The organism is Methyloparacoccus murrellii (assembly GCF_054657115.1).
In genome coordinates this window covers 1-56,889 of the sequence record NZ_BAAHXD010000010.1, presented here as the reverse complement: position 1 = coordinate 56,889, position 56,889 = coordinate 1, and the positions used below count along the sequence as shown (strand labels likewise).

Below are 56,889 nucleotides of genomic sequence, written 5' to 3'. Positions count from 1 at the left end.
ACCGCGCACTCGAGCTTGATCTTCGGCAGAAAGTCGACGACGTATTCGGCGCCACGATACAGCTCGGTATGGCCTTTCTGGCGCCCGAACCCCTTGACCTCGGTCACGGTGATACCGGTGATGCCGGCTTCCGACAGCGCCTCGCGAACATCGTCCAGCTTGAATGGCTTGAGTATGGCGGTCACTAACTTCATGGCTGATTTACTCCTGCGTGAGAATGGGGTGGTGAGCTCGTACATACCAGAAGCAGAAGACGTGCCAGCCTGCGGGGGAATCGACGGCAAGGCACGGGAAACCGCCCCCCGCCTGTGCGGCGAAACGCGGATTGCATGAAACCAGAGGGGCGATACCCGGCATCTTGGGCCCGTGACACCGGCCAGCGGCGCCGCCCATGCCCCAGAATGGAGCACGCGCCGCCTGATGGTGAAAGGGCTGAGAGGCTGTCGCCCCGATGCGGAGCGCCCGCCAGCCATGCCCGGATGCGACAGTCCCCTGCTGGCCAGTCGCGGCGCGGCTCACGGGCCGGACTTCAAGAACCCGGAACGAAACCAGGGCCGATCGGCGGGCAGAAAAAAACCACCTGCCTTGCGGCAGGTGGTTCCAAGGGCTCATCGAGCGAAGGAAATTGGGGAGCTAATTTTTTTCCTTCACCTCGACATCCTTGATAGCTTTCTTGATCTCGTCAGCCGCATCGCCGGCGAGGTTGCCCTTGGCATCCTTGCGGGCATGATCCAGTTCCTTGATCGCATCGGTGTCGGCCTTGGCCTTGGCGTCCTCGCCGGTCCACGACTTGTACCCCTGCACGTAGGGTTTCTTCTTGTCCTCCTCGATCAGGGCCTTTTCCGCGGCATTGATCTCCTGGATGGCCTTTTGCTCGTTGCCGGTGCGTGCATCCTGCTCCGCTGCCTTGAGGGTCTTCTCGATGGCCTCGCCACCCGCGGCGCCGACCGGCTTCTTCTCGGCACAACCGCCCAACAGGGTCAGACCCGCCAGCAGGCAAGCCATGACGCCGACAAAATGTTTCGCTTTCATAAATCGTGTTCCTCCGAATGCCTGGGAGTGGTCTTAACTTACGCCGATCAGAACGTGATCACCACATCCGCCGAGAAGGTGAACTGGGTATCGGTCATTTTTTGCGGTGTCGACCCCATGAATGCCTGGTCGTTGGACGACCAGTCGTAACGAACATTGGGACGCAACATGACCCATTTCAGCGGCTTGTAGTTGAGACCCGCGGTCAGGCCGTAATAGTCGGCGCCCGGCGTGTAGCCCCCGTTCGGGACGTAAGCGGCATAGTCGGCACCACAGGCGTAAGTGCTGCCAACCCCTTCCTTGTTCAGGTTGAAGCTGCCGGGGCAACGCTGCGGCCCCAGAACGCGGAAACCGTTGTTGTCACGGAACCACTCCATGCGGATGCCGGCGCCGAGGTTGTCCTCGATGTCGTACATCAGATACTGGTTGATGCCATACCAGGTTGCGTTCTCCAACCCGCCGGACTTGTTGTTGGAGAGACCGTTGCCGGTAATCACATCGTCGGCAAAGCCCATGTCGTTCTGCAGGACATAGTGCAGGGTGTTGTCGAGGAAGTTCGCCTTGCCGACCAGGCTGTACATCGCCCAAGGGCTGCTGGCGGTGGCGGAACGCGCGCCGGCGGTGGAACCCAGGTTGATGGAGTAGGCCTTGTCGTCACTGGTCCAGGTCACACCACCGAGGAAGTTCCAGTTGCTCAGCTGGGTATTGAAGTTGCCATCCCAGCCGCCGGTGGCGCTCCCGGTGACAGCGCCGGCACTGAGGCTCCAGTTGTCATCGAAGGCATAGGAACCGAGCAAGCCGGTATGGGTGAAGGGCTCGCCATACTGCATGGTGTAGGCATGCGTGTAGAAGAAGTTATCCGGCGCCGTGACTACCTCATAGCCCAGAATCGTGTAGAAGTGACCGGCCTTGATGGCGAGACCGTTGCCCACCGGCAGATTCATTTCGAGATAGGCCTGCGGGAACGCCAGCCCATAGAAGCGCTGATCCCAGCTGGTCAGGTGCAGGTCCCAGTTGCCCCGATTGAGCGGCTGTCCCGATCGCGGGTCGAGGGTCGGAACACCATAGGCCTGGGTGAAGATGGCATCGGAACCGTACATGATGTCGAAGCGACCGCCGAAATCCCAGTCGTCGCCATTGACGTTGATGGCCCGCTGGACAAAGCCGTACAGCTGATTCATCTGCAACTCACCGTCACGATCACCGAAGGTGACGGGACCATTGAAGCCATCGGCAGGATTGTTGGCGTTGGCGGTGACGCCGGCCTGGACCCAGCCGCCCCAGGTAATTCCCCAATCCTTCATGAACTGTGGATCGTTGCTGCCCAGGGCGTAATCGAAGAACCCGGTGGTCTCTTCGATATCCTCGGCCCTGGCCGTGACCGCCACCGCGGTCGCCAGCAAGGCGGCACATCCCACTAACCGCGGCGCTACCGGGAGTCGATGTTTACGCATGTCTTTCTCCGAAAATGTGAGGTTCGTCCCGTTCAAAGCACTTGGCGTGCCAGCCAGGGAAAAACCCGATAAAACAGCAACAAGCCTTGGCTTCCTTACAACAGGCCCCGCCGAATCAGTGCAGGCATGCACCAAACCAGGCCACATCGCGGTGACATATCCTACGGCTTGTTACCCGGGTCCTGAATTAGAATGTCGGCCATGATCACGCCGTTGACTGTCCTGCAGACCACCTTTGGCTATCCTGCTTTCCGCGGTCTTCAGGGTCTCATCGTCGAGGAGGTGCTTGCCGGCCGGGATGCCCTGGTGCTCATGCCAACCGGTGGCGGCAAGTCCCTGTGCTACCAGATACCGGCGCTGATCCGGCCCGGTACCGGACTCGTCGTCTCGCCCCTGATCGCCCTGATGCAGGATCAGGTGGAGGCACTGCGCCAACTCGGCATCCAGGCCGCCTTCCTGAATTCCAGTCTCGCACTGGAGGAACAGCGGGATGTCGAGCGCCAGTTCGCGGCCGGCCAGCTGGACCTTCTCTACGTCGCCCCGGAGCGCCTGAACACCGAGCGGTTCCTGTCGCTGCTGACGCGAACGCCGATCAGCCTGTTCGCCATCGACGAAGCCCACTGCGTCTCCCAGTGGGGACACGACTTCCGCGCCGACTATCTGCAACTGTCGCTGCTGCATCAGCGCTTCCCGGAGATCCCCCGCATCGCCCTGACGGCCACTGCGGACGAGCGCACCCGGCAGGAAATCATCGCGCGGCTGGCGCTGGAACAGGCGCGCGTCTTCTGCAGCGGCTTCGACCGGCCGAACATCCGCTACACCATTGCCGCCAAACGCCAGGCACGGGCGCAGCTCCTGCACTTCCTCCGCGCCGAGCACGCGGGCGACGCCGGCATCGTCTACTGCCTGTCGCGAAAAAAGGTCGAAGAAACCGCGGCCTACCTGTCCGACCAGGGCTTCACCGCCCTGCCCTATCATGCCGGGCTCGCAACCGGGACGCGCCAGGAACACCAGCGGCGCTTCCTGATGGAGGACGGCATCATCATCGTCGCCACCATCGCCTTCGGCATGGGGATCGACAAGCCCAATGTGCGCTTCGTCGCGCATCTCGATCTGCCCAAGAGTCCCGAGGCCTATTACCAGGAAACGGGGCGCGCCGGACGCGATGGCGAGCCCGCCGATGCCTGGATGGTGTACGGACTGCAGGATGTCGTCACCCTGCGGCAGATGGTGGAGGCGTCGGATGCCGATGAACGCCACAAGCGCGTGGAACGCGCCAGGCTGGACGCCATGCTGGGGTTATGCGAGGTGACCTCCTGCCGTCGGCAGACCCTGCTGCGCTACTTCGGCGAGGAGCTCCCGGAGCCTTGCGGCAACTGCGACAACTGCCTGTCCCCTCCGGCCACCTGGGACGGCACCGAAGCCGCGCGGATGGCGCTGTCCTGCGCCTATCGGGCCAACCAGCGCTTCGGCGCGCACCACCTGATCGATGTGCTGCTGGGCAGGAACAACGAGCGCATCGAGCGCCTGGGGCACCGCCATCTCAGCACCTATGGCATCGGCAAGCAGCTGGACGAAAAGCAATGGCTGTCCGTGTTCCGCCAGCTCATCACCTTGGGATACCTGAACATCGACCACGAAGCCCATGGCGCTCTCAGGCTGACCGAAGCGGCGCGTCCCATCCTGCGGGGTGAAATCCCCCTGCGGCTGCGGCTTGACGAGGACAAGCGGCTGGCCCGCCGCCAGGCCTCCCAGACCGGCACCCTCCTGGCCGATCCCGACCATCACGCACTCTGGGACGCGCTGAGGGGACTCAGGAAGCGCCTGGCGGAAACGCAAGGCGTGCCCCCCTATGTGATCTTCCAGGATTCGGTGCTGCTGGACATGGTGCAGCAACGGCCCCGCACGCTGGCGGAGATGGGCCGGCTATCGGGCGTCGGTCAGAAAAAGCTGGAGCGGTACGGTCAGGATTTTCTCGCACTGATCCACCGGCACCCCTCCCCGGATCAGCGACGCGAGCTGAGCACCACGGCGGCCGAATCAATACAGCTGTTTCGGCTGGGCATGACCGCGGAGCAGATCGCCACCCGCCGGGCGCTCAAGGCCAGCACGATCCTGGAACACCTGGCCCAGGGCATACAACAGGGACAGGTCGCCATCGGCGACGTCGTCGATCTGAAAGAGGAAGAGCTACAGCAGATCCGGCGGGTATGGGAAGGACTGCCGCAAGAGGAGCAGCGGGGCGTCAGGCCGCTCTTCGAGGCCTTCGAAGGCCGCTACGACTATGGACTCCTGCGCTGCCTGCGGGCCGAGTGGAGCCGCGCCGTCCGGGCAGGCTGAGCTTGCGGCAACTCGGCTAGTTGTAGCGATACAGATAGCCCAACACCTTGGAAACGTAATTGCGGGTCTCGTCGAAGGGCGGGATCTGATAGCCATACTTGACCACATTCTGTTCGCCGGCATTGTAGGCGGCGACCGCCAGCCGCACATCGGAACCGAACATGCCCAGCAAATCCCGGAGATAGCGGGCGCCGCCGAAGACATTCTGCTCCGGATCATAGGGATCGCGAACCCCGTAGCGGGCTGCCGTGCCCGGCATCAGCTGCATGAGTCCGATCGCACCCTTGTTCGACATCGCCGCCGGGTTGTAGGCCGATTCGGCATGAATCACCGCATGCAGCAGCGCCGGATTCAGGCCATGCCGGAAGGCGGCACGCTCGATCAGATCGGCATACTGCATGCGCCGCAGATCGAGGTTGCGAGCCTTGTCGCCCTGAATCTGGAGCTTGGCCGAAACCAGCATGGGCGGTGCCGCAGGCATCGCGGTCTGCACGTCAGGCAACAGCTTGCGCCCGGATCCCAGCGAGATGGTGACCGGCCGGGTATCGCGGGCCGGTGTCTTGATCACCAGCTTGTAGCCCCGGTGCCGGGGCTGGTCCGTGTAGATCACCTGGCCATTGGGCGTCACGAATTTGTAGACATCGGCCAGGACGGGACCGCTTGGCGTCGTGGTGCAGATGGCCAGCAATCCCAGTTCAAGCAAGCGCTTCAGCGTCATCCGTCAGCGAGATCGTGAGGGCAAACAGCCCGCAGTTTACATGGATCGGCGCACTTGGGAAGCGCGCGATGCTCTGGCGCCCGGCAGCGGACAGAACCGGCTGGCGGCCAGCAGGCCACTCGTCAGGCATCCTCCCGGAAGCAGGCATGCACCCGGCTGGCGGCCTCGCGGGCCCGCTCGCGGGCAGTTCCGATGTCCTCCCCGACCGCCAGCGCCACCCCCATCCGCCGACGGACATGGGATGCGGGCTTGCCGAACAGCCGTACCGCCGTGCCCTGGACCATCAGCGCCTGGTCCAGCCCACGGTACGCCACATTCTCGCCATCGACGCCGCCATAGATCACGGCGCTGGCGCCCGGCTGCCGCAAGGCTGTGGATACCGGCAGTCCCAGGATCGCCCGCGCATGCAGCTCGAATTCGCTCTGGGCCTGGGTAATCATGGTCACCATGCCGGTATCGTGCGGGCGCGGACTGACCTCGCTGAACCAGACGCGATCGCCCTGCACGAACAGTTCCACCCCGAACAGCCCCAGCCCCCCCAGGTTGTCGACCACCGCCCGCGCGATGCGCCGGGCTTCGGCCAGGGCGGCGGTGGCCATGGGCTGCGGCTGCCAGCTCTCGACGTAGTCGCCGGCCTCCTGACGATGGCCGATGGGCTCGCAGAATACCGTCTCCACGCCACCCTGCGCCGTCCGGACGCGGACCGTGAGCAGGGTGATCTCGTAATCGAAGGCGACCCTGCCCTCGACGATAACGCGCGTGTTCTGCACCCGACCGGCCGTCTGAGCGTGCCGCCATGCCGACTCGACATGGGCCAGCGAGCGGAGCAGCGACTGTCCCTTGCCCGAGGAGGACATGATGGGCTTGACAAAGCAGGGGAACCCCACCTGCTCGGCGGCTGCGCGCAACCCCGGCAGCGAATCGGCGAACACGTAGGGCGACGTCGGCAACCCCAGCGTTTCCGCCGCCAGACGCCGGATACCCTCGCGATTCATGGTCAGCTGCGCCGCGCGCGCCGTCGGGATGACCGTCGCCAGGCCCTCGGATTCGATCGCCGCCAGGGCATCGGTGGCAATCGCCTCGATTTCCGGGACGATGAGATGCGGCCGCTCCTCCGCCACCAGCCGCCGGAGTACGGCCGGATCGGTCATGTCGACCACATGATGACGATGCGCCACCTGCTGGGCCGGCGCGCCGGCATAGCGATCCACGGCGATAACCTCGACGCCGTAGCGCTGCAGGCTGATCGCCACCTCCTTGCCGAGTTCGCCGCTGCCCAGCAGCATCACGCGGGTCGCGCCGGGCATGAGGGCTGTGCCGATGATCATGATCGGATTCCGAGAGTTGGAAAAGATGGCGTAAAGTGTAGCGGCATTCGCAAACCGGTGTCCGAGCCCCGGATCCGGACACGGCGATCCGCCGCCCCGGGCATGGCGCGCGGGCAGCGAAGCCTGTCGCCCCCGTCAAGTCCGCGCATCGGAAATGCCAGAATAATGTGGCCGGATCAGGGTGGCGCATGCGACCCTCTTCCGCCCACGCAATCGATAGACCGCACACACGGAGCATCATGAGTCTCAAAGCCAGCCTTGTTCGTACCGCCGTCAAATGGACCCCGAAAGCCCTGATGCTCTGGGTGGGAAACCGGGTTCTCACGGGCATTGCCCGGTTGGGCGACATCCAGATCGATCTCGACCACCGCCAGATTTACATGCGAACCACCCTGGTCGGCGAGGCCGAGCCCATCGAAGTCTGGCTGGAGGATTTTGCCGTCGGCCACGATGGACAAACGCATTACGCGATCCTGCGGCAGGCACGCGCCAACAAGCCCTGGCTCACCAACCTGCTTGGGCGCATTACCCACCGGGCCTTCCCGATCCCCGACCTGCCGCAGCTGCGCCCGCATATGGCTCTGGTGACGGAACTGCTCAAGGAGCAGCCCGGCGCTCCGCTCCGCCTTCGATAGCCTGCCGGGACCATGGGAAGACAAGCTCGCCCGCGCAGCCCCCTCGGGTGGCTGGCGGGAGCGCTGACACTGCTTCTGAGCCTGCCCGCGCAGGCCGACGAGGATGAGGGCTATATCAACCTGTGCCTGACTGCCTGGGGCGATCATCCGTTCAAGGGCATCCCGCACTACCAAAAATACTCACCGATCGTCAACATTTTCGGTATCGGCCAGAACACCGACGATCTGGCCGCAACCCGAGAACCGGCGCTGGTGCTGATCGACACCGGTGTCAACCTGATGGGCGGGACCACCATCCGCCTGCTGAACCCGAACGGCTGGTACTGCTTCCGCTCCAACATCAACATCATGGGCAAGGTCACCATCAAGGCCCATTGCAACGCGCACATTGCCTCTGCCAGCGAGGGACTGACCTTCCTCGGCGAGGATCAGCACAACCAGAGCACGACGGTCATGGGCTTGACCCATGTGGAACTCATCGGCTGCGAGGAACCCGGCGCAACCCAGGGCAGGCATGGCGATGAGCAGCCACGCCGCCGCCAGCGGCAAACGCACGGGCGCGCGGCGGAAACCAGCGACGCAGAGTGACCGTACCAGCCTATCCGGCAAGAGCGGCAATTCCTGCCGTCAACGCCCCTGGGCCAAGCCTTCCCCGCCCAGCAATTCCGGCCCCGGCGGCGCCCATTGCAGATTGATGGCATCGTTGCCATGGAGGCGGATCAGCTCCATGACTGACCCGTCCTCCTCCTGGGCATCGTTGATGCCATACATGAAGTCGTAGTAGTCATGGTCCTTGCCCAGCCAGCGAGTCCTGGCCACGACGAAGAACTCGCCATTGCCGACATTGGCAAAGCTGAAATCGCCATCCTCGTCGCAACGCGTGGTGCGGGTGGTCGCATAGAACGGCTCGGCGCCAACGAACTTGATCTCCGGTTCGCGACTATCCATGCGATAGGCGGCATTGATCGTTCCATAACGACCCGTATCGAGCTGATAGAACTGCCTGGCCCACTCCCGCGCATAGGCCGTGGCCGGCACCAGACTGACCACGTTGTTGGCGCAAGTCACCAGCGTGCCGCTGGCCAGGCCAACCATGATGCGGCCGCTGACCTGATTGGTGCCCGGCGCCAGCATGGCGCTCGCCTTGGCTGAATCGAACGGCACATCGATGCGGGCAGGCTGCTGACTGGCGCAGGCCGCGAGTGTCAGTGTCAGCACCACCATCGCGAGGCAGAGAGGCTTGTTCATGGCTGTTCCTTGGCAAGGAGAGGGAAAGACCCTGAATTCTGACAAAACCCGGACAGGAAGGCACCTGCCCTGCGCCGATTGGCACGCCCCGTGCGTATGGTGCCCACCTGCGGAAGGCGGGCGACCGACACCCGGTCCTCGCAGGGGAATCCAGCATGCTGATCATCCCAGCCACGACCGGAACTTTCCCGAAACCCTGCTCTTCCAAGGGCCGTTCGCTCGGTTACCTGGACAGGCAAGAACAAGACAGGAGAGGCAGGGAATCAACCATGAACACCAAAAAGGACCGACTCATCACCCGCGAGCTGCTCGATTGCTATCGCCGTGACATTTATAGCTCCCACCCGGTTTTCTCCGATCGGGCCAAACAGTCACTGAAAGAGTGCATCGAACGCGGCGGTGACTTCGACTGTGAAGCCACCCGCATCAACGCCATCAATCTTTACAGCACACTGGCCGAGCAGTCCTGAAAGCCCGGTTGGAGCCCTGATCCCGCGTGACCCGGCGTCTTCGATCCGGGTCGCCCAACCATTGCGTTTGTCGGGTTTTCGCTAGAATGCCCTCCACGCGACCCCAGGTTTCGCACGGGGTCCAACAATGTGGAGGACACGATGAGTCTGGAGGTTTTGCAAACTTTCGCCATGAGCCGCTGGACGGCGCCCTTCGAGGGCATTCCGCAGGGTGGGCTGGAGGGACAGGTGGAAAGCGGCAGAGTCTTGTATTTCCCATCCCTGAGTTTCGCCCTGGAGAATGGCGAACAGCGCTTTCTGGCAGAGCATTGGGCGGACATCAAGGCCAAGAACATCAGCTACCGCGGTACCGATCAGCCCTTGCGCGGCGCACTCGGAAACGCCAAGGATCTGGCTGAGCTGCGGGCCATGCTGGCGCGGTTCGCCGAGCAGTCCGAATCCCTGGTGCACGGCCTGTTCCCACGCTACCGACCGCACCTGCGACGCGGCTTCACGTCCTACCGAACCGCACAGGTGGAGGCCCGCGTCACCAGCTGGCGAAAGGACGACACCCGGCTGCATATCGATGCCTTCCCCTCCAACCCGACCGGCGGTCTGCGCCTCCTGCGGGTATTCACCAACCTCAATCCGTTCGGCAGACCGCGGGTCTGGCGTGTGGGGGAGCCTTTCGCCGCCCATGCCGCCCGGTTTCTGGCGCAGGCCAGGAAACCCTGCCCACTGTGTGCCTGGGGGCTGGAAAAACTGGGCTTGACCAAGTCGCGCCGCACCGCCTACGACCACTACATGGGACAGTTGCATGACCTGGGCAAGGCCGACCTCGATTACCAGCGCAATTCCCCGCAGACAACCGTCGAGCTGGCCGCCGGCAGCACCTGGGTGGTCTTCTCCGACCAGGTTCTGCACGCCGTCATGGCTGGCCAGTACCTGCTGGAACAGACGTTCTACCTGGACCCCCTGAACCTGGTCGAACCGGCGTCGGGACCTCTCGCCATACTCGAGGGGCTGACCGGCCGCCCACTGCGCACCTAGCGCCAAACCCCTCCTCCTCCCCCTAGCCCGGAAGCCGCATGTTCCAGAAACCCGCCGACACGCAGACACCTATCCTCGAACCCCTGGCCCAGCGCTGGAGTGGCCGCGCCTACGATCCGGCCCGACCGGTCGAACGCAGCCAACTGTTGGCAGTCCTCGAAGCGGCTCGCTGGGCGCCCTCCTGTTTCGGCTACCAGCCGTGGCGGCTGCTGATCTGGAATCGCACCGAGGACGACGGAAGCTGGCAGCAGGCTTTCGCCTGCCTGTCAGAAGGCAATCGCGCCTGGGCCGGGCAGGCGCCGCTACTGCTGCTGGCCTGCGCCGAAACCCAGTTCACCGATGGCCGGCCCAATCGCTGGGCGCAATACGACACGGGTGCGGCGATGATGAGCCTGTCCGTCCAGGCAACCGCCCTGGGCCTCATGGTGCACCAGATGGGAGGATTCGATGCCGGCCGCATCCGCGAGCAATTCGCCATCCCGGATACCTTCGACTGCATCGCCATGTTGACGCTGGGTTATCAGGTCCCGAGGGACCAGATCCCCGCCGAGCTGCAGGAGAGGGAACTGGCCCCGCGCTCGCGCCGGCCACTGGGCGAATCGTTCTTCGAGCGTCGCTGGGGCGCGGCACTGAAAACCTGACCCGGGAGCAAGACCGGTTCGCCGCCATCTCGGATCTGCCATCGGCGCATGGGGGACGTCACTACGGGATCCCTCCATCCCTTGCCCGGCTCGATGAAGCTGATAGCGGTGCCGGCAGGCCCGGCTTTCCGCGGATGCGTCCCGCGGCCTGGCAATGCCTTCCGCGATCCCCCGGTCGCTTGCAGGCTTTTTTCCATCCAACCGCCCGCTCCACGCCCGTTAGCCGAAACACGATGTATTCCGCCCTGTTCAACCGCATTCTGGCCGGTCTTTCCGTTCGCGTCCCCGCAACCGGTTTTGGCCTGTTCCGGGTGGCCTTCGCCCTGGTAGCGCTGCAGGAGATCCTGTTCCTGTTCCATTTCCGGCACCTGATCTTCGACCCTGTGCCTTACCTGGACAGGGCATCGCCGGTGCTGCACGTGCTGCTGCTAGCGTGGATGGCGGTCGCGGCCTGCCTGGTGGTGGGGTATCACACGCGCCGCATGGCGGTCGTCAACTACCTGTTCTGGGTGACCTTCGTCGTCTTCACACCGATGTGGCAGGATTTCGATGGCGGCTTTGACCAGTTGATGACCGGCAGCAGCTTCCTGCTGATCTTCCTGCCCGCCGAACGGGCCTGGTCACTGGACAATCTGCGCTGGGCCTGGCGCTATTCGGTGCCGGGGCACCGCTACACGCCGCCCCGTACGGTCCCGCTTCTGGCCTATGTCCTGCCGCTGGCCGTGACGCTGGGACTGGTGTACTTCGACTCCGGGCTACACAAGCTGGCAGCGGAATTCTGGCGCAACGGCATGGGCGCCTGGCTGCCGCCCACCATGCCCTATTACATGTCACCACTGGACATGAGCTGGCTGCTCAACCGGAAATGGCTGGAAATGGCCATCGGTTACAGCGTGATCGGCTTTCAGCTGATATTCGTGTTCCTGTTCTGGTTCCGGCGCTTCCGCATCCCCCTGCTGCTGATGGGGGCCAGCTTTCACATCGGCATCATCCTGTCGCTGAACGTCTACCCGTTCGGTTTCGCGATGCTGGTGCACTATCTGCTGCTGGTACCGTTTCGCTGGTGGCGCACCCTGGGTCATTGGATACGGACGCCGGCACCGCGCCTGACGGTGTTCTACGATCAGGATTGCCCCCTGTGCAACCGTACCGCGATCTTCGTCGAGCACTTCGACCTGCGCCGCGCCGTGGACTTCCGCGGCCTTCAGAGCCATGCCCACGCCTTTCCCGCACTGGCCGGGATCCCCGAGACAACGCTGCTGAACGACCTCTATGCCCTGGACCGACACGGACGGCTGACCGCCGGTATCGATACCTACCTGCAAATCCTGGGTCAGCTCGGTTATACCGCACCGTTGGCCTGGATCATGCGTCTGCCCGGCATTTACCAACTGGCCCGGGCAAGCTACCGGCGCATCGCCGACCAGCGGGAGCGCCTGCCCTGCGGCGAGCATTGCCCGGCGCCGTCCGCACCTGCGGTGGTCGACGAGCGCCCCTTCGCCGGCTTCTATGCCCGCTACGCCGGCACCGACCGGCAGACGGCGCGGCGCATCACCAAGGCGCTGGTGCTGGTCGGCATGCTGCAACTCAACAGCACGATCCACTACGGCATCCTCTATCGCTGGGCCGGGACACGTCCCGGCGATCCTGCACTGGCCCTGCTGGATCAGGCCAGCGATGCGGTCATCAACCTGTCGCATGCCTTCCTCGGTATCTCGCCGCACGCCCTGTACCTGCACGATCATTTCGACGGCTACAACACCATCGTCGCCCTGACCTACCGCGATGCCTCGGGCCGGGAAACCTGGCTGCCATTCATCAATCAGGAAGGTCGCCTGCTCTCGCCCAACTGGGGTCGCGTGCAGTCGATGTGGGCCAACGTCGCCATCACCTCGCACATGAGCCGCGACCGGCTGGAGAAATTCGCCAGGAAGATCACCGCGTTCTACGGAACGGCGATGGGCATCGACTTCTCGCAAGCGGAGTTCGTCATCAAGGCGAAGCAGATAACGGTCCCGACCAGGTGGGAATACGACCTCCGCCACCGCAACATGGCGGCACCCTGGCGCAATATCGGCACCCTGACCTGGAGCGCCGAAGGCGTCCGGCTCGAGCTCGCCGAACTGCCCGGGGCCGGCAGCCATCGTCAGCGGGACACACGGGCATCCGGCATGCCGTTGCGCTAGGGGTGAAGCTGGTGGCGCAGGGCCTCCAGCGCGCTCTCGCTTTTCTCGATCAGCCGGTGGATGGTTTCCGCCATGGGCACCGGGCTCGGCATCGGGCCGCCCTGGACCACCCGGAAAGCGCCGTCGATACTGCCCGTCGCGCACCGCCAGGGCAGCAGTCCCACGTCAGTGGGCGTGAATTCGATCACCGGCATCTCGCCCGTCATGGCAAAGGTTTCGGCCAGGGCGGGCATGTCGATCCGTCCACCGCAGGCAGGTAGCGCCGCCCCCATCAGCATCCACTGAACGGGCACGCCAACCTTGACCACCGGCTGTTCCGCCAGCGGACCGGGCTGCTCGATGAGGGTATGCACCGCCTGACTGCCTGCCGGCGGGGCGACACCGTGACCGGCATGCAGGTCGGTGCCACTGTCCAGCATCGCGTAACCGCGCTGCAGCATGATGATGCCCAGCATCACGACGATGACGCCGGAGGCCCGAACCAGCCTGGGTGCGAACTGACGGGACAGGGCGCTGGCAAGAAAGCCGAACCCCATCATCAGGGGTAAGGTGCCCAAGCCGAAGACGAACAGCATCTTGGCGCCCTCGACCGGGTTACCTGTACCGGCCGCCATGACATACATGGCCTGCAGCGGGCCGCAGATGATCATGAGACCATTCAGCAGACCGATCACGAAAGGATTGGTATTGCGTCGCAGGGCTGCGCCCACCCAGCGCATGATGAAGCCGGGCGTGCGGATCTGGAATCGGGCCAGCGGGGCAAAGACACGCAGGGTACCCAAACCGAACAGCACCAGAAAAACGCCCGCCGTCAGCCCGGCCACGCCGCGCATGAAGGGGGTGAAGGTCACGATGGCGCCCAGCGCACCGAAAAGTGCGCCGATGACGGTATAGGACAGGGTCTTGCCCACCCCGTAATAGAGGTGCGTCAGATACTTCGCCCGCCCTTCCGCAGCCTGTCTGACCGTGTATCCCACCACCAGGGCACCGCACATGCCGGCACAGTGGAATCCCGTCAGGGTTCCGGCAATGAACAGCAGCGCCAGACTCAGCGGTTGGCCATCCTTGGGGGTCTCGAACTGACTACCGAGGAACTGGCTGAAGTTGAGGATGAAGTAAAGACCGGCAATCAGCAACAGAATGACGAAGAAACGCAAAAGCCGGCCCCAGAGACTCAGCCCCGGGTGATGGGCAGTGTTGGCACTCATTTATCGAATGAGAATGAGGGGAAGATTCGGTGGCTAGAGTGGTGGACCCTGGGCTGCGCCGCAGGGGGTCCTTTGCAATTACAGCAGGATACATGCCTGACCTGGCAAATCGAGCAGGGCTGGCTTTTACGGAGAGATCGGCCAGAAATCAAGGCGCCGCTGCGTGATATGCCACAGCCGACTCCGGCATTTCCCACATGTCCTGGATGGACGCGAACGATGTCTGATGGCGGAGGCCGCGCGGGACGCGGCTTTCACGAACTGGCACGGAGGTTGTTTCAACTTGCGCGGCCAATATGCGCTGTCAAACCCCCAACCCCGGAGAGTTCGCTCATGAGTTCCACCAAGGCCCTGATCGCCGCCCCGACCAGTCCCCAGCCCGGCCCCATGCTGCTGGGCACCGGGCTGGCTTTCGCCTCCCTGATCCTCTTGCCGGCTGTTGCCACCCAGCTGGGTATGGGCGCAGCGCTGACCGGTGCCCTGCGCATCGCGCTCATGCGGGCGTCCAGCCGTGTGATAAGTGGCGCCAACGGTTCCGGCGAAACCGCGCCCGCAGGGTTCAGCTGTCATTAACGTTTTTATGAGAACAAAATCGTTGCCTCGTTTCAAGCCAAGACCGCTCACCACCCCCGGCCTTGGAACCAGACGCCGGGGTGATATAAGCTAGAGATGAGTTCTGCACCGATCCCATGCCCCTTGCTCTGAGACGGAGGATCCCGCGGTGAATACCGAACCTCGCAACTGCGACCTGTGCCAACTTCCGATCGAGGTTCCCGGCTACGAGTTGAAGACCGTTTCCGGCGTCAAGCAATTCTGTTGCGAGGGCTGTCAGGGGATCTGGCAGATGCTGCACGAAGATGAAATCCTCAAGGAGGAGCCCTCCTAGATTTTGCCTTTGATGCCCCCATCCACGCCTCATTTATAATCAGGTAGTGCGCTGACCTGTCTGCCGGCGGCCTTCGACCGGACGAGGATACCGGAAGCATAGGCCCGGCTAGTCACGCGCAGGACCCCTATCACTACCCTGTCAGGAGGGACAATGGCACACGTTCACGGGGCTGCGGCCAAGGCTGCTGCGCATGGCCATGCCGCCATGGGGCATGCTGCGGGCAACATGGGATCCATGATGGCTCCCATGGCGTCCAGCGGTCATGCCATGACAACGATGGGCAGACATGCCGGCGCAGCGGCTGTCGGCATGGCAGCCGCTGCAAATTCACAAGCGAGGAAAGGTTTCATGAGTATCTTGGCAAGACATCCGTTGCTGGTTTTCGGCCTGGGCGTCGCCGCAGGCTTCTATGCGCACAAATATCGCAAGGAAATCATCGAGTCGGCCACCCGCCTCACCGAGAAGGGCAAGGACTTTGCCTTGAACCAGAAGGAAAACCTGGAAGACCTGGTTGCCGAATGCAAGGAGTGCGCGGATGAGGCCGCCTCCGACACCAGTCCAGCCTGACGTTGTCGCTGCCACTGTTCCGGATTGAGTCCGATGTCCATCCTGCGTGAAATCACCCTGCGTTATCGAGCGGAGGGCCATGTGCGCTTCGACCTGCCGAAGAGCCTTTGCGATGCCGCGGTGGCGGCAACCATCGTGAAAGGCCTCGCGGCACGCGAAGGCATCTACCGGGTGGACTTGCAGCCTCGTTCCGGCAAGCTCTCGATCCGCTTCCTGCCGGCGGTCTGCGATATATCTCAGGTGCTGCAACGCCTGCGCGATGTCATCCTGGCGCAGCCAGTCCCCGCGATCCCCAGGGGTGCGTCGCAGGCCATGGTGGCGCGTGCGAGCTCACGGGCGTTGGCGCTCCCGAGCAACGCCGGGAGCGGATTCAGTCACTGGCTGCGCGAAAAGGTCCGGGAACTGCGGGAAACGCTGATCGCCATGCGCATCCTCGCCAGTCGGGCATTCGGCTCGCTCAACAGCACCCTGACGCAGCGACCACGCTGGGTCAAGGAATTCCTGAACGATCTCCTGATGCTATACCTGATCAAGCTGCACTGGCATCACATCCTCACCGAATGGTTGCCCAACCCCTGGAAACATCGCTACGAGTGGGCCGCCACCCTTTATCTGGTGCATCTGTCGGTTCAGGCCCGCATGGTGCAAAACGCTTGATAACCCTTGCCGGCATCGACTTGCAGGAGTGACGCGCATGGCAGCCCCTTCGAACCCTCGTCATTTCCGCATCGAACATCGGCTGCGGCGACGATTGCGCATCGCCGTCCCGGATCTGCGCAAGGATCCGGAGCGGCTCTATGCCCTGGAGATCCTGCTACGCAAGCGCCCGGCGATCCGGGCCGTCCGATCGATTGGGGGGCTGGGCGGGCTGGTGATCGATTACAACCCGACCGGTTTGCCCGAGAGCAACCTCTGCACCCTCCTCGATGCCGTCATCCCCAACCTGGGCAGGGTCCGCCCACCTGCGATAGAGACGCTGGATGCACTCCCCCGCTCCGGCAAGGAGCGGGAAATTCACTTCGCGGTCGAAGGCATCAGTTGCGCCTCCTGCGGCCTGCTGATTGAGCTGATCCTGCGCCGCGACCCACGCGTCCGCCGGGCCACCATCAACCTCGCGTCTGAAACCGGGGTGGTGTTCGGCGACATCCCCCAGGAAGCGGTCTACGAAGCGGTCAACCGGGTGGGTTACAAGGCGCTGCCACTGGATACCGTAGCCCAGCGCAAGGTGCTGATGGAGCGCGAGGAACTGCGCCTGAAGGAGGCCCGGCGACGGGCTGTCATCGCCGCCATCCTGAGCCTTCCGGTCACGGTCATCGCCATGGCAGAATGGCCAGGGCGCTTCTGGCGCTGGACGCAGTTTGTGCTGAGCACACCCATCGTCTTCTGGTCAGGCAAGCCTTTCATCGACAAGGCCGTCAAACTGGCCCGACAGCGCGCGGCCAACATGGACAGCCTGATCGTCCTCGGGGTCGGCGCGGCCTATGTCTACAGCACGGCGGCCCTGTTCTTCCGTCGTCCCTATCTGTATTTCGATGCCGCCTCCGGGATCATCTGCTTCGTGCTGCTGGGCCGTTACCTGGAGGAAAAAGCCAAGGGACGGGCACATGCCGCCATTCGCCGCTTGCTGGATCTACAGCCGCAGACCGCCAACCGGGTCCGGAATGGCCAGGTGGTTCAGGTTCCGGTCGACGACCTGATCATCGACGATCTGATCCTGATTCGTCCGGGCGACAAGATCCCCACCGACGGCGTGGTGACCGAGGGGCTTTCCACGGTCGACGAGGCCATGCTGACCGGAGAAAGCCTGCCGGTTGTCAAAGGCCCGGGCAACGAGGTGGTGGGCGGCTGCATCAACGGCAATGGCGCCCTTTACGTCCGGGTAACAGCGGTCGGCGCCGACACCGTGCTGGCCGGCATCATCCACATGGTCGATCAGGCCCAGTCTTCCAAGCTGCCAATCCAGAAGACCGTCGACCGTATTTCCGCCGTCTTCGTACCCAGTGTCATGCTGATCAGCGGGGTGACGTTCACCGCCTGGCTGCTGGCTGGTGCCGGATTCACCACCGCCTTCGCCACCGGCATCACCGTCCTGCTGATCGCCTGCCCCTGCGCCCTGGGACTAGCGACACCGGCAGCCATCATGGTCGGTACCGGTCAGGCGGCACAGCGGGGCATCTACATCCGCAACGGCGAGAGCCTGGAAACCGCGACCCACGTCGACACCATCATCTTCGATAAGACCGGTACCATCACCGAGGGCAAGCCCTACGTGACGGATTTCATCAATGTCTCGTCTCTCGGCGAGGAGACCGTACTGGGCCTGGTGGCCTCGGCCGAAATGCGTTCCGAGCATTTTCTCGGCAAGGCACTGGTGGAGTACGCCCAATCCCGCCACTGCCAATGGCCGGACGCCGATACCTTCGAGGCCGTCCCCGGTCGTGGCCTGAGGGCACAGGTCGACGGGCACACCCTGATCGTCGGCAACCTGGCCTGGATGCAGGAACTGGCCATGCCGCTGACCCCGTTCGGGGAACGTCAAAACAGCCTGGCGGCCGATGGCAAGACACCTGTTTTCTGCGTGATCGACGACAAACCGGCCGCCCTCTTCGGCATCGCCGACCGCCCGCGGGAGCAAGCCAGCGAGGCCATCCGCCGGCTCCATGTGCTGGGGGTGGAGACCATCATGGTAACGGGCGATATCGAGGCGGCCGCGCGGTACGTGGCCAAGCGAGTCGGCATCGACCGGATCGTGGCGCAGGCCCGCCCCGAGCACAAGCTGGAGATCGTCCGCAGTCTCCAGGCAGACGGCAGACATGTCGGCATGATCGGCGATGGCATCAACGACGCACCGGCCCTCGCGGCGGCCAACGTCGGTTTTGCCATCGGTACCGGCACCGATGTCGCCATCGAAACGGCAGACCTGACCCTGGTCAACGGTGATATCACCAAGGTTGCCGATGCCCTCGAAATCAGCGGCGAGACACTCAGGATCATCAAGCAGAACCTTGCTTGGGCCTTCGGTTACAACACCCTGGCAATTCCCATCGCTGCCTTCGGCAAGCTCAATCCGATGATTGCCTCGCTGGCCATGGCCTTGAGTTCCGTCTCGGTAGTGATCAACTCACTCCGCCTGCAGCGCAAATAATCATGTCCCGGCCGGGTTGCGCCCCCCCAAGCAGCGCAACCCGGCCCGAGGCAAAACGTCAGACCACGCCGTAGATCAACGGCGCCAGCTCAGGGCTCTCCAACCCCTCGATCATCTGGTCCACCAGATGTTCGGCCTGGCGCTTTTCCTCGCGCGAAAGCTCCCGGTAGATGCAGCGATAAATGGCATTGAAAGCCTGTATGTCGTGCTGCGTATAGGGTACTGCCAGGCTACGGTAGAACAGCATCAACTCTTCATAGCCATCGGAATGAAGGGGCCAAACATTGGACTGAACTGACATCGGTTCACCTCATCGAGGGTTCTGGGTTGAAAGACGGCGTATCGCTGAATTTCCAGGAATCAGGCGGTGTCACGAACCACCCGCCCCGTACTCATGCAACGAACAGGCAGATACCATGCCATCCTTGGCCAGCAGGCGGCTAAGCATTTGATAAGGACCATGATGGCAGCTGGAACCGCTTCCGATGACTTCGCCATCGCCAATCCGGGAGCCCGGGAGAGCACCGGAATGCCGTTTTTGGCACACACGATGTGGCATATCCCGCAGCTTGTGAACAAGACCCCGCGCGGCGGGCACCCCTACCCAGCCGCCCCGCTCACGCAAGAATAAAAATCTTATAGAACAGTGACTTGAAACAAAAATGGACGTCAGACGCATGCAGGCCCAGCCAGCCCCCAGATGCGATGGACACGAATCATCCACGATGTTATCCACAGGCACTGCGGGATTGCATCGCCATATCCACTGAATATGCGCTCTCCGCTCCGGGAGCGATAACAGGAAGCCGGCTATTTTCATATGGCGCTGAAATTGCATCATGATTGGAACGCCTCCTTGCAGACATGCGCCGCGGGGCAGACATCACCATCATCGTTCCGAGGAAGCCCATGGAGAAAAAGAAACCCCACAAGATTGCAATCGGTCACCGGTACGGCCATTGGACCATTCTTAGCGAAGCCCAGCGACTGGGTGGCGATACACGCTACCTCTGCCGATGCGTCTGCGGACTGGAAAAGCACGTTTCGGCCATCACCCTCCGCAATGGCTCCTCCACCAGTTGCGGCTGCCGGCGCGAGGAACGCCCCCCGCGCATCGCCGATTTCGAATTGCAGACGACGCCGCCCGAGATTCAGGAAGTCTTCAACCTGATCAGCGCGGGATGCCTGCCACCTGCCGACCAATTCAGCATGACGGACGGAGCCCCTGCCTGGACTCTGGCGACGATGGCGCGCATCCTGGGTATCGATCGCGACAAACTGATCCAACATCTCTCCGATGCGGGACCGCGCTTCCTGGCGGCATCGCGCGGTAACCTGATCGATTCCCACCCTGCCGCGGTCTGATGCGCAGGCATTGCATGCCGCAGCCCCACCATCCCCGGGCGAATCCTTGAGCCAGCGCCATATCCGCCCCTGTGTGCTGGGCTCGCCGGGAACGGTCCCAGCACATCCCGGCGCATTCCTCGAATTTGGCCCACACGTCACCCAAGTCATCACGGAACCGGTGACCCATTCACAGACCATGTGGCAGAAAAATTATCCGGAATCAAAAAACGCCCTTGACAAAGCTCTGCGTATTCCCCAAAATACGCAGCTTCACAGCCGATTGAATTAACGGCAAAACCTCATGCCGAGGTGGTGAAATTGGTAGACACGCATGTTTCAGGTACATGTGAGGCGACTCGTGGAGGTTCAAGTCCTCTCCTCGGCACCAAGCTATGCTCCGATAGCTTCTCGTCAGAAGCATAAAAACCCGCCGTTTTATACGCGGGTTTTTTTATGCCCGATGATCAGCCCACAATCGATTCACAGGTTTGCGCGCCGCCAGGAAAAACCATACCGGGTGGGCGTGAGCCGTGTCCTTCCCTATTGTGCAGGGACGGATACGTCAAGTGTGGAGATGGAGGCGGTGCCCTCCCGGGAAGGCACCGCAGATCCGGACGGTGCGAGCCGTATCGCCTCAGTCGAAGGGATGCCTCAGAACGATGGTTTCGTTACGATCAGGGCCGGTTGAAAGGATGTCGACCTTGACCCCAACCAGCTCCTCGATGCGCTGGATGTAGTTGCGTGCCTCGATCGGCATACGGTTCAGATCGGTGATCCCTGCCGTGGACACGGACCAGCCCGGCAGGCGCTCCAGCACCGGCTCGCATTGGGCATACGCTTCGGCACCAATCGGAACGCTATCGATATGCTCCCCGCGATACCGATAATGTGTACAGATGGCGAGTTCATCGAGACCATCCAGTACATCGAGCTTGGTGAGACAAAGTCCTGACAGGCTGTTAAGACGCGCCGAGCGCCGCATCAGCACCGCATCGAACCAGCCACAGCGCCGCGCCCGCCCAGTGGTGGCACCGAATTCCGCTCCTCTCGAGGAAAGATGCTGGCCCTGCGCGTCGAACAGTTCGGTGGGAAAGGGACCGTTACCTACCCGGGTGGAATAGGCCTTGGTGATGCCCAGCACGTAATCGAACTCCAGCAGTCCCATACCCGTGCCCGAAGCGGCGCCACCGGCGGTCGTATTCGAGGACGTCACATAGGGGTAGGTGCCGTGGTCAATATCGAGCATGGCACCTTGGGCACCTTCATAGAGTACGTTCTCGCCAGCCGCCCGCAAGCCGTGCAAATCGCCGGCGACATCCCCGAGCATGGGCTTGATTTCCTCACCGATACGTTGTAGCTGCGCCAGCGACTCGGCAACGTCCAGCGGTTGCTCACCGAAATAGCGGCTGAGCACGAAGTTATGGAAATCGAGCAGCTCCCTCAGCCGCCCCTCGAGCAATTCCGGATGGAAGAGATCACCCGCGCGTATGCCGCGCCGGGAGACTTTGTCCTCGTAGGCCGGCCCGATGCCGCGACCCGTAGTGCCGATCGCCTTGGCTCCCCGAGCCTTCTCCCGCGCCTGGTCCAGGGCGACATGGATGGGCAGGATCAAGGCACAGGCTTCGCTGATCACGAGCCGTTCCCGCACCGGAATCCCGGCCCGCTCAAGCACGCCGATTTCCTCCATCAGCGCCTCGGGTGACAGCACGACGCCGTTGGCGATGTAGCAGTTCACGCCCGCGCGCAGAATCCCCGAAGGGATAAGGTGCAGGACCGTCTTCTGGCCGTCGATGACCAAGGTATGGCCCGCGTTGTGGCCTCCCTGAAAGCGCACGACGCCTGCGGCGCGCTCGGTCAGCAAATCGACCAGCTTGCCCTTGCCTTCATCGCCCCACTGCGTGCCGATTACGACGACATTTTTTCCCATGATGCTGTCTTTCTTGTTCTCAATTGGTCGTGGGCGCCGGTTCAACCAGCCGCCATTGTCCGTCCTGCCGGCGAATAGTCCGATGGCCATCCGACCGGGCCGAAATCGCTGGTTCATCCCCGAGTGACTGGATGACCGTCACGCCCCGGTCGCGCAGGGAGCCGATGAGTTCATCAAGCGCAGGGTCGTCCTCCAGCGGCGCGTAAACCGGGTTGGCGCTACCGCCGGGCAGCACCTGTGGAACCGCCAGACGGACCAGGGTCCGCAAGTCGGCGCTGAAACCGACGGCGGGACGGGCGCAGCCGAAAACCCGGCCGATGTCATCGTAGCGGCCACCGCGGGCGATCTCCCGGCCCAGCCCTGGCACGAAGGCAGCGAAGACAACGCCGGTGTGGTAGTGATAACCACGCAACTCGGCCAGATCCAGGTTCAGGGGTATACCCGGGAAGCGTCTGGCGAGTCCCTGTGCGATAACCTCAAGCTCATCCAGGGCGATGCGGATCTCGTCGCCCCCCGGCCTGAGCAGCTCTCGCGCCCACGCCAGAAGGTCCGGGGAGCCGTTGAGATCGAGCAAGGCACGCAGCATCGCGGCTTCCGTCCTGGCGATGCCCAGTTCAAGCAGAAACTGATCCAGGTCGGTGGCATCCTTGCGCTGCAAGGTATCGAAGACCCGGGCTTCCTGCCGGGATGACAGTCCCGCCTGCCGGGCAATCGCGCGATAGACGCCGACATGACCCAAATCCAGATGGATGCCTTCGATGCCGGCAACGGTCAGACTTTCCAGCAGCAGCCGGATGACCTCGATGGCGGCCGCCGTGCCCTCGACGCCATACAGTTCGGCGCCGATCTGCAGCGGATTGCGGCAGGAATCAAGGTGTTCGCTCTGGGCGCGAAATACGGCACCCAGGTAACAGAGCCGCGTGGGGACACCGGGTGCCGCAGTCCTGGCATCGATGCGTGCCACCTGGGGTGTCATGTCGGCCCGCAGGCCAATCAGGCGGCCGCTGGCGGGATCGGCCAGCTTCAGGGTCTGCAAGTCCAGTTCGTGCGCGGTACCGATCAGCAGCGAGTCGAGGAAGTCAACCACCGGCGGCATCACCCGTCGGTAACCCCAGACGGAGAAGCGGTCAAGCAGTCGCCGGGCAAGCTGTTCCAGCGCTTCTGCCTCATCGGGAAAAATCTCTTCAACCCCTTCGGGCAACAGCCAGCGGTCCTGCGGGAGCATGATTCAGGAAAGATCGGATTGGAAGCCAAGAGTGGAATGGTACTGGATGCGCATGGCGCGCATCCAGCGAAAGTCTAACGGACCCCTAAGCGATGTCCAGGCAGAATGCCTCGGATTCGGGCATCCGCTCAGCGAGTCTTGCGGAAATACTTGAAGAACTCGGAATCGGGCGAGATCACCATCAAGCTGCGATCATCCTTGAACGCCTGGCGGTAAGCCATCAGGCTGCGGTTGAATTCGAAGAACTCCTGATTCTTGCCATACGCCTGCGCGTAGATGTCGGCGGCGGCGGCATCCCCCTCGCCACGGCGGATTTCCGCGTCGCGGTTAGCTTCGGCGACCAGCACGTCGCGCTGGCGATCGGCCTCGGCCCGGATCTTTTCGGCAGCCTCCGCGCCGCGCGAGCGGAACTCGCGGGCAACCCGGGCGCGCTCGGCCTCCATCCGGCGATAGACGGAGGAGCTGACCTCCTCGGGCAGATCGATGCGCATCACCCGGATATCGACCACCTGGACACCCAGCCCCGTCACGGCGGGATTGACCATCCTGGTCAAGGCGTCCTGGATCCGGCCGCGGTCTGAAGACACCAGTTCGCGGATGGTGCGCTTGCTGAACTCGTTGCGCATCGCATCCTTGGTGATCTGATCGAGACGGATGTTAGCCTGCGCCTTGTCGCCGGCAACCGAGGTATAGAACTTGGTGACATCATCGATACGCCATTTCACGAACCAGTCGACGATGACGTTCTTCTTCTCCGAGGTCAGGAAGCGCTCGGGCTTCGACTCCAGCGTCAGGATGCGTTTGTCGAACCGCTTGACCTGCCGGTAGGGCAGCTTGAAATGCAGGCCTGGCGCGTAGTCGGTACCAACGATTTTCTTGAATTCAAGCAACACGGCCTTCTCGGTTTCGGAAACGGTGAAGGTCATCGTCGTCAGCAGGACGAGCAGGACGATGCCGCCGCCCCAGATCAAGGTGTTCTTATTCATGGCTGTTGTTACCCCGGCTTTCGCGTCCCCGGGCAGAGGAAGCTCGCGCAGATTTGCTGGGCTGATTGCCCGTCAGGTCCGGTACGGCCGTCACGCCGCTGTCCACGGCGGTCTCCGGCGCGACGACTGGATGCGACCGTTGCAGCTTGTCGACGGGAAGATAGAGCAGGTTGCTGGCATTCTGGACATCGACCACCATGGCACCCGTCTGTCCGAGAACCTCCTGCATGGCATCCAGGTACATGCGCTCGCGCGTGACGTCCGGCGCCTTTTCATACTCCGCCAGCAATTGCAGGAAACGGGAGGATTCGCCTCTGGCCCGCGCGATGGCCTTCTGCTTGTAGGCCTCGGATTCCTCCATCAGGCGCGCAGCGGTACCGCGGGCCTTGGGAACCACCTCGTTGGCATAGGCTTCCGCCTCGTTCTTCAGGCGCTGCTCGTCCTCGCGCGCCTTGATGGCATCCTCGAAGGCATTCTGCACCTCGTCGGGCGGCTGGGCATCCACCAGATTGACATTGCTGACGCGGATGCCCGTCCGGTACTCATCGAGGGTTTCCTGAATTTCGCGCTTGATTTCATCGGCGATGTTGCTGCGCCCTTCGGTGAGCACGAAATCCATGGTGTTCTTGCCGATCACCGCCCGCTGCGCGCTTTCGATCACTTGCTTGAGCGTCGGGTCGGGATCGGCGACGTTGAACAGGTACTGCTGAGGGTCCTTGATCTGATACTGGACCGCCAGGCGGATATCGATGATGTTTTCGTCCTGGGTCAGCATCATGGCTTCCTTGGGTACCGAGGCCAGCGATTGCTGGCGACCGCCGGAGCGATAGCCCACTTCGACGAAGCGCTGCTGCTCCATGTTGACGATCTCGACCTTCTCGATCGGTCCCGGGATATGCCAGTGCAGCCCCGGCTGCGTCGTGTCGACATAGGCGCCAAAGCGGGTCACCACGCCCCGGCTGCCTTCGTCGACCAGGTAAATGCCGGTCAGCATCCACAGGCCCAGCACGATGGCGGCCACCAGCGCGGCCAACTGGCCAGCGGCCTGGCCGCCACCGCTCCCACCGGGGGCGCGCCCGCCGAACAGAGATCTGAGCTTGTCCTGCAGGCCCTTCAATACCTCATCGAGATCTGGTGGTCCAGGCGGCTGCTCGCGGCCGCTCCAGGGATCCTTTTTGTTACTACCCGGTTCGTTCCAGGACATGCTTTCTCCCCATAGGCTTGGGACCACATCGACAGGTGGCCTTGGATGATGCTTGCGGTGCGTCCCGGGAGACCTGCAACCCGGGGCTGTTTTCAATCGTGGCTCGCGGCTGCTTCGGCCGCATGCGATGCTTCCGGACCGGAAGCATCGGCATCGGTTGCCCCGGCCTCCGGCCTGTTGTCGAGGAATGTCAGATGGTCGGACTGTGCCTCGACGGACATCCGCCAGCCGCCCTCGGGATCGACCTCGTCGCGCAGCACCCTGGCACTGCGGTAGAGGCGTGCCCGCACCGCGCCCTCATGAGCCATCAGGCGCAGCTCACGGATCTGACGGTGGCCCGAAAAACGCTGGCGCAAGGTCTCGAGCAGCAGTTCCAGGCCTTCGCCCGTGAGCGCCGACAGCCATATCTCCGCCACCTGACCATCCTCGCCGACCCGCACCATAGGCGCCGGGTTTTCCAACCGGTCGATCTTGTTGTACAGGCGAATCCTGGGTACATCGCCGGCACCGATCTCCTCGATCACCCGCTCGACCTCCGCGAGCGTCTCGGCCAGCTGCTCGTCACCGGCATCGATCACATGCAGCAGAAGATCGGCCTGCACGGTCTCCTGCAAGGTCGACTTGAAGGCCGCCACCAGCTCATGCGGCAGATCGCGTACGAATCCCACCGTATCCGCCAGGATCACCACCGCGTCCGGTCCGAGCGGGAGCCGTTTCAGGGCGGGATCCAGCGTGGCGAAGAGCTGGTCTGCCGCATAGACGCTCGCCCCGGTCAGGGCGTTGATCAGGGTGGATTTGCCGGCATTCGTGTAGCCGACCAGCCCTACCACCGGCACCGCGGAACGCTTGCGCGAACGACGGCCCTGCTCGCGCTGCTTGTCGACCTTTTCCAGCCGCTTCTGGATCTGGCTGATACGCTTGCCGATCAGGCGCTTGTCCGTTTCCAGCTGGGTTTCGCCCGGGCCGCGCAGACCGATGCCACCCTTCTGCCGTTCCAGGTGAGTCCAGCCCCGGACCAGTCGAGTCGACAGGTGGCGCAGCTGGGCCAGCTCCACCTGCAGCTTGCCCTCGTAGCTCTGCGCCCGCTGCGCGAAGATGTCGAGGATGAGACCGGTCCGGTCCAGGACCCGCACCTGGAGAGCCTTTTCGAGGTTCCGCTCCTGGCTGGGCGACAAGGGATTGTTGAACAGCACCAGCTCGGCTTCCTGCTCGGCAATGCATTGCGTCAGCTCCTCGAGCTTGCCCTTGCCGATATAGGACCGGGGGTCGGGCTGATCGCGCTTGCCGATGACGGTCGCCACGGGAACAGCCCCGGCAGAACGGGCCAGCTCCTTCAGTTCCGCCAGCGATCGCTCGTCGACCCTCGCACCGCTCTGGACGAGCACAGCCCTCTCCCCGGACGCCGGACGATCAAACATATATGCCGGAGGATATCCCGGTCATCACCGCTCTGAATCGGTAAGCGGTCGTATCAGACCTCTTCCTCCACTTCCTCGCCGCCCTGCGAGAGCCTGACCTGGCGGGCGGGCACGATGGTGGAAATGGCATGCTTGTAGACCATCTGGCTGACGGCATTCTTCAGGATGATCACGTATTGATCGAAGGAGTCGATCTTGCCCTGCAACTTGATGCCGTTGACCAGGTAGATCGACACGGGAACATGTTCCTTTCTCAGCGCATTCAGGAAGGGATCCTGCAAATTTTGACCTTTAGACATTCCTTTTCTCCGTCTTTATTGGTTGGCTTCTGTAATCAGAACACGTCTTATCTCGCCGGCATTTAATCAGAACTTGCGAATGCCTGTCATCCAGCCCGGCGTAGCAGCTCTTTTGCGCAGTCAAGGGAAGCAACGCTCAGGCCAGTGCCTCCGCAACGGCAGCCGCGAGCTTCTCCGCCAGACGATGCACCTTGTCGCCATCGGCACCTTCAACCATCACCCGCACAACGGGCTCGGTCCCCGAGGCCCGGAGCAGAACCCGCCCCTCGCCGGCCAGCTCGGCCTCGACCTCGCGCGTGAGGCGCTGCACGCCATCGTGCTGGCGCAGATCGACCCTGGCGGCCACCTGGACATTGACCAGACGCTGGGGATATTTATCCATGCCGCCGCGAAGCTCGCTGAGGGACTTGCCGGTAGCCCGCATGGCCTCCATGACCTGCAGGGCGGCAACGATCCCATCGCCCGTCGGAATGCGGTCGCGACAGATGATGTGCCCGGAACTCTCGCCCCCCAGCGTACTGTCATGACTCAGCATCATCTCCATGACGTAGCGGTCGCCAACGGACGCACGCTTGAGTTCCACACCGAAGCGCGCCAGGGCGTGCTCCAGCCCGAGATTGGTCATCAATGTTCCCACCACCGGCCCCCGCAGGGCGCCCTCCGCGTGGCGGCAGGTGGCGATGATGTAGAGCAGCTCGTCACCATCGACGATATGCCCCTCATGATCCACCATGATCAGGCGATCGCCATCGCCATCCAGGGCCAGACCGAAATCGGCCGCCTCCTCCAGTACCCGCCGGGCCAAGGCGGCAGGCTTGGTCGCCCCGACATGCTCGTTGATGTTAAAACCATTGGGAGTGTCGCCCATGGTGATCACCGTGGCGCCCAGTTCGGCGAAGACATGCGGTGCGATGTGATAGGTCGAACCATGGGCGCAGTCCACCACCAGCTTGACCCCATGGAACTCGGTACCGGCGGGAATGGTGCTCTTGCAGAATTCGATGTAACGCCCGGCGGCATCCTTCAGGCGAATGGCCCTGCCAATCTTGGCGGAATCCACCGTGGTCATGGGCTGGTCGATTTCGGCCTCGATCAGCCTCTCGATAGCGTCCGAGAGCTTCAACCCGTCGGGTCCGAAGAACTTGATGCCATTGTCGAAATAGGGATTGTGCGAAGCGCTGATGACGATGCCTGCCTCGGCCCGGAAGGTGCGCGTCAGGTAGGAAACCGCCGGTGTCGGCATGGGTCCGGTCAGCTGGATATTCACGCCTGCGGCCGAAAGCCCGGCTTCCAGGGCCGATTCGAACATGTAGCCGGAAATGCGCGTGTCCTTGCCGATGACCACCGTCGCATCCGCCCGGTCGCGCGCCAGCACGCGCCCGGCCGCCCAGCCCAGCTTGAGAACAAAGTCGGCAGTGATCGGGTAGGTCCCGACCTTGCCACGTATGCCATCCGTACCAAAATATGCCCGACTCATACTGCTTACGATTCCCGCGAAACGGTTAACAACGGACCGGTGCGGTTTTCGGACCGCGCAAAAATGAAGCCCCTGCTGGGCAGGGGCCGAAGGATACCTGGCCTGCCGGGATCAGTGCTGCTCGGCGGCCTTGCCGACCTCGCCCGCCGCCGGCGGGCCGCCTTCTGTCACCGGCGCCGACGGGGTCGCGCCCCCCGCCGGCGGCGTCTCGTCCCAGTTCTGCGGTGGCCTCGGCTCGCGTCCCGCCATGATGTCATCGATCTGCAGGTGATCGATGGTCTCGTACTTCATCAGGGCTTCGGCCATGAGATGCAGCTTGTCCAGATGCTCCTTCAGGATGCGTTCCGAACGCTCGTAGTTACGGTCGATGAAGGAGCGGATTTCCTCGTCGATCAGATGGGCCGTCTCTTCCGAAACCATCTTGTGCTTGGTGACAGAACGCCCCAGGAACACCTCGCCCTCCTCCTCGCTGTAGGCCAGCGGCCCCAGCCGCTCCGACAAGCCCCAGCGCGTCACCATGTTGCGGGCCAGATTGGTGGCCCGCTCGATGTCGTTCTGGGCCCCGGTCGTCACCTTGCGGCGGCCGAAGATCAGTTCCTCGGCCACCCGGCCGCCGAACAGGCTGGAAATCTGGCTTTCCAGCTTCTCCAGGCTGGCACTGTACTGGTCGCGCTCGGGCAGAAACATGGTGATCCCGAGCGCCCGGCCACGCGGCATGATGCTGACCTTGTAGACCGGATCGTGATCCGGCACCAGGCGACCGACGATGGCATGGCCGGCCTCGTGGTAGGCGGTCAGGCGCTTCTCTTCCTCGCTCATGACCATGGACCTGCGCTCGGCACCCATCAGGATCTTGTCCTTGGCCTTTTCGAAGTCCTCCATTTCCACCTGACGCTTGTTCTTGCGGGCGGCGAACAGGGCCGCCTCGTTCACCAGATTGGCCAGGTCGGCGCCGGAGAAGCCCGGGGTCCCCCGTGCCAGGTAGGATACCTGCACATCGGGCGCCATCGGCACGCGCTTCATGTGAACCTTGAGGATCTGCTCGCGCCCGCGCACATCCGGCAGTCCCACCACGACCTGGCGATCGAAGCGTCCGGGACGCAGCAGGGCCGGATCGAGCACGTCGGGCCGGTTGGTCGCCGCGATGACGATGATGCCCTCGGTGCCCTCGAAACCGTCCATCTCGACCAGCAGCTGGTTGAGGGTCTGCTCGCGCTCGTCGTGACCGCCGCCCAGCCCCGCGCCACGATGGCGGCCGACAGCGTCGATCTCGTCGATGAAGATGATGCAGGGCGCGTTCTTCTTTGCCTGCTCGAACATGTCGCGCACGCGCGATGCACCCACGCCGACGAACATTTCCACGAAATCGGAGCCCGAGATGGAGAAGAACGGCACCCGCGCCTCGCCGGCAATGGCCTTGGCCAGCAGGGTCTTGCCGGTACCGGGCGGCCCGACCATCAACGCGCCCCGGGGAATCTTGCCGCCGAGCTTCTGGAACTTGCTGGGATCCTTGAGGAAGTCGACCATCTCCTGCACGTCTTCCTTGGCCTCGTCGCAGCCGGCGACATCGGTGAAGGTGACCTTGATCTGGTCCTCCTCGATCAGCCGCGCCTTACTCTTGCCGAAGGACATCGCACCGCGGCCGCCACCGCCGCCCTGCATCTGGCGCATGAAGAAGACCCAGACGCCGATCAGCAGCAGCATCGGGAACCAGGAGATGAAAATCTGCATCAGGAAGGATTCCGATTCCGGCGGATCGACCTTGATGTCGACGTGGTTTTCCAGCAGGTCGTCGACCAGATGCGGATCGTTGGTGGGCGCGAAGGTGGTGAACCGTTCACCGGTCGTGGTCACGCCGTGAATGACCGTGTCCTCCAGCGTCACTTGCTTGATCTGGCCATCCTTGACCGAGGCGATGAACTGGGAATAGGACATGCCGGCATCGGCGGATCTTCGCCCGCCGAAATTGTTGAACATGGACATCAGGACGACGGCCACGACAACCCACAGCACCACATTCTTGAACATGTCATTCACGATCGGATTTCCTCGCCGGGGATACGAAATCCCCTTCGTCACGAGAGGCAGCGATAGCCCCAAAATGAACCAATACTAACAGGATAGCGCCGAGGTCACACAGCGACTGTCCGTCATCAAGACATGAAATGGAGACGAACCGGCGCGATTCAATGGCAACGCCGGACCTGCCGTGGCAACCGCCACCAAGGCCCGCCGGTCGGCTACGCCGCCGGCTCCGGCCGGTCCGCAGCGGCCAGCTCCAACATCTCACGGGCATGCGCCAGAGTTTGCGGGGTAATCCGCACGCCGCCCAGCATACGGGCAATCTCGTCGCGACGCGCCTCGCCCTCGATCAGCCGGACGGACGAGTGGGTGCCACCGGCATCACTGTGTTTCTCCACCAGCAGATGCCGATGCCCCTGGGACGCCACCTGTGCCAGATGGGTTACGCAGAACACCTGCCGGTCCAAGCCCAGCAGGCGCAGCTTCTGCCCGACCACTTCGGCCACCCCGCCGCCGATACCGCTGTCGACCTCGTCGAACACCAGGGTCGGCACGCGCTTGCCATCGGTCGCGGCCACCTGGATCGCCAGGCCGATACGGGACAGCTCGCCGCCGGAAGCGACCCGGGCCAGCGGGCGCAGCGGCATGCCGGGATTGGCGCTGACCAGGAACTCGACGCTGTCGGCGCCGCCGGCGCTGGGTTCGGCCCGATCATCCGAACGCAGCTGGACACGGAATTCGCCCTGGGGCATGCCCAGTTCGCGAATGATCGCCGAAATGCGCCCTTGCAGGCGTTCGGCACCAGCCGTCCGTTGCCGCGACAGCGCGCAACTGGCGTCGCGATAGGCCCGCTCGATGCCGGCCAGTTCCTCGGCCAGCCGCTCCGTACCGGCGGAACCGCCGGTCAGCCGGTCGAGCTCCGCCCGCAGCTGAAGCAAATGGGCCGGCAACTCATCGGGGCGCAGATGATGCTTGCGCGCCAGCCGGTGCACATCGGCAAGGCGCTGTTCCAGGGTCGCCAGCCGGGCCGGGTCGGCATCCAGCCGGTCGAGGTTGCGCCGCAGTTGCAGGGAGGCCTCCTTAACGCTCAACTGGGCTTCCTGCAGGAGACCACGAATCTCGCTAAGCTCCGGCGCCAGCCGGGCGAGATCGGCCAGGGAATGCAGGGCATGGGCAAGACGCGCATAGACGGACAGGGTCTCGTCCTCGTAGAGCGCCTCCAGCTCGGCCTGACCCACGTCCAGAATCCGCTCCACGCCGGCCTGCCGGGTCTGCTCCTCGACCAGTTCGGCATAGCGCAGGGCGGCGATGTCCAGCTGCTCCAGCTCGTCCACCTGGAACTGCAACAGCCCCAGCCGCGCCTGTCGCTCTGCGGCGTCGCTGGTCAGCCGCCTGAGCTCATCCCTGAGCTGCCGCCAGCGCCGGTAGAGATTCTCGACATCGGCGGCAAGCTGGCCGGTACCGCTGAAAGCGTCGAGCAGGCGCCGCTGTTCCTGGGGCTTGGCCAGCTGCACGTGAGCGTGCTGGCCATGAATTTCGATGAGGTTCTGCCCGAATGACTGCAAGGTCTGCAGGTTGACGGGACTGCCATTGATGAACGCGCGGGAGCGGCCATCCACGGCGATGGTGCGCCGAACCAGGCATTCCGTGCCAGCCGCCAGTTCCTGGTCCTCCAGCCAGCGCAACGACCCGGGGCTGTCGGCCAGGTCGAAACCGAGGTTGATCTCGGCCCTGGCGGCCCCGGGCCGGACAAACGCCGAGTCGGCACGATCACCGAGCGCCAGCCCCAGGGCGGTCAGCAGGATCGACTTGCCCGCGCCGGTCTCGCCGGTCAGCACGGTCAGCCCTGGCGCAAAGGCGAGGCCGAGCGACTCGACGACGGCAAGATCGCGAATATCGAGATGCGTCAACATGGCCAGACCCGGCAACCAGAATCAACCATACAAGCCACAAGCTATTGATCTATTGGGTAAGCGGTTTCCGAAAGCCTCGGGGCGGCCGCGCGGCCGCCGGGTGCGACACCCTTACCGGGTCATTCTCGCACGCGATCAAAGCCAGCCGCCCAAAATCTGGCCGGCTGGCCAGAGCCCTTGCCCCTAGCGGTCGTCAGCGGCTCGCGCAAGGGTTGTCCACAGACTTGCCCACGGCAACGGTGGATAACCGGGCCGCGCCGGACAGACAGCTCTCGGACCGAATCAAGCCTCGCGGATCACCGCTGGCACGGAGCAAGATCCCGCAAATCCCCTCTCGCTAGATGCGATAACCCGAGCTCCAGTTCAGCTTGACGCGGAGGATCTCGAAAAAGTCGTACCCCAGTGGATGCAGCAACCGGAAGGGCTTGGCTTCCCTGCGGATTTCAACCGTATCGTCGATGTCCAGACCGGGGCTGGAAATGTTGTCGCACACGACCTGGGCCCCGAAAAGCTTGCCGGGCCGGAACGAGATGCCGACCGTGCTGCGGCTGTCGATGACGATCGGCCGATTGGTCAGGGCGTGCGGATTGATCGGTGCGAGGACGATGGCGGGCAGCGTCGGCGACAGGATCGGTCCGCCGGCGGACAGGGCATAGGCGGTGGAGCCGGTGGGGGTGGAGACGATCAACCCGTCCGAACGCTGGGAATTGAGGAACAACCCGTCGATATGCGTGACGATCTCGATCATGCTGGTGGCATGCGAGCGGTGTATCACCACGTCGTTGATCGCCGTCTGCTGGAAAATCACCTGGCCGTGCCGCATGACCCTGGCGCCCAGCATGAAGCGCTCCTCCTCGAGGAAACGGCCCTGCAGCACCGCATCGAGATGCGTGGCGACATCGGCCGGGGAAATGTCGACCAGGAAACCCAGCCGGCCCAGATTCACACCGATCAGGGGAATATCGTACTCGGCCAGGGCGCGGGCGGCGGCCAGCAGGGTGCCGTCGCCGCCCACCACCACGGCAAAGTCGCAGCGCTGGCCCAGTTCCCTGAGCGAGCCGCGATCCGGCACGACGCCATGGATGAAAGGCGCGGAATCGGCATCCACGATCACCCGGATTCCACGGCGAATCAGCAGCGCGTGCAATTCCGTCAGGGTCTCCGCAATACGCCCGGCGTCCGGCTTGCCGATCAGTGCCGCGACGCGAAAACCGGCCAGCGCGGTCATGCGCAACGGACCCTGCAAAACTTGGCGGTCAAGGGCATGGACATCATCGATTCTGGCAACAGGACCAACCAGGCTGCCGCTGGCTGGCGCGACCACAGGCTGCTGCGCATGGCCCGCGGTACCCGACTGAACTGGCCTGGGCGCCACGGCCGCATGTTAGGCGCTTCTTGACACTGCATCTGGGGATTGCTAGTTTCTGGCACTCTCCACGTCAGAGTGCTAATCGGGAGCCTGCGAGGAACTCCGTGCCCATTATCCATCAATTGAACGAGCGTGCCTCCTACCTGTTCAAGGTTCTGGTGGAACGCTATATCAATGAGGGGCAGCCGGTCGGTTCCAGGTCGCTGGCCAAGGATGCCGGGCTCAACCTGAGCCCCGCCACCATCCGCAACGTGATGGCCGACCTCGAAGACATGGGTCTCATCACCGCCCCGCACACCTCCGCCGGACGCATGCCGACGGCATCCGGCTACCGGTTCTTCATCGACACCCTGATGACGGTCAAACCCCTGCAGGACGCCATTGTCCACCAGCTGAGGGAAGATCTCCTGCTCCAGGACTCCCCGGGCGACGTGCTGGAAACCGCCTCCCGCCTGCTGTCGGAGGTGACCCACATGGCGGGAATCGTGATGCTGCCCCGGCAGGAATCGAACGCCTTCAGCCACATCGAATTCCTGCCGCTGTCGGAACGCCGGCTGCTGGTCATCCTCATCACCGAGCAGCAGCAAATCCACAACAAGATCATCCAGGTGCCGCGGGACTTCAGCCCGGCGGAACTTCAGGCGGCCGCCAACTTCCTCAACAGCCGTTTCAACGGCAAGCACATCAACAGTGTCCGCACCACCCTGGCACGGGAAATCCAGGCAACCCGCGATCGCCTGAGCCAGGAAATCCTCGATGCCGCCACCCTCACCGACCTGGCCCTGGATGATCGCGGCAAGCGCCGCAGCCCGGTGTTCGTGTCCGGCGAAATCAACCTGATGGACTTCTCCGAACTGGCCGACATGGAGCAGTTCCGCAGCCTGTTCGAGGCCCTGCACCAGAAGGAAGCCATGATGCAGCTGCTGGACCGCTGCATCGAATCGCCCGGCGTGCAGATCTTCATCGGCGAGGAATCCGGCCACCGCGCGCTCGGCCATTGCAGCCTGGTGACCGCACCCTATGCCATCAACGACCAGGCCGTCGGGGTGCTCGGCGTCATCGGGCCGACCCGCATGAAGTACGAGCGCGTGATCCCGCTGGTCGACCTGACCGCCAAACTGGTCGGCGCTGCCTTGAATCACAGAGCCCTGCCCCAATTTAGCTGAAGGCAGCCCGGCCAGACGGCTGGCCAGGCCGATCACCCAATCCCACCAACCCAATTTCACACGATGGAGCCCGTTCACATGAGCCCGGACGACGTTTTGCCCGAAGATCAGCAGGAAACGCCCGACACGACCGCAACCGGGACCGAAGTGCCCGCCGAACAGGATGCGCCTCGGGACTTGACCGAGCAGCTCAACCAGCTGGCCCGGCAGGCCGAGGAAAACTGGGACAAGTTCGTCAGAACCCAGGCCGAGCTGGAGAACCTCAAGCGTCGCGCCGACAAGGATGTGCAGGATGCCCGCAAATTCGGGCTGGAAAAGTTCGCCCGCGAGCTATTGTCCGTTGCCGACAGCCTGGAACTGGGCCTCAGCGTCGAGACCAGCGACACCCCCGAAGTCGCCAAATTGCGCGAGGGCATGGAATTGACCCTCAGGCAGCTGCTTGCCACGTTCGAGAAATTCCAGCTGTCGCCGGTGAATCCCGAGGGCGAGAAATTCAATCCCGAACTGCACCAGGCCATGGCCATGCAACCCACCGACGAAGCCGAGCCCAATACCGTCATCAAGGTTTACCAGAAGGGCTACCTGCTGCATGGCCGCCTGCTGCGCCCTGCCATGGTCGTCGTCTCGCAGGCCATCCAGGGCGGCGCTTGAAAACGGCGCGCCACGCCCCACATCAGCCTTCAGCATCGGCGATCCATTCTGAATTCACGCATTACCCGGAGAAATAAATGTCAAAAATCATCGGTATCGACCTGGGCACCACCAATTCCTGCGTCGCCATCCTCGAAGGCGGCAAGCCGCGTGTCATCGAGAATTCCGAGGGCGCACGCACCACGCCTTCCATCGTGGCCTTCACCCCCGACAACGAGGTGCTGGTCGGCCAGTCGGCCAAGCGCCAGGCCATCACCAATCCGAAGAACACCCTGTTCGCGGTCAAGCGCCTGATTGGCCGCCGCTTCAAGGACGATGTCGTGCAGCGTGACATCCATCTGGTCCCCTACAGCCTCGTCGAGGCGGACAACGGTGATGCCTGGATCGAGGTCAACGGCAAGAAGATGGCGCCGCCGGAAGTGTCCGCCCGGGTGCTGATGAAGCTGAAAAAGGATGCCGAGGCCTTCCTGGGCGAGGAGATCAAGGAAGCCGTCATCACCGTGCCGGCCTACTTCAACGACTCGCAGCGCCAGGCCACCAAGGACGCCGGCCGCATCGCCGGCCTGGAAGTCAAGCGCATCATCAACGAGCCGACCGCGGCGGCCATGGCCTTCGGTCTCGACCGCAAGAAGGGCGACATGAAGGTCGCGGTCTATGACCTCGGCGGTGGCACCTTCGATGTCTCCATCATCGAAATCGCCGAAGTCGACGGCGAGCACCAGTTCGAGGTGCTGTCCACCAATGGTGACACCCATCTGGGTGGCGAGGACTTCGACCTGCGCATCATCGACTGGATCTGCGACGAATTCAAAAAGGACAACGGCATCGACCTGCACAACGATGCGCTGGCCCTGCAGCGCCTCAAGGAGGCTGCCGAGAAGGCCAAGATCGAACTGTCCTCCAGCCAGCAGACCGACATCAACCTGCCGTATGTGACCGCGGACGCCAGCGGCCCGAAGCACCTCAACCTGAAGCTGACCCGCGCCAAGCTGGAGTCGCTGGTCGAGGATCTGGTGCTGAAGACCCGCGGCCCCTGCGAGACCGCCCTGAAGGACTCCGGCCTCAAGGCCAGCCAGATCGACGAGGTCATCCTGGTCGGCGGCCAGACCCGCATGCCCAAGGTCCAGGAGATGGTGACCCAGATCTTCGGCAAGGAACCGCGCAAGGACGTCAACCCCGACGAGGCCGTGGCACTGGGCGCGGCCATCCAGGGTGGCGTGCTCGGCGGCCAGGTCAAGGATGTGCTGCTGCTGGACGTCACCCCGCTGTCGCTGGGCATCGAGACCCTGGGCGGCGTGATGACCAAGCTGATCGAGAAGAACACCACCATCCCGACCAAGACCGGTCAGGTATTCTCGACCGCCGATGACAACCAGACGGCGGTCACCATCCACGTCCTCCAGGGCGAGCGCGAAATGGCGCGGGACAACAAGTCGCTGGGCCGCTTCGACCTGGCCGACATCCCGCCGGCGCCGCGCGGCATGCCGCAGATCGAGGTCACCTTCGACATCGACGCCAACGGCATCCTGCATGTATCCGCCAAGGACAAGGCCACCGGCAAGGAACAGTCGATCCGCATCACCGCCTCCAGCGGCCTGTCCGAGGAGGAAATCCGGCGCATGGTGCAGGACGCCGAGCTGCATGCCGAGGAGGACAAGAAACTGCACGAGCTGGTCCAGGCGCGCAACCACGCCGACTCGCTGATCCATGCCGCGCAGAAGACCCTGGACGAGCTGGGCGACAAGGCCGAAGCGGGCGAGAAGAGCGCCCTCGAGACCGCCATCAACGAACTCAAGGAGGCCATGAAGGGCGACGACAAGGAGGCCATCGACCGCAAGACCCAGCACCTCACCGAGGTATCCGGCAAGCTGGCCGAGCGGCTCTACTCGCAGAATGCCGGCGCGGCAGGTGCGACGGCCGGCGCCCAGGAACAGTCTGCGGGCAAGGCCGGCGACGAGGACGTCGTCGACGCCGAGTTCGAGGAAGTCAAGGACGACAAGAAGTAATCGTTCCGCGCGGCGAACCCGGGGCGGCAGACCGAAGTCCGCCGCCCCTCCGACCCACCTTCACCCAAGCCGCGTCCGCGTGACGCGGCATTTTGCGTTATGGCGAAAGAAGACTACTACCAACTGCTCGGCGTATCCCGCAATGCGAGCGATGACGAGATCAAGAAAAGCTTCCGCCGCCTGGCGATGAAGTACCACCCGGATCGCAACCGCGACAATCCGCAGGCCGAGGAGCAGTTCAAGAAGATCAAGGAAGCGCATGACGTGCTCTCCGATCCGAAAAAGCGCTCGGCCTATGACCAGTTCGGCCATGCCGGCGTGGATCCCAGCATGGGCGGCGGCGCCGGTTTCGGGGGCGCGAATTTCAGCGACATCTTCGGCGATGTGTTCGGCGACATCTTCGGTGGCGGCGGCTCGCGCAGCCGCGGCGGTGCCCAGCGGGGTTCCGACCTGCGCTACAACCTGGAAATCTCCCTGGAAGATGCCGTGGCCGGCACTGAGGTCAAGATCCAGATTCCGACCCTGGTCAGCTGCAAGAGCTGCAACGGCAGCGGTGCCAGCAAGGGCTCCGCGGTCGTCACCTGCCCCACCTGCCATGGCCATGGCGCGGTGCGCATGCAGCAGGGCTTCTTCTCGGTCCAGCAGACCTGTCCCACCTGTCGCGGCTCGGGCAAGCAGATCAAGGATCCCTGCCGCAGCTGTCATGGCCAGGGCCGCACGCAGGATACCAAGACCCTGTCGGTCAAGATCCCGCCCGGCGTCGATACCGGCGACCGCATCCGCCTGTCCAGCGAGGGCGAGGCCGGCGAGGCGGGCGGACCAGCCGGCGACCTGTACGTGCAGGTGCACGTCAAGGACCACCCCATCTTCACCCGTGACGGCGCCAACCTCTATTGCGAGGTGCCCATCAGCTTCGCCAACGCCTGCCTCGGCGGCGAGGTCGAGGTGCCGACCCTGTCCGGCAAGGTAGCGCTCAAGATCCCGCCGGAAACCCAGACCGGCCGCTTGTTCCGCCTCAGCGGCAAGGGTGTGAAACCGGTTCGCGGCGGCCCGGTCGGCGATCTCATGTGCCGGGTACGCATCGAGACCCCGGTCCACCTCAACAAGGAACAGATCGAACTGATCCGCCAGCTCGACGAATCCCTGAGTGGCGGCGGCAGCAAGCACAGCCCGCAAACTCACGGCTGGCTGGATGGGGTCAAGCAGTTTTTCGATAAAATCGGGCTCTGAACGCCGCATCGTCAGACCTTTCGGCGGGCGCCACGGGCGCCCGCTTTTTTGTCCATACCACCGACACCGGGGAGATCCACATGATTCGAGTCGCCATTCACGGCGCCGCTGGCCGCATGGGCCATGCCCTCATCAATGCCTGTCAGCAGGCCGATGGACTGACCCTGGCGGCAGCCCTGGAACGGCCCGGCAGCCCCGCCATCGGCAGCGATGCCGGCGCTCTGGCGGGACTCCCGGCCTGCGGCGTCCGCGTGGCCGACAGCCTTGCCGACCGGCACGACGCCTTCGACACGCTGATCGACTTCACCCGCCCCGAGCCCTCGCTCGCGGCCCTTGAATACTGCCGGACCTGGGGCAAGCGCATGGTCATCGGCACCACCGGCTTCAGCGAGGAACAGCGCGCGGTGATCGAACGGGCGGCGCAGGACATCCCCATCGTGCTCGCACCCAACATGAGCGTAGGGGTCAATCTCTGCCTCAAGCTGCTGGAAATCGCCGCGCAGGTGATGGGCGACACCACCGACATCGAGATCATCGAGGCCCATCATCGCCACAAGGTGGATGCGCCCTCCGGCACTGCGCTGCGCATGGGCGAGGTGGTGGCCGCTGCGCTGGGCCGCGACCTGAAATCGTGCGCCGTCTGGAGCCGCGAGGGCCATACCGGCGAGCGCGCGCCGGGGAGCATCGGCTTCTCCGTGATCCGGGCCGGCGATATCGTCGGCGAACACACCGTCATGTTCGCCGACGAAGGCGAGCGGGTGGAAATCACCCACAACGCCTCCAGCCGCCTGACCTTCGCCAGGGGCGCCATGCGGGCGGCGGCCTGGCTGGCGGACCGGCCGGCGGGGCTCTACGACATGCAGGACGTGCTGGACCTGAAGGCAGCCGGCCAGAGGCGATAGACCCGTGCGGGCAGAAATGTCAGCTGCCGGGGAGCGCTGCCCGGCCATCCCGGCCTGAACCCATGAGACGCCTGCCGTTGCCGAATCCGGACCGGGCCATACTGTTCGCGCTGGGCCTGTTCCTGGGCGTCTCGGCACTGGTGGTCAGCCTGATGCGCGCTGGCCTGCTGGAACCCGGCGAGGCCGGCCATCGCGATCGCCTGCTGCCGGCCCCCTCTGCGCCGCCCGCCGATGCGGAGACGCTGGAAGTCGGCGTCTATATCGAAAACAACTACCTGTTCTCGGTGGACGACAAAACCTTCAATGCCGTCGGGCGCATCTGGCTGAACTGGCCGGAAAGGGTTCAGACCGTGCTGGCGAACGAGAACCTGCCGCCGGAAAAGTGGCTGAACTGGGTCAACCTGATCGATAGCTGGGATTCCAGGCTGGAACCGGTCTACCCCGCTCCGATTCGCCTGGCGGATGGCCGTTACCATCAGAGCCTGCAATTCTCCGGGCAGTTCTATGTCGCCGAACTCGACTTCCGCCGCTTTCCGTTCCAGCGCATCCGCCTGCCGGTGGTGCTGGAACTGTCCGAAAACCTGACACGCGCCGGGCACCTGCCGCTGGCCCTGGTGCCCGACCGGGAAGACTCGGGAGTCGGTCTTTACAGCGATCTCATAGGCTACAGGACCATCGGCTTCGACGTGCAACGCCATCAGCACGAATACGGCTCCCGCTTCGGACTGAACCCGGACCATAGCCTGCTGCCCGCGCCAGTCGCGCAGGTGATGTTCGCCACCGTCTACCAGCAATCGGTCAACGCCGCCCTGCTCAAGCTGTTCCTGCCGCTGGTTGTGGTCATGGCGCTGGTGCTGCTGTCGCCGATGCTCTCTCCCGCCCTGTGGGAGGTCAGGCTGGGAATCCCGCCGACGGCCTTGCTGACCCTGGTCTTCCTGCAGCAGGGCTACCGGGAGAAACTGCCCGATCTGCCCTACGCGACTTACCTGGACATGGTCTACAACGCCTGCTACGTCGTCAATCTGCTGCTGTTCGGGCTGTTCCTGTGGGCATCCAACCGGCTGCACCAGACGGACGCCGTCTGGCAGAGCGCCACGGTCCGGCACATCGATCGCATCGACCGACGCGTCCAGGTCGGCCTGTGCGTGGGTTTCACCCTGCTGCTGGCGATCCAGTGGTTTGCCATGCTGTGGGAGTGACGGCCATGCCTCCCCGCCTGCATCAGGAACGCTGACCCCATGCGCGTACATCTCAAGACACTCGGCTGCCGCCTCAACGAGGCGGAGCTGGAAACCTGGGCACAGCAGTTCCAGGCGGATGGCCACCGGCTGGTGGACACCCCGGGGGAAGCCGATCTGGTAGTGCTCAACTCCTGCGCCGTCACCCAGGATGCGGTGCGCAAGTCCCGCCACCTGCTGCGCCGGACGGCCCGCGAGAATCCTGCCGCCAAACTGATCATGAGCGGCTGCTACGCCTCCCTGAAGCCACAGGAAGCCGAATCGCTGGGCATCGACCTGGTGGTAACCAATGCCGACAAGCACCGGCTGGTCGAGATCGCCCGCGAACGCCTGGCACTGCCGCTCATGCCGGCGCTGTCGACCGAACCGGGCGCCACCGCCCTGTTCCGGCTCGGACGCCACCGGGCCTTTATCAAGGTCCAGGACGGATGCCGCTACCGCTGCACCTACTGCATCGTCACCGTGGCGCGCGGCGAGGAGCGCAGCCGCCCCATCGCCGAGGTCGTCGAGGAGATCAACCGCCTGCATGCCGAAGGCATAGGCGAGGCGGTGCTGACGGGCGTGCATCTCGGCGGCTACGGCAGCGACACTGGCGCCAGCCTGGGCGAGCTGGTCGAGGCCGTGCTCCGGGACACCGACATTCCCCGGCTGCGGCTGGGCTCGCTCGAACCCTGGGACATTCCCGAGCGCTTCATCCGCCTCTTCGAGCACCCGCGCCTGATGCCGCACCTGCACCTGCCGCTGCAAAGCGGCTCGGACACGGTGCTCAAGCGCATGGCCCGCCGCTGCCGGACCGACGAATTCGCCCGGCTGGCAGACCGGCTGCGCGGCAGCGTGCCGGCCATCAATCTCACCACCGATCTGATCGTCGGCTTCCCCGGCGAGACCGAGGCCGAGTGGCGCGAAACTCTGTCCTTCGTCGAGCGTGTCGGCTTCGGCCACCTGCACATCTTCAGCTTCTCGCCACGCATGGGAACCGCGGCCGCGAGCCTGGCAGGCGCCGTTCCCGGCGATGTCAAGAGATCCCGCAGCCGTGCCCTGCACGATCTGGCCGAGATCCAGAAACGGCGCTTCGCCGAAAGCCATGTCGGGCAGACCCTGCCGATCCTGTGGGAGGGTGTCCGCACGCTGGACGACGGCCAGCGCTGGATCTTCGGCTATACGCCGAACTTCCTGAAAGTCGGCATGCCGCTGCGCCACGAGCAGGATTCGCGCCTGAGCTACACCCTGGCCGATGCGAGACTGCTGGGCTGGGTGGCGGACGGCGGCTACCTGCTGGGCGAGCTCGCCTGATCTCCCGCCGCTCCCCCGTCAAACCGGGACGCCTGTCCCTGCGCTGGCATCCGACCGGTCACTTAACGCCCAGGCGCTTGGCGAGGCGGTGCAGGTTGCCGCGATCCAGCTTCAGCAGGCGCGCGGCTTCGGCCCAGTTGCCGCGCGCGCGAGCCAGTGCCGTCTCGATCAGCTCCCGCTGAAAGGCCGCCACGGCCTCCGCCATCGAGGCGTCCAACCCTGCCCCTCCCACGTCCGGCACCGCCGGCTCGGTGCCCAGCCCTTCCAGATGCTGGGGTTCGATGACGACGCTGTCGCCCTGCTTGTCGGCCGCCCGCAGGGCGGCCCGCAGCATCACATGTTCCAGTTCGCGCACATTGCCGGGCCAGCCATAGTGGCAGAGCACCTGGATGGTGGCGCGGGACAGCGACAAGCGGGCCAGTCCCAGGCGCGTGCGCGACTGTTCGAGGAAGTGGCCGGCCAGGATGGGAATGTCCTCCGGGCGTTCGCGCAGGGGCGGCACCCGCACCGGATAGACACTGAGCCGGTGGTAGAGATCGGCCCGGAAACGGCCGTCGCGGACCTCCGCCGGCAGCTCACGGTTGGTGGCGGCAATCATGCGCACGTCGACATGGTGGGAACGATCCGAACCGATGCGCTGGATTTCGCCGAACTGCACGGCCCGCAACAGTTTCGCCTGGATCGACAACGGCAGCTCGCCCACCTCGTCCAGGAACAGGGTGCCGCCGTCGGCAAGCTCGAACTTGCCGGCCCGGTCGCTGCCGGCGCCGGTGAAGGCGCCCTTCACATGACCGAACAGCTCGCTCTCGGCCAGGGATTCCGGCAGGGCGGCGCAGTTGACATAGACCAGCGGCTGGGCGGCCCGCTTGGAACGGGAGTGCAGGATGCGCGCCAGCACCTCCTTGCCGGCGCCGGTTTCCCCGGTCAGCAACACGGTCAGGTCGGAGCGCGCGACCACGCCGATCTCGCGATTCAGTGCCTGCATGACCGGGCTCCTGCCCAACAGCGGCCGGCTGCGCTCCAGCGCCTCGTTGACCAGCTCGGTCGTCACCTGGCCACGGTGACGCGCCAAGGTCTCCAGGGTGGTGATATAGGTCTCGTAGCGCAGCGCCACCGTGGCGATGGCGGCGAAGACCTGGAATACGTGGTCGTCGATCCGTTCGAACGCCCCAGCCCGCAGGGCATCGGCGGACAGCACGCCGAACAGGGTGTTCTCGTTGTACAGGCTGCAACCCAGGCAGGCATGGACCGCCAGCGTGCCGCTGGCATCCTTGGCGATCAGGCCATCGTAAGGGTCCGGCCGCGGATCGTCGGCGGCAAACCGCACCGGGTCGCGCGACGCGACGATGGCGGCGAAGCGGGGGTGTTCCCCGGGACGGAAGGTGAGTCCCAGCACCTCCGGGGACAACCCGCGTGCCGCCACCGGCACCAGCACCCCGTCCTTGTAGCGCAGCAAGGCACAGGCCTCGTTACCGGTCACGCTGGCAAAGATCTCCAGAAACCGCTCCAGCCGGTCCTTCATCGACAGGTTCGCGGTCAGGTTGAGGACGGCGGCGCGAATGGCCTCGTCGATATCGGCCTGGCGGGTGACAGGCGGGTCGGCCAGGGACATCGATGTCATTTCGACACCACCGATGTTGATCCGACACGTACCGCCTGCACTGGCCAACAAATCAGGAAAAGCTTTTTCATTTCAGCAGCTTGAGATAAATCGACAGGTGTGCCCCGGGCAGGCCGGAACGGGCATTGTCATTATGACACGCATGGGCCCCTGCCAGGGTTGCAAGCCAGCCGCTTGCCGCCCCGCCCGACGACCATGTCCGATGCCCACCACATCAAATTTTCTACTTGTTTTTCAATCAGTTGTAGCCACATGCGGCGACCCTGGCGACGCACCAGGGTGGTTGTCCGACAGACTGGCCCACGACTTGCTATTCCCCAGGCGCGGGCCGCCGCCCCAGCGAAACGGCGCCGCACGCCGCCGGCATTCCCGCCGGTGACGAAAAACAATATTCAAGCAAGGAGACCTTCATGACCGACGCCACCCAGAACACCAAGAACGCCACCCTGTACGACAAGCTCGGCGGCGAACCCGCGGTCAACGCCGCCGTGGACATCTTCTACCGCAAGGTGATCAGCGACGCCCGCATCAACAATTTCTTCTTTGGCGTCGACATGGCCCAGCAGGCTGCCAAGCAGAAGGCTTTCCTGACCATGGCCTTCGGCGGTCCGCACAACTACACCGGCCAGGACATGCGCCGCGGCCACGCCCGTCTGGTCCAGATGGGCCTCAACGACCATCATTTCGATGTGGTGATGGAGCACCTGGGCGGCACCCTGCGGGAGCTGAATGTCCCGGAAAACCTGGTCGAGGAAGTGCTCACCATCGCCGAGAGCACCCGGAGCGACGTGCTGGGCCGCTAAGAACACGCGAGCGCGCAGGAGCCTCTCATGGTTGCCATACGCTTCGAAACGGAGCGCTATACACTGGAGCCGGAGCAGTCCGTGCTGGACTGCCTGCTGCAGCATGGCGCGCCGATCCCCTTCTCCTGCCGCAACGGGGTCTGCCAGACCTGCATGATGAAGGCCCTCGACGGCCAGCCGCCGGAAGCCGCCCAGCAGGGACTGAAGGATACCCTGCGGATGCAGCAGTACTTCCTGGCCTGCATCTGCCGGCCGGAGGAGGAATTGTGCGTCGCCCTGCCCTCGCAGCAGGAGTCAGCCATACCGGCCACCGTCGAGAGCCTGCACCCCCTCACCAAGGACATCCTGCTGGTGGCCCTGCGGCCGCATGAGCCGCTGGACTACCGGCCGGGTCAGTTCATTCACCTGCTGCGCGACGAGCATCTGGCGCGCAGTTACTCGCTGGCCAGCGTGCCGGCGGCGGACGATCACCTGCACCTGCATGTCCGCCATCTGCCGGGCGGCCATGTCAGTGGCTGGGTGCACGAGCACTTGCGGGTCGGCCATACCGTCGACATACGCGGGCCGGCCGGCGAGTGCTTTTACGTGCCGGGCCAGCCCGAGCAGCCGATCCTGCTGATCGGTACCGGCTCCGGCCTCGCGCCGCTGTACGGCATCCTGCGCGACGCCCTGGAGCAGGGACATACCGGCCCCATCCGGCTGTTCCACGGCAGCCGCGATCCCGATGGCCTCTATCTGGCCGATCCACTGCGCAAACTCACCCGCGAGTACACCAATTTCGACTATGTCCCCTGCCTGTCGGGAGCGGTGGTGCCGCCCCACCATGCGGCCGGGCGCGTGCACGAGGTCGCGCTGCGCGAAGTGCCCGAGCTGAAGAACTGGCGGGTCTATCTCTGCGGACATCCGGCCATGGTTCAGCAGGCGCAGATGCAGGCCTTCCTGGCCGGCGCCGCCATCCAGGACATCTACGCCGACGCCTTCACGGTCAACGTCACGACCTCCCTCTGAAGGTAGAGGCGGGGCATGAGTACGGCCAGGGCTGTCCCGACGGCAAAATGGCAGGGCTGGCTGACCCACACGGCACTCAGCCTGGGCCATGTCGCGGTCCTGTTCAATGCCGGCGCCTATATCGCCATGCTGCCGCGAGTGGCCGGCTCGCTGGGCGTGGCGCCGAGCTTCGGCACCTGGACACAGACGGATTTCATGATCGCCCTGGCCATCGGCTTCCCCCTGGCCGGGGCGCTGAGCCGCCGGTACGGCGATGCCCGGGTGGCCAGCGGGGCCTACGCGGCATTCGCCCTTGCCTCGCTGGGTTGCGCGCTGGCGGAGGAACTGGCCGCATTCCTGGCCTGCCGTATCGTGCTGGGCCTCAGTGGCGGCATCGCGCTGCCGGTCAGCCAGAAGCTGGCGCTGGGCACCGTCAGCGAGCGGCACAAGCCGCTCGGCCTGGCGCTGTGGGGCCTGTTCGCGCTGACGCCGTTCACCGTCGGCACCACCCTGGGCGGCTGGCTGGCGGACGAACACGGCTGGCGCTGGCTGTTCTGGAGCAACATCCCCATCGCCCTGCTGGCGCTCCAGGCCAGCATCGGCTCGCTCCCGCCATCGGCACCCACCGCCGCGACGCGTCTGGACTGGACGGGTTTCCTGCTGGTCAGCGGTGTACTGATGGGTACCCAGAACCTGCTCAATCTCGGCAACGATTTCGACTGGCTGAACGCGGACGAGGTCATGGTGCTGACCCTGATCACCGGATTCTGCCTGCCCTGGGCAATCCTCCACCTGCTCCGCCAGCCGGATGCCTTCGTCGACCTGCGCGTGCTGCGCTCGCGCAATGTCGCCATCGCCCTGCTGGCCCTGTCGCTGGGCTTCCTCGGCTTCCAGGGCCTGTTGTCGCTGCTGATCGTGCAGTTGCAGCTGCTGCTCGGCTACTCGTCGAAGCTGGCGGGCATGGTGTTCCTGCCGATGCTCCTGCTGTCCAAGCCGGCCAGCATCGTCGCCCACCAACTATCCTCGCGCATGGACGCGCGCTGGCTGGCCAGTGCCAGCCTGTTCGGCTTCGCCCTGACCTATTTCTGGATCAGCCGCTACGATCAGCCGGCCAGCTTCGACCAGATCCTCTGGCCCAAGCTGGCGGAAGGTCTCTGCCTAGGCAGCCTGTTCGCCCCGCTGACGGTCATCCTGCTGCACGGTGTCGCGGCGGCACAGCAGCCGCGGGTCATGGAACTCGTCAACCTGCTGCGACTGGCCTCGGGCGCCTTCGGCATCACCCTGGCGGGGGTGGTGCTGTACCGGCGCACGCCGTTCCATCAGAGCCGCTTCGTCGAACGACTCACGCTGCTCGATCCGCAGACCCCGGCGGCGCTGGAGCGCCTGATCCAGCAGGGCTTCAGCCCGGCGGCGGCAGAGGCGCGGCTGGCCAGGACGGTGACCCAGCATGCGGCGATCTTCGCCATCGACGAAGCCTTCTGGCTGGCCGGCTGGCTGTTCGTGGGACTGGGCATGCTGGTCTGGCTGGCGCAGCCGACCCGGCCGGTGATCCGCTCGCAGCGGGCCGAAAACCGCGAAGTGGCATTCGAGAACCTGATGGAGGAACCGTGAGCGGGTTTCGCCGCGCCATGCTCCTGACCGGCCTCCTGGCGCTGGGCGGCTGCGCCTGGCTGCCGGATGAGGACACGCCGCGCGCCCGGCTGATGGCGCTGAACCAGCTGGTACCGACCCCGGACAACGGCCAACCCTCGCGCTGGCCACGCAGCAGCTGGTGGCGCGACTTCCGTGACCCGGCGCTGAACCGGCTGGTGGAAACCGCCATCGCCGGCAGCCCCGACCTCAAGGTGGCGGCGCATCGGCTGCGCGAGGCCCAGGCGCTGGGCGACATGCGGGCGGCCGCGCTGCTGCCGCAGGTGGCGGCCGGCATGAGCGTGGACGCCATGCACTATTCCATGAACAGCGTGCAGCTGAAGCTGGCCGGCGACACCTTCGCCCTGGCCATGATCAACCCGGTGATCCTGCAATACCACGTCGATCTCTGGGGCCGCGATCGCGCCGCGCTGGAAGAGGCGCTGGGCCTGGTACAGGCGGAGGAAGCCGAGAACTTGCAGGCGCGCCTGCTGCTCAGCACGGCGCTGAGCCGGGCCTATTTCCGCCTGCGGCTGGCCAGCGAGCAACGCGACCTGGCGATCGCCATGACCGCGACCCTGCGCGAACGTCTGCGGCTGCTGCACGTCCGGCTGGAGCACGGCCTCGCCACCCGGCAATCCCTGGAGACCGAGGAAGCGAGATTGCAGGAAGCCGAGCAACGGCTGCAAGCCAACACCCTGCACATCCGGCTGCTGCGCGACCAGCTGGCGGCCATGGCCGGCCAGGGTCCCGCCTTCGGCGACAGCATCCGCTGGGAGGCAGACCCCGTGGCGGAGCTACCGCCGACGCCCGCGGTCCTACCGCTGCACCTGCTGGCCCGGCGTCCCGACATCATCGCCGCCCGCTGCCGGGCCGAGGCCGCCGCCAAGGCCATCGAGGTGGCGGAAAAGGCCTTCTATCCGGACGTCAATATCCGCGGCTTTGCCGGCCTGCACAGCGTCAACCTGATCGACGCGCTGTTCCACAGCTCCAGCCTGGCCTTCGCCGTCGGCCCGACGCTGGAGCTGCCGATCTTCGAGGGCGGGCGCCTGGAGGCGAACCTCGCCGCCCGTGAGGCCGGCTACGACAGCGCCGTCGAGACCTACAACGCCGGCCTGGTCAGTGCCGTCCGCCAGACGGCCGACGCGCTGGCCCGCCTGGACGAGGCCACCCAGCGGACCCAGTCACAGCGGCAGGCAGTGGCCGCCCTGGAGACCAACCGGCAACTGGCCGATGTGCTGGCGCAACAGGGCTTGCAGGACCGCACGCTGCAACTCGAGCAGCGCTATGTCCGCGACCTGCAGGTCTTCCGCCTGAAAACCTGTCAGGGCGACAAATACGCGGCGCTGATCGACCTCATCGAGGCCCTGGGCGGCGGCCTCAGCCCCGCGGCGGCGAAGACATGAGCCACGCCCACCGCCCCCAGGCCCCGCGCCACCGCCGGTTGCGGCGTCTGCTCGGCGGCGTGCTGCTGCTGGCGCTGGCGGGATTCGCCGCCGCCTGGCTGGACTACCGCCGGCACTGGGTCAGCACGGACGACGCCTACGTGACCGGCCATCTGCTGACCCTGTCGGCGCGCACCGCCGGCACGGTGGTGGAAGTCCACGTCGAGAACAGCCAGTCCGTGAAGGCAGGCGACCCCCTGGTCCGGCTGGACGGCACACGCGCGCGCTTCGCCTGGGAAGAGGCCCAAGCCCAGCTGGGCGACACGGTGCGGCGGATCGCGGCGCTCTACAGCGATGTCGACAAATACCGCCACGCGATCGAGGCCCGGCAGGCAACGCTGCGGCGGCTGCAACACGACCTGGAACGCTATCGCGGCGCCGCCGCCGAGGACGCCATCCCCCGGCAGCAGCTGCAGAACACCGAGGATCAGATCCGCGAGACCGAGGCCAGCATCCAGCAGGCCCAGGCCGAGCTGGCGGGCGTCCACGCCCTGACCGACGGCACCGAGATCGCCAGCCATCCCGCCGTTCTGAAGTCGGCCGCCAACCTGCGCAAGGCGTTTCTGGAGTACAGCCGCCGGCTCATCGTCGCGCCTGCCGACGGCTATGTCGCCAAGCGCAAGGTCCAGGTGGGCGACGAGGTGCACGAGGGCTCGCCCCTGCTGGCCATCGTCCCGCTGGAGGAGGTCTGGGTCGAGGCCAACCTCCGGGAGCGCGACCTCGGCCGCGTGCGTTCGGGCCAGCCCGCCGAGGTCAGCGTCGACATGCCGGGGCACAGCCATATCTACCAGGGCCGGGTGGAGGGCATCCATCCGGGCACCGGCAGTCTGTTCGCGCTGCTGCCGCCGGAAAACACCTCGGGCAATTTCATCCATATCACCGAGCGGGTTCCGGTCCGCATCGCGCTGGCGCCGGAGGAACTGCGCCGGTACCCGTTGCGGCAGGGGCTGTCGACCATCACCCGCATACGGGTCGGCGATGGCGAAAGGCCGCTGCTCGCATCCGACGTGACCGCCCGGCATCCGGCCAACCGCACGGCGGTCTACGACCGCGAGGGACTGGAGGCCGAACGGCAGATCGACGAAATCATCCGCCGCAACGCCCGGCCGCGACCGACCTCCACGGCCAGCCGATGAATGGCCCGCGCCGGTCGCGACACCCCGCCCGGGCCGGCTGGCATCCTGCCACGCATTGGTTACACTAGCCGGCGCCCCGGATCGGGGCATGCCGAGGAGAGACTCATGTACAGCCTCATTCTGCTCGCGCACCTGCTGGCCGCCTGCATCTGGACCGGCGGCCACCTGATTCTGGCCCTGCGCATCCTGCCGGAGGCCCTGCGGCAGGGGGACGTGACGGCCATCCAGGCTTTCGAACAGCGCTACGAGCCGCTGGGGCTGCCCGCGCTGGCCATCCAGGTGGCGTCGGGTCTGTGGCTGGCCAATGCCCGCCAGCCGGACTGGGGACGCTGGCTGGATCCCGCCGACCCGGCCTCCGCGCCGATCGCCGCCAAACTGCTCCTGCTGGGGCTGACCGTGATCCTGGCCCTGCATGCCCGCCTGCGGCTGATTCCCGATCTGAGTGCCGCGCGGCTGCCTGCCTTGGCGCGGCACATCGCCGGGGTCACCGTGCTGGCGGTCCTGTTCGTGGTGGCCGGTGTCAGCCTGCGCACGGGCGGTTTCTGAGTCGCCAGCGCCAACCGACGACCCGACATGCCACCGATCCCGATTCCGCCACGTCCCAGGGTACCGCCCGTGTCCATGCAGATCCTGTTCAGCTATGCCTTCCGTCCGTTCTTCCTGCTGGTTGGCGGCTATGCCGCACTCATCGGTCTCGCCTGGTGGCTGCATCTGGAGGGCCTGCTGATCTGGAGCGGCGAGCTGCCGGCCAAGGCCCGCCATGGCCACGAGATGCTGTTCGGTTTCGCCGGCGGCGCGATCGCCGGCTTCCTGCTGACCGCGGTCGCCACCTGGACCCGGCGGCCGGCGGTGTCCGGAACGGTGCTGGTCCTGCTCGGTGCCGTCTGGCTGCTGGCGCGCCTGTCCGCCTTCCTGCCGGGTCCGACCGGCTGGTCGCTGTGGGCGCTGGCCAGTCTGTCGTTCTGGGCCTGCCTGCTGGCGCTGATGGCGCGGGAGGTGTTCGCCTCCAGGAACACGCGCAATTACAAGGTCCTGCTGCTGTTGCTGGGCTTCCTGGCCGCCGAAACCGTCTTCTTCGCGCGTGGCCGCGAGGACTTCGGCCTGGCCGAAGCCAGCCTGCGGGCCGGGTTGTTCCTGATCCTCGGCATGATCTCGCTGGTGGGCGGCCGGATCATTCCCGCCTTCACGCAGAACTGGCTCAATCTCCGGCAGCCGGGACGGGCGCCGCAACTGCCGGCCTTCGACCGCCACGACCAGCTGTCGATAGCGGCCATGGCGGCCTTCGCCCTGGGGCATGTGCTGTGGCCGTCCGCCGCGCTCACCGGCGTGCTGGGCGTGGTGGCCGGCATGGTCCAGCTGCTGCGCGGGCTGCGCTGGCGCGGCTGGCTGACCCTGCGCGAGCCGCTGCTGTGGATACTCCACCTGGGCTTCGCCTGGGTAGCGGTGGGCTTCCTTCTGCTCGGCCTGGCGGCACTGGGGTGGCCCCGGCTGCACGATGCCGGCCTGCATGCCCTGACCTATGGCGCCATCGGCACACTGATCCTGGGCGTCGCCGCCCGCGTCGCGCTCGGCCATACCGGCCGCCCCTTGCAGGCGTCCGGTGCGATAACCCTGGCCTTCTGGCTGCTGACGCTGGGCACGTTGCTGCGCATGCTGGCCGCCGCCGGCGGCTTCCTCATGACCGCGTCGATCGCCTGCTGGACCGCCGCCTTCGGCCTGTTCCTGTGGCGTTACACGCCCGTGCTGCTGGCGCCGCGCGTGGATGCCCCATGACCGCCGCCCCCTGCCCCACTCCGCGCGCTGCGCCCAACCCGAGAGGACCTGTCCCATGCTGACTCCCGACATCCAGCTCACCCTGCAGCGGGCCGAGCTGTTCCCGCTGGCGACCGCCTCGCGGTCGGGCACACCCAACGTCGTACCGGTGAAATATGTCCGCGCCGCCGGCCCCGACCGGCTGTGGATCACCGACAACTATCTCGGCAAGACGCTGGCCAACCTGCGCGAGAACCCCGAGGCCGCCCTCTATGTGTGGTCGACCGAGCCCAAGCTTTGCGTGCAGATCAAGGGCACGGTGACGATCCACACCGAGGGCGACGACTACGAGAGCATGAAAGCGCAGGTTCGCGCCGGCAAGCCGGAACTGCCGGCGAAATCGCTGGTGGTGCTGCGCATCCGCGAGATATTCCAGTGCCTGCCCGGCGCGGAACCTGGCAAGCGCCTGTGGCCGACGCCCGAAGCGGCGGCGGCGGAGAGCCCCGCGCCATGATCCAGCCGGTCGATCTCAAGGATTTCCTGCTCACGTTCTTCGTCTCGGCCGGCATCATCCTCAGCGGCGCCTGCTACGCCCTGTTCTATGCCTGGGGCCGGCTCCGCGGCCGCGCGGCGTTCCTGCGCGGGGCATGGCTGGCCTACGCCGTGCTGGTGGCCTGCACACTGACGCTGGTGCAGACCGCGCACCTGAACGGCAGCTGGTCCACACTCGCCCTGCTGATGCTGGCCGGCTACTTCGCCGCGCCGCGCGCCATCTTCCGCCTGTGCGCCGACACCCATGCGGTCGGCCACCCGAAAACCGCTTCCATTGCCTTCAAGGAGAAAACCCCGTGAACCCCTCGCCACTCTGGGCTTCCGAGTCCTTCTGGAAAAAGGTCGCCATCTGGGTGACTGCCGGTTCCTTTCTGCTGCTGATCCTCCTAACCTTCGACTCGATGTCGAAAGTCTCGGCGGGCGGCAAGCGCGTACCCGCCTACAGCGTCATCAACCAGCAGGTCGATTACCGCTTCGATAAGGCGGCCAACCGCTACCTGCCGGTCATCGGCGGCGAAGCCCCGCTGTTCGGCAAGAAGCTGAGCGAGGCGGAAGCCGAGGCGCTGGTCGACCTGGGCAAGCAGACCACCCAGGCCAAGAACTGCATGAACTGCCACACGCTGCTGGGCAACGGCGCCTACTACGCGCCCGACCTGACCAAGGCCTGGCTGGATCCCGGCTGGATCGACGAGGCCAACCGCGAGGCGCAGATGCTGGCCTTCCTCAAGGATCCGCCGAACCATGCTCGCACCTACGGCAGCGGCCGACGTATGCCCAACCTGGACATCACCGACGAGGAGGCCCGGGGCGTGGTCGCCTTCCTGAAATGGATGGCCACCATCGACACCAACGGCTTCCCGCACAATTTCAAGACCCTCACGGCGCAAACGCAGGAGTAAGCATGAACGCGATTTCAACCCCGGCAAGCGGACTGGCCGCCTGCGCGCCGCTGGACAGCCGCCACCTGAACGGCGGCCAGCAACTGGCGGTAAAGTATTTTTCGGTCGCGATCGTCCTGTTCCTGGCGCAACTGCTGTTCGGCCTGCTGGCTGGCATCCAATTCATCTGGCCGGGCTTCCTGTTCGAAACGCTGGACTTCAGCGTCAACCGCATGGTGCACATCAACGCCATGGTGGTGTGGATGCTGTACGGCTTCATCGGCGCGGTGTACTGGTTCCTGGAGGAGGAAAGCGGCACCGACATCGCCGGGCTCAAGTATGGCAACCTGGCCTTCTGGGTGCTGACCGCCGCCGTCACCGTGGTCGTGCTGGTCTACCTGCTGGTGCAGACCGGACCCGGCAATGACACCACCCGCTGGCTGATCAACGAAGGCCGCGAGTACATCGAGGCCCCGCGCTGGGCCGACATCGGCATCGTCGCCGTCATGCTGGTGTTCTTCTACAACGTCGCCGGCACCTTCTCCAAGGGCCGCTGGTCCGGCATCTCCGGCGTGCTGACGCTGGATCTGGTGGCGCTGGCCGGCCTGTACCTGGCCGGAATGTTCTACTCGACCAACATCAGCGTCGACCAATACTGGTGGTGGTGGGTCATCCACCTGTGGGTGGAAGCCACCTGGGAAGTGCTGGTCGGCTGCATCATGGCCTGGAGCCTGATGAAGCTGATCGGCGCGCGCCGCCAGATCGTGCAGACCTGGCTGTATATCGAAGTCGCGCTGATGTTCGGCTCCGGCATCCTCGGCCTCGGCCACCATTACTTCTGGATCGGTACCCCCGAATACTGGCTGACCATCGGCGGCTTCTTCTCGGCGCTGGAGCCGATTCCGCTGGTGGCCATGGTCGTGCATTCGGTCTATGACGCCGGCGTGCACAAGTTCCGCAGCACCAACCACCCGGCGCTGGCCTGGATCATCGCCCACACCTTCGGCAACTTCCTCGGCGCCGGCGTCTGGGGCTTCATGCACACCCTGCCGCAGATCAATCTCTATACCCACGGTACCCAGTGGTCCGCCTCGCATGGTCACCTGGCCTTCTTCGGCGCCTACGCCACCATCATCATCGCCTTCTTCTACCTGGCCATCCAGCGCTGGCGCGGCGGTGTGTGGATGGGCGGCGGTCTGCCGGACAACGGCTGGAAGTGGAAATGGGCCATGGGCCTGCTGAATCTGGGCGTCATGGGCATGACCGTGGCCCTGCTGATCGCGGGCTATGAACAATCCTTCATCGAGCGCGCGGTGGAAGGCTCCACCTGGGGCGGCTACTTCGCCGGCCAGAACCATCCCTGGTTCGAGCAGGCCATGCACTGGCGCATGGTGTTCGGTCTCATGACCTTTGCCGGCGCGCTGCTGCTGGCCTGGGACCTGCTCACCATCGGCGCCTGCGAGAGCCGTGATGAATTGGTCATCGAGGAGCATTGAGTGTTGGCGTGAGACACCGCCCGGCGGCTAGCGCTGCCGGGTGAGTGATGGCCCCCGTAAGCCCGTCGGTTCCAAGGGAGCCGGCGGGCTTTTTTAGTGCACGCTCCTACAGGCCCAAGGGGAAAACGGCCTGAGCCGGGAAAGGGGGCGCACAAATGATTACGGTGTAACATCTAGAATCTAATAGACATTCTGGCGATTTCAGGGATTTCATCATGATTACCGTGACATCTGTCGAAGCCCAAAGCCGCTGGTGACCATCGTCATCACCGAGGCCGGACTTATCCTCGCCAGTGTAGCCACCTGACATCCATGCCCCCTTGACGCGACATCCTTTTGCCTACGGTGTCGTGTTTACCAGGTATCCACTTTCCTCACGCCACAACGAAAAACCATTAGCAATGGCCCGACCAAAAGCTGACAAGCCCGTCAAGGAAGAACGCCTCGAAATCCAACTCTGGAAGGCCGCCGACAAGCTCCGCAAGAATATCGATGCCGCCGAGTACAAGCATGTCGTCCTGGGGCTGATCTTCCTCAAGTACATCTCCGATTCCTTTGAAGCCCTGTACGCCAGGCTCCAGGCCGGCGAGGGCGAACTTGCCGGGGCCGACCCGGAAGACAAGGACGAGTACAAGGCGGAGAACGTCTTTTTCGTGCCGCAGGCCGCGCGCTGGTCGTTTCTCGTGGCCATGGCGAAGCAGCCGGACATCGGCATCCACGTGGATGCGGCCATGGACGCCATCGAGCGGGAGAACCCCTCCCTCAAGGGCGTGCTGCCCAAGGTGTACGCCCGGCAGAACCTGGACCCGGCCAGCCTGGGCGGCTTGATCGACCTGGTGGGCAACATCGCGCTGGGCGACGCCAAGGCCCGCAGCCGCGACGTGCTGGGCCATGTGTTCGAATACTTCCTCGGCGAATTCGCGCTGGCGGAAGGCAAGCAGGGCGGGCAGTTCTACACGCCGCGCAGCATCGTCGAACTGCTGGTGGCCATGCTGGAGCCCTACAAAGGCCGGGTCTTCGACCCCTGCTGCGGTTCCGGCGGCATGTTCGTCCAGTCGGAGCGCTTCGTCGAAGAGCACCAGGGCCGGGTCAACGACATTTCCATCTATGGCCAGGAAAGCAACCAGACCACCTGGCGGCTAGCAAAGATGAACCTCGCCATCCGCGGCATCGACAGTTCCCAGGTGAAATGGAACAACGAGGGCTCCTTCCTCAACGATGCCCACAAAGACCTCCGGGCCGATTTCGTCATCGCCAACCCGCCCTTCAACGACAGCGACTGGAGCGGCGAACTGCTGCGCGGCGACGGCCGCTGGCAGTACGGCGCGCCGCCGACCGGCAGCGCCAACTTCGCCTGGTTGCAGCATTTTGCCTTTCACTTGAAGCCCGACGGCCGGGCCGGCGTGGTACTCGCCAAGGGCGCCCTGACCAGCAAGAGCAGCGGCGAAGGCGACATCCGCAAGGCCATGATCGAAGGCGGCAACCTCATCGACTGCATCGTCAACCTGCCGGCCAAGCTGTTCCTCAACACCCAGATTCCCGCCGCGCTGTGGTTCCTGAACCGCGCCCGCAGCAACGGCCATCCGCGCCAGGGCGAAATCCTGTTCATCGACGCCCGCAACCTCGGTCACCTCATCAACCGCCGTACCCGCGAACTCAGCCACGCAGACATCGCCCGCATCGCTGCCACCTATCACCGCTGGCGCACCGGCGCTGCCGAATATGCCGACGAAAAAGGCTTCTGTGCCGCCGTGCCGCTGGCGCGGGTCGCGGAACTGGATTATGTGCTGACGCCGGGCCGCTATGTCGGCCTGCCGGAGGAAGAGGACGATTTCAACTTTGCCGAACGCTTCGCGGCCTTGAAGGCGGAGTTTGAGGCGCAGTTGAAAGAGGATACAGCGTTGAACCAAGCCATCACTGAAAATCTGGCGAGGGTGAAGGCATGACAATACCTTATTCAAGCATCTTTTCTTCGTGTCCCACATCCTGGGAGATTGCACCATTGCAGGAGCATGTCTTCTTTCAAG

51 protein-coding genes and 1 tRNA gene (1 of these 52 only partly in view) are annotated in these 56,889 nt (G+C 64.6%); 33 read left to right on the top strand and 19 right to left on the bottom strand.

Translation table 11 applies throughout. The features are described 5' to 3' along the window. The 3 genes from ACYQ1H_RS04540 to ACYQ1H_RS04530 all read right to left on the bottom strand — a co-directional run. Positions 1-194, bottom strand: partial view of a P-II family nitrogen regulator gene (locus ACYQ1H_RS04540; protein WP_460026877.1) — the 5' portion only. The gene continues 145 nt to the left of window position 1, outside the view; the window shows 194 of its 339 coding nt (coding positions 1-194); the start codon lies at positions 192-194; its stop codon lies beyond the left edge, outside the window. A 439-nt stretch (positions 195-633) separates the two neighbouring features. After that, positions 634-1,032 carry a small metal-binding protein SmbP gene (locus ACYQ1H_RS04535; protein ID WP_460026876.1) on the bottom strand — a complete coding sequence of 133 codons (399 nt, stop codon included), beginning with the start codon at positions 1,030-1,032 and terminating at the stop codon, positions 634-636. 47 nt (positions 1,033-1,079) lie between these two features. Further along, the gene (locus tag ACYQ1H_RS04530) at positions 1,080-2,435 is read right to left on the bottom strand and encodes a porin (RefSeq protein WP_460026875.1); all 1,356 of its coding nucleotides are present in this window, start codon (positions 2,433-2,435) and stop codon (positions 1,080-1,082) included. A 243-nt stretch (positions 2,436-2,678) separates the two neighbouring features. On the opposite strand from ACYQ1H_RS04530, the gene recQ reads away from it, so the two are divergent. Continuing rightward, positions 2,679-4,826 carry a DNA helicase RecQ gene (gene recQ, locus ACYQ1H_RS04525; protein ID WP_460026874.1) on the top strand — a complete coding sequence of 716 codons (2,148 nt, stop codon included), beginning with the start codon at positions 2,679-2,681 and terminating at the stop codon, positions 4,824-4,826. 16 nt (positions 4,827-4,842) lie between these two features. Here recQ and ACYQ1H_RS04520 read toward each other — a convergent pair whose 3' ends face one another. Together ACYQ1H_RS04520 and purT are read right to left on the bottom strand one after the other, a co-directional pair. Continuing rightward, positions 4,843-5,544: a lytic transglycosylase domain-containing protein gene (locus tag ACYQ1H_RS04520; RefSeq protein ID WP_460026873.1), complete on the bottom strand. Its 702-nt coding sequence runs from the start codon at positions 5,542-5,544 to the stop codon at positions 4,843-4,845. A 122-nt stretch (positions 5,545-5,666) separates the two neighbouring features. Then, positions 5,667-6,872: a formate-dependent phosphoribosylglycinamide formyltransferase gene (gene purT / locus ACYQ1H_RS04515; RefSeq protein ID WP_460026872.1), complete on the bottom strand. Its 1,206-nt coding sequence runs from the start codon at positions 6,870-6,872 to the stop codon at positions 5,667-5,669. Positions 6,873-7,111: 239 nt separating this feature from the next. On the opposite strand from purT, the gene ACYQ1H_RS04510 reads away from it, so the two are divergent. Then, positions 7,112-7,507: a hypothetical protein gene (locus ACYQ1H_RS04510; protein ID WP_460026871.1), complete on the top strand. Its 396-nt coding sequence runs from the start codon at positions 7,112-7,114 to the stop codon at positions 7,505-7,507. Positions 7,508-7,519: 12 nt separating this feature from the next. Continuing rightward, positions 7,520-8,095: a hypothetical protein gene (locus ACYQ1H_RS04505; protein WP_460026870.1), complete on the top strand. Its 576-nt coding sequence runs from the start codon at positions 7,520-7,522 to the stop codon at positions 8,093-8,095. Between the two features lie 39 nt (positions 8,096-8,134). On the opposite strand, the gene ACYQ1H_RS04500 is transcribed toward ACYQ1H_RS04505, so the two are convergent. Next, on the bottom strand, positions 8,135-8,755 hold the full coding sequence (locus ACYQ1H_RS04500) for a YajG family lipoprotein (protein ID WP_460026869.1): 621 nt from the start codon (positions 8,753-8,755) through the stop codon (positions 8,135-8,137). Between the two features lie 269 nt (positions 8,756-9,024). Here ACYQ1H_RS04500 and ACYQ1H_RS04495 point away from each other — a divergent pair, with 269 nt between their 5' ends. The 4 genes from ACYQ1H_RS04495 to ACYQ1H_RS04480 all read left to right on the top strand — a co-directional run bounded on the left by ACYQ1H_RS04495 (position 9,025) and on the right by ACYQ1H_RS04480 (position 13,081). Next, entirely contained in the window at positions 9,025-9,225 is a 201-nt protein-coding gene (locus tag ACYQ1H_RS04495; RefSeq protein ID WP_460026868.1) for a hypothetical protein, read from the top strand. Positions 9,226-9,366: 141 nt separating this feature from the next. After that, entirely contained in the window at positions 9,367-10,254 is an 888-nt protein-coding gene (gene kdoO, locus ACYQ1H_RS04490) for a Kdo hydroxylase KdoO (protein WP_460026867.1), read from the top strand. A 38-nt stretch (positions 10,255-10,292) separates the two neighbouring features. Further along, entirely contained in the window at positions 10,293-10,895 is a 603-nt protein-coding gene (locus ACYQ1H_RS04485; protein WP_460026866.1) for a nitroreductase family protein, read from the top strand. 233 nt (positions 10,896-11,128) lie between these two features. Next, the gene (locus ACYQ1H_RS04480; RefSeq protein WP_460026865.1) at positions 11,129-13,081 is read left to right on the top strand and encodes a DCC1-like thiol-disulfide oxidoreductase family protein; all 1,953 of its coding nucleotides are present in this window, start codon (positions 11,129-11,131) and stop codon (positions 13,079-13,081) included. On the opposite strand, the gene ACYQ1H_RS04475 is transcribed toward ACYQ1H_RS04480, so the two are convergent. Next, positions 13,078-14,289: a sulfite exporter TauE/SafE family protein gene (locus ACYQ1H_RS04475; protein ID WP_460026864.1), complete on the bottom strand. Its 1,212-nt coding sequence runs from the start codon at positions 14,287-14,289 to the stop codon at positions 13,078-13,080. The two genes, ACYQ1H_RS04480 and ACYQ1H_RS04475, sit on opposite strands and share 4 nt — an antisense overlap. Before the next feature lie 333 nt (positions 14,290-14,622). Between ACYQ1H_RS04475 and ACYQ1H_RS04470 the strand changes: the two genes are divergently transcribed. From ACYQ1H_RS04470 to ACYQ1H_RS04450, 5 genes are all read left to right on the top strand, one after another. After that, positions 14,623-14,862: a hypothetical protein gene (locus tag ACYQ1H_RS04470; protein WP_460026863.1), complete on the top strand. Its 240-nt coding sequence runs from the start codon at positions 14,623-14,625 to the stop codon at positions 14,860-14,862. Between the two features lie 148 nt (positions 14,863-15,010). Then, positions 15,011-15,175 carry a heavy metal translocating P-type ATPase metal-binding domain-containing protein gene (locus ACYQ1H_RS04465; RefSeq protein ID WP_460026862.1) on the top strand — a complete coding sequence of 55 codons (165 nt, stop codon included), beginning with the start codon at positions 15,011-15,013 and terminating at the stop codon, positions 15,173-15,175. 153 nt (positions 15,176-15,328) lie between these two features. Next, the gene (locus tag ACYQ1H_RS04460) at positions 15,329-15,745 is read left to right on the top strand and encodes a hypothetical protein (protein WP_460026861.1); all 417 of its coding nucleotides are present in this window, start codon (positions 15,329-15,331) and stop codon (positions 15,743-15,745) included. Positions 15,746-15,778: 33 nt separating this feature from the next. Continuing rightward, the gene (locus ACYQ1H_RS04455; protein WP_460026860.1) at positions 15,779-16,402 is read left to right on the top strand and encodes a cation transporter; all 624 of its coding nucleotides are present in this window, start codon (positions 15,779-15,781) and stop codon (positions 16,400-16,402) included. 37 nt (positions 16,403-16,439) lie between these two features. Further along, on the top strand, positions 16,440-18,890 hold the full coding sequence (locus tag ACYQ1H_RS04450; RefSeq protein WP_460026859.1) for a heavy metal translocating P-type ATPase: 2,451 nt from the start codon (positions 16,440-16,442) through the stop codon (positions 18,888-18,890). A gap of 58 nt (positions 18,891-18,948) precedes the next feature. On the opposite strand, the gene ACYQ1H_RS04445 is transcribed toward ACYQ1H_RS04450, so the two are convergent. Beyond that, positions 18,949-19,137 carry a hypothetical protein gene (locus ACYQ1H_RS04445; protein WP_460026858.1) on the bottom strand — a complete coding sequence of 63 codons (189 nt, stop codon included), beginning with the start codon at positions 19,135-19,137 and terminating at the stop codon, positions 18,949-18,951. A 662-nt stretch (positions 19,138-19,799) separates the two neighbouring features. Between ACYQ1H_RS04445 and ACYQ1H_RS04440 the strand changes: the two genes are divergently transcribed. Then, positions 19,800-20,255, top strand: coding sequence for a hypothetical protein (locus ACYQ1H_RS04440; RefSeq protein WP_460026857.1), 456 nt, complete (start codon positions 19,800-19,802; stop codon positions 20,253-20,255). A gap of 285 nt (positions 20,256-20,540) precedes the next feature. Beyond that, a tRNA-Leu gene (locus ACYQ1H_RS04435) sits at positions 20,541-20,625 on the top strand. A 246-nt stretch (positions 20,626-20,871) separates the two neighbouring features. On the opposite strand, the gene ACYQ1H_RS04430 is transcribed toward ACYQ1H_RS04435, so the two are convergent. The 10 genes from ACYQ1H_RS04430 to ACYQ1H_RS04385 all read right to left on the bottom strand — a co-directional run bounded on the left by ACYQ1H_RS04430 (position 20,872) and on the right by ACYQ1H_RS04385 (position 33,936). Further along, positions 20,872-22,164: an adenylosuccinate synthase gene (locus ACYQ1H_RS04430; protein WP_460026856.1), complete on the bottom strand. Its 1,293-nt coding sequence runs from the start codon at positions 22,162-22,164 to the stop codon at positions 20,872-20,874. A 19-nt stretch (positions 22,165-22,183) separates the two neighbouring features. Continuing rightward, a complete protein-coding gene (locus ACYQ1H_RS04425) occupies positions 22,184-23,389 on the bottom strand; it encodes an ATP phosphoribosyltransferase regulatory subunit (RefSeq protein ID WP_460026855.1) in 1,206 nt (401 codons plus the stop codon). Between the two features lie 128 nt (positions 23,390-23,517). Next, positions 23,518-24,375 (bottom strand): protease modulator HflC, encoded by an 858-nt coding sequence (gene hflC, locus ACYQ1H_RS04420; protein WP_460026854.1) that lies wholly within the window; start codon positions 24,373-24,375, stop codon positions 23,518-23,520. Continuing rightward, positions 24,368-25,579, bottom strand: a complete 1,212-nt coding sequence (hflK, locus tag ACYQ1H_RS04415) for an FtsH protease activity modulator HflK (RefSeq protein ID WP_460026853.1) — start codon at positions 25,577-25,579, stop codon at positions 24,368-24,370. The genes hflC and hflK overlap by 8 nt, the downstream gene beginning before the upstream one ends. A gap of 92 nt (positions 25,580-25,671) precedes the next feature. Continuing rightward, entirely contained in the window at positions 25,672-26,997 is a 1,326-nt protein-coding gene (gene hflX, locus ACYQ1H_RS04410) for a ribosome rescue GTPase HflX (protein ID WP_460026852.1), read from the bottom strand. Between the two features lie 53 nt (positions 26,998-27,050). After that, positions 27,051-27,296 carry an RNA chaperone Hfq gene (gene hfq, locus ACYQ1H_RS04405; RefSeq protein ID WP_460026851.1) on the bottom strand — a complete coding sequence of 82 codons (246 nt, stop codon included), beginning with the start codon at positions 27,294-27,296 and terminating at the stop codon, positions 27,051-27,053. 136 nt (positions 27,297-27,432) lie between these two features. After that, positions 27,433-28,773 carry a phosphoglucosamine mutase gene (gene glmM / locus ACYQ1H_RS04400; protein ID WP_460026850.1) on the bottom strand — a complete coding sequence of 447 codons (1,341 nt, stop codon included), beginning with the start codon at positions 28,771-28,773 and terminating at the stop codon, positions 27,433-27,435. A gap of 111 nt (positions 28,774-28,884) precedes the next feature. Beyond that, positions 28,885-30,801 carry an ATP-dependent zinc metalloprotease FtsH gene (gene ftsH, locus ACYQ1H_RS04395; protein ID WP_460026901.1) on the bottom strand — a complete coding sequence of 639 codons (1,917 nt, stop codon included), beginning with the start codon at positions 30,799-30,801 and terminating at the stop codon, positions 28,885-28,887. 212 nt (positions 30,802-31,013) lie between these two features. Then, positions 31,014-32,708, bottom strand: coding sequence for a DNA repair protein RecN (recN, locus tag ACYQ1H_RS04390; RefSeq protein WP_460026849.1), 1,695 nt, complete (start codon positions 32,706-32,708; stop codon positions 31,014-31,016). A 337-nt stretch (positions 32,709-33,045) separates the two neighbouring features. Further along, positions 33,046-33,936 (bottom strand): NAD(+) kinase, encoded by an 891-nt coding sequence (locus tag ACYQ1H_RS04385; protein ID WP_460026848.1) that lies wholly within the window; start codon positions 33,934-33,936, stop codon positions 33,046-33,048. A 245-nt stretch (positions 33,937-34,181) separates the two neighbouring features. On the opposite strand from ACYQ1H_RS04385, the gene hrcA reads away from it, so the two are divergent. From hrcA to mtaB, 7 genes are all read left to right on the top strand, one after another. Beyond that, positions 34,182-35,243, top strand: coding sequence for a heat-inducible transcriptional repressor HrcA (gene hrcA / locus ACYQ1H_RS04380; protein WP_460026847.1), 1,062 nt, complete (start codon positions 34,182-34,184; stop codon positions 35,241-35,243). A gap of 78 nt (positions 35,244-35,321) precedes the next feature. Beyond that, a complete protein-coding gene (gene grpE, locus ACYQ1H_RS04375) occupies positions 35,322-35,894 on the top strand; it encodes a nucleotide exchange factor GrpE (RefSeq protein ID WP_460026846.1) in 573 nt (190 codons plus the stop codon). 77 nt (positions 35,895-35,971) lie between these two features. After that, positions 35,972-37,900: a molecular chaperone DnaK gene (gene dnaK / locus ACYQ1H_RS04370; protein WP_460026845.1), complete on the top strand. Its 1,929-nt coding sequence runs from the start codon at positions 35,972-35,974 to the stop codon at positions 37,898-37,900. 99 nt (positions 37,901-37,999) lie between these two features. Further along, positions 38,000-39,130, top strand: coding sequence for a molecular chaperone DnaJ (dnaJ, locus tag ACYQ1H_RS04365; protein ID WP_460026844.1), 1,131 nt, complete (start codon positions 38,000-38,002; stop codon positions 39,128-39,130). A gap of 80 nt (positions 39,131-39,210) precedes the next feature. After that, on the top strand, positions 39,211-40,032 hold the full coding sequence (gene dapB, locus ACYQ1H_RS04360; RefSeq protein ID WP_460026843.1) for a 4-hydroxy-tetrahydrodipicolinate reductase: 822 nt from the start codon (positions 39,211-39,213) through the stop codon (positions 40,030-40,032). A gap of 62 nt (positions 40,033-40,094) precedes the next feature. After that, complete coding sequence (locus ACYQ1H_RS04355; protein WP_460026842.1) at positions 40,095-41,231, top strand: ligand-gated ion channel; 1,137 nt, start codon at positions 40,095-40,097, stop codon at positions 41,229-41,231. Between the two features lie 39 nt (positions 41,232-41,270). Then, positions 41,271-42,563, top strand: coding sequence for a tRNA (N(6)-L-threonylcarbamoyladenosine(37)-C(2))-methylthiotransferase MtaB (gene mtaB, locus ACYQ1H_RS04350; protein ID WP_460026841.1), 1,293 nt, complete (start codon positions 41,271-41,273; stop codon positions 42,561-42,563). Positions 42,564-42,621: 58 nt separating this feature from the next. Here mtaB and norR read toward each other — a convergent pair whose 3' ends face one another. Further along, a complete protein-coding gene (norR, locus tag ACYQ1H_RS04345; RefSeq protein ID WP_460026840.1) occupies positions 42,622-44,184 on the bottom strand; it encodes a nitric oxide reductase transcriptional regulator NorR in 1,563 nt (520 codons plus the stop codon). Between the two features lie 410 nt (positions 44,185-44,594). Between norR and ACYQ1H_RS04340 the strand changes: the two genes are divergently transcribed. The 12 genes from ACYQ1H_RS04340 (at position 44,595) to ACYQ1H_RS04285 (ending at position 56,808) form a co-directional block, all read left to right on the top strand. Then, complete coding sequence (locus ACYQ1H_RS04340) at positions 44,595-44,987, top strand: group I truncated hemoglobin (RefSeq protein WP_460026839.1); 393 nt, start codon at positions 44,595-44,597, stop codon at positions 44,985-44,987. Positions 44,988-45,014: 27 nt separating this feature from the next. Continuing rightward, entirely contained in the window at positions 45,015-45,995 is a 981-nt protein-coding gene (locus tag ACYQ1H_RS04335) for a 2Fe-2S iron-sulfur cluster-binding protein (RefSeq protein ID WP_460026838.1), read from the top strand. Positions 45,996-46,010: 15 nt separating this feature from the next. After that, positions 46,011-47,585, top strand: a complete 1,575-nt coding sequence (locus ACYQ1H_RS04330; protein ID WP_460026837.1) for a DHA2 family efflux MFS transporter permease subunit — start codon at positions 46,011-46,013, stop codon at positions 47,583-47,585. Further along, positions 47,582-49,009, top strand: a complete 1,428-nt coding sequence (locus ACYQ1H_RS04325; RefSeq protein ID WP_460026836.1) for an efflux transporter outer membrane subunit — start codon at positions 47,582-47,584, stop codon at positions 49,007-49,009. Before ACYQ1H_RS04330 ends, ACYQ1H_RS04325 begins: the two co-directional genes overlap by 4 nt. After that, on the top strand, positions 49,006-50,184 hold the full coding sequence (locus ACYQ1H_RS04320; RefSeq protein WP_460026835.1) for an HlyD family efflux transporter periplasmic adaptor subunit: 1,179 nt from the start codon (positions 49,006-49,008) through the stop codon (positions 50,182-50,184). Before ACYQ1H_RS04325 ends, ACYQ1H_RS04320 begins: the two co-directional genes overlap by 4 nt. Positions 50,185-50,289: 105 nt before the next feature. Further along, complete coding sequence (locus ACYQ1H_RS04315) at positions 50,290-50,730, top strand: CopD family protein (protein WP_460026834.1); 441 nt, start codon at positions 50,290-50,292, stop codon at positions 50,728-50,730. A 75-nt stretch (positions 50,731-50,805) separates the two neighbouring features. Then, positions 50,806-51,957, top strand: coding sequence for an NnrS family protein (locus ACYQ1H_RS04310; protein ID WP_460026900.1), 1,152 nt, complete (start codon positions 50,806-50,808; stop codon positions 51,955-51,957). A gap of 55 nt (positions 51,958-52,012) precedes the next feature. Then, complete coding sequence (locus tag ACYQ1H_RS04305; RefSeq protein WP_460026833.1) at positions 52,013-52,450, top strand: pyridoxamine 5'-phosphate oxidase family protein; 438 nt, start codon at positions 52,013-52,015, stop codon at positions 52,448-52,450. Then, entirely contained in the window at positions 52,447-52,788 is a 342-nt protein-coding gene (locus ACYQ1H_RS04300; protein WP_460026832.1) for a hypothetical protein, read from the top strand. The genes ACYQ1H_RS04305 and ACYQ1H_RS04300 overlap by 4 nt, the downstream gene beginning before the upstream one ends. Further along, positions 52,785-53,387, top strand: a complete 603-nt coding sequence (locus ACYQ1H_RS04295; RefSeq protein ID WP_460026831.1) for a cytochrome c — start codon at positions 52,785-52,787, stop codon at positions 53,385-53,387. The genes ACYQ1H_RS04300 and ACYQ1H_RS04295 overlap by 4 nt, the downstream gene beginning before the upstream one ends. Before the next feature lie 2 nt (positions 53,388-53,389). Next, positions 53,390-54,862 carry a cbb3-type cytochrome c oxidase subunit I gene (locus tag ACYQ1H_RS04290; protein ID WP_460026830.1) on the top strand — a complete coding sequence of 491 codons (1,473 nt, stop codon included), beginning with the start codon at positions 53,390-53,392 and terminating at the stop codon, positions 54,860-54,862. A gap of 401 nt (positions 54,863-55,263) precedes the next feature. Further along, positions 55,264-56,808, top strand: coding sequence for a type I restriction-modification system subunit M (locus tag ACYQ1H_RS04285; RefSeq protein WP_460026829.1), 1,545 nt, complete (start codon positions 55,264-55,266; stop codon positions 56,806-56,808). Positions 56,809-56,889 lie beyond the last annotated feature (81 nt).

What these genes read in the sequence shown, in the direction of transcription:
- ACYQ1H_RS04535 (WP_460026876.1), bottom strand. Translation starts at nt 1,032, where the DNA reads ATGAAAGCGAAACATTTTGTCGGCGTCATGGCTTGCCTGCTGGCGGGT.
- recQ (WP_460026874.1), top strand. Translation starts at nt 2,679, where the DNA reads ATGTCGGCCATGATCACGCCGTTGACTGTCCTGCAGACCACCTTTGGC.
- ACYQ1H_RS04520 (WP_460026873.1), bottom strand. Translation starts at nt 5,544, where the DNA reads ATGACGCTGAAGCGCTTGCTTGAACTGGGATTGCTGGCCATCTGCACC.
- purT (WP_460026872.1), bottom strand. Translation starts at nt 6,872, where the DNA reads ATGATCATCGGCACAGCCCTCATGCCCGGCGCGACCCGCGTGATGCTG.
- ACYQ1H_RS04510 (WP_460026871.1), top strand. Translation starts at nt 7,112, where the DNA reads ATGAGTCTCAAAGCCAGCCTTGTTCGTACCGCCGTCAAATGGACCCCG.
- ACYQ1H_RS04505 (WP_460026870.1), top strand. Translation starts at nt 7,520, where the DNA reads ATGGGAAGACAAGCTCGCCCGCGCAGCCCCCTCGGGTGGCTGGCGGGA.
- ACYQ1H_RS04500 (WP_460026869.1), bottom strand. Translation starts at nt 8,755, where the DNA reads ATGAACAAGCCTCTCTGCCTCGCGATGGTGGTGCTGACACTGACACTC.
- ACYQ1H_RS04495 (WP_460026868.1), top strand. Translation starts at nt 9,025, where the DNA reads ATGAACACCAAAAAGGACCGACTCATCACCCGCGAGCTGCTCGATTGC.
- kdoO (WP_460026867.1), top strand. Translation starts at nt 9,367, where the DNA reads ATGAGTCTGGAGGTTTTGCAAACTTTCGCCATGAGCCGCTGGACGGCG.
- ACYQ1H_RS04485 (WP_460026866.1), top strand. Translation starts at nt 10,293, where the DNA reads ATGTTCCAGAAACCCGCCGACACGCAGACACCTATCCTCGAACCCCTG.
- ACYQ1H_RS04480 (WP_460026865.1), top strand. Translation starts at nt 11,129, where the DNA reads ATGTATTCCGCCCTGTTCAACCGCATTCTGGCCGGTCTTTCCGTTCGC.
- ACYQ1H_RS04475 (WP_460026864.1), bottom strand. Translation starts at nt 14,289, where the DNA reads ATGAGTGCCAACACTGCCCATCACCCGGGGCTGAGTCTCTGGGGCCGG.
- ACYQ1H_RS04470 (WP_460026863.1), top strand. Translation starts at nt 14,623, where the DNA reads ATGAGTTCCACCAAGGCCCTGATCGCCGCCCCGACCAGTCCCCAGCCC.
- ACYQ1H_RS04460 (WP_460026861.1), top strand. Translation starts at nt 15,329, where the DNA reads ATGGCACACGTTCACGGGGCTGCGGCCAAGGCTGCTGCGCATGGCCAT.
- ACYQ1H_RS04455 (WP_460026860.1), top strand. Translation starts at nt 15,779, where the DNA reads ATGTCCATCCTGCGTGAAATCACCCTGCGTTATCGAGCGGAGGGCCAT.
- ACYQ1H_RS04450 (WP_460026859.1), top strand. Translation starts at nt 16,440, where the DNA reads ATGGCAGCCCCTTCGAACCCTCGTCATTTCCGCATCGAACATCGGCTG.
- ACYQ1H_RS04445 (WP_460026858.1), bottom strand. Translation starts at nt 19,137, where the DNA reads ATGCTGTTCTACCGTAGCCTGGCAGTACCCTATACGCAGCACGACATA.
- ACYQ1H_RS04440 (WP_460026857.1), top strand. Translation starts at nt 19,800, where the DNA reads ATGGAGAAAAAGAAACCCCACAAGATTGCAATCGGTCACCGGTACGGC.
- ACYQ1H_RS04430 (WP_460026856.1), bottom strand. Translation starts at nt 22,164, where the DNA reads ATGGGAAAAAATGTCGTCGTAATCGGCACGCAGTGGGGCGATGAAGGC.
- ACYQ1H_RS04425 (WP_460026855.1), bottom strand. Translation starts at nt 23,389, where the DNA reads ATGCTCCCGCAGGACCGCTGGCTGTTGCCCGAAGGGGTTGAAGAGATT.
- hflC (WP_460026854.1), bottom strand. Translation starts at nt 24,375, where the DNA reads ATGAATAAGAACACCTTGATCTGGGGCGGCGGCATCGTCCTGCTCGTC.
- hflK (WP_460026853.1), bottom strand. Translation starts at nt 25,579, where the DNA reads ATGTCCTGGAACGAACCGGGTAGTAACAAAAAGGATCCCTGGAGCGGC.
- hflX (WP_460026852.1), bottom strand. Translation starts at nt 26,997, where the DNA reads ATGTTTGATCGTCCGGCGTCCGGGGAGAGGGCTGTGCTCGTCCAGAGC.
- hfq (WP_460026851.1), bottom strand. Translation starts at nt 27,296, where the DNA reads ATGTCTAAAGGTCAAAATTTGCAGGATCCCTTCCTGAATGCGCTGAGA.
- glmM (WP_460026850.1), bottom strand. Translation starts at nt 28,773, where the DNA reads ATGAGTCGGGCATATTTTGGTACGGATGGCATACGTGGCAAGGTCGGG.
- ftsH (WP_460026901.1), bottom strand. Translation starts at nt 30,801, where the DNA reads ATGTTCAAGAATGTGGTGCTGTGGGTTGTCGTGGCCGTCGTCCTGATG.
- recN (WP_460026849.1), bottom strand. Translation starts at nt 32,708, where the DNA reads ATGTTGACGCATCTCGATATTCGCGATCTTGCCGTCGTCGAGTCGCTC.
- ACYQ1H_RS04385 (WP_460026848.1), bottom strand. Translation starts at nt 33,936, where the DNA reads ATGACCGCGCTGGCCGGTTTTCGCGTCGCGGCACTGATCGGCAAGCCG.
- grpE (WP_460026846.1), top strand. Translation starts at nt 35,322, where the DNA reads ATGAGCCCGGACGACGTTTTGCCCGAAGATCAGCAGGAAACGCCCGAC.
- dnaK (WP_460026845.1), top strand. Translation starts at nt 35,972, where the DNA reads ATGTCAAAAATCATCGGTATCGACCTGGGCACCACCAATTCCTGCGTC.
- dnaJ (WP_460026844.1), top strand. Translation starts at nt 38,000, where the DNA reads ATGGCGAAAGAAGACTACTACCAACTGCTCGGCGTATCCCGCAATGCG.
- dapB (WP_460026843.1), top strand. Translation starts at nt 39,211, where the DNA reads ATGATTCGAGTCGCCATTCACGGCGCCGCTGGCCGCATGGGCCATGCC.
- ACYQ1H_RS04355 (WP_460026842.1), top strand. Translation starts at nt 40,095, where the DNA reads ATGAGACGCCTGCCGTTGCCGAATCCGGACCGGGCCATACTGTTCGCG.
- mtaB (WP_460026841.1), top strand. Translation starts at nt 41,271, where the DNA reads ATGCGCGTACATCTCAAGACACTCGGCTGCCGCCTCAACGAGGCGGAG.
- norR (WP_460026840.1), bottom strand. Translation starts at nt 44,184, where the DNA reads ATGACATCGATGTCCCTGGCCGACCCGCCTGTCACCCGCCAGGCCGAT.
- ACYQ1H_RS04340 (WP_460026839.1), top strand. Translation starts at nt 44,595, where the DNA reads ATGACCGACGCCACCCAGAACACCAAGAACGCCACCCTGTACGACAAG.
- ACYQ1H_RS04335 (WP_460026838.1), top strand. Translation starts at nt 45,015, where the DNA reads ATGGTTGCCATACGCTTCGAAACGGAGCGCTATACACTGGAGCCGGAG.
- ACYQ1H_RS04330 (WP_460026837.1), top strand. Translation starts at nt 46,011, where the DNA reads ATGAGTACGGCCAGGGCTGTCCCGACGGCAAAATGGCAGGGCTGGCTG.
- ACYQ1H_RS04320 (WP_460026835.1), top strand. Translation starts at nt 49,006, where the DNA reads ATGAGCCACGCCCACCGCCCCCAGGCCCCGCGCCACCGCCGGTTGCGG.
- ACYQ1H_RS04315 (WP_460026834.1), top strand. Translation starts at nt 50,290, where the DNA reads ATGTACAGCCTCATTCTGCTCGCGCACCTGCTGGCCGCCTGCATCTGG.
- ACYQ1H_RS04310 (WP_460026900.1), top strand. Translation starts at nt 50,806, where the DNA reads ATGCAGATCCTGTTCAGCTATGCCTTCCGTCCGTTCTTCCTGCTGGTT.
- ACYQ1H_RS04305 (WP_460026833.1), top strand. Translation starts at nt 52,013, where the DNA reads ATGCTGACTCCCGACATCCAGCTCACCCTGCAGCGGGCCGAGCTGTTC.
- ACYQ1H_RS04300 (WP_460026832.1), top strand. Translation starts at nt 52,447, where the DNA reads ATGATCCAGCCGGTCGATCTCAAGGATTTCCTGCTCACGTTCTTCGTC.
- ACYQ1H_RS04290 (WP_460026830.1), top strand. Translation starts at nt 53,390, where the DNA reads ATGAACGCGATTTCAACCCCGGCAAGCGGACTGGCCGCCTGCGCGCCG.
- ACYQ1H_RS04285 (WP_460026829.1), top strand. Translation starts at nt 55,264, where the DNA reads ATGGCCCGACCAAAAGCTGACAAGCCCGTCAAGGAAGAACGCCTCGAA.